Here is a 55,414-nt window from a genome sequence, read left to right as displayed (position 1 = left end):
CCAACGCCCTGGACGAGGCGCTCGCCCTGCCGACCGACTTCTCGGCGCGCATCGCCCGCAACACCCAGCTGCTCATCCAGCAGGAGTCGGGCACCACCCGGGTCATCGACCCGTGGGGCGGCAGCGCGTACGTGGAGAAGCTGACGTACGACCTCGCGCGCAAGGCCTGGGCGCACATCCAGGAGGTCGAGCAGGCGGGCGGCATGGCCCAGGCCATCGACGCCGGCATCCCGAAGCTGCGCGTGGAGGAGGCGGCCGCCCGTACGCAGGCCCGCATCGACTCCGGGCGCCAGCCGGTGATCGGCGTGAACAAGTACCGCGTCGAGAACGACGAGGCGATCGAGGTCCTGAAGGTCGACAACTCCTCCGTACGCGCCCAGCAGATCGAGAAGCTGCGGCGGCTGCGCGCGGAGCGGGACGAGCAGGCCTGCCAGGACGCCCTCGACGCCCTCACGCGGGCGGCCGACGGCAAGGAGAACCTGCTGGAGCTGGCCGTGCGGGCGGCCCGCGCCAAGGCGACCGTCGGTGAGATCTCCGACGCCCTGGAGAAGGTGTACGGACGGCACGCGAGCCAGATCCGTACGATCTCCGGCGTGTACCGCAACGAAACAGGCCAGTCGCCGTCCGTGGACCGCACCCGCGCCCTGGTGGACGCCTTCGAGGAGGCCGAGGGGCGCCGGCCGCGCATCCTGGTCGCCAAGATGGGCCAGGACGGCCACGACCGCGGCCAGAAGGTGATCGCCACCGGCTTCGCCGACCTCGGTTTCGACGTCGACGTCGGCCCGCTGTTCCAGACGCCGGAGGAGGTCGCCCGGCAGGCGGTCGAGGCGGACGTGCACGTGGTCGGGGTGTCCTCGCTGGCCGCCGGTCACCTCACGCTCGTACCGGCGCTGCGCGAGAAGCTCGCCGAGGAGGGCCGCGAGGACATCATGATCGTGGTCGGCGGAGTCATCCCGCCGCAGGACGTGCCGACGCTGCGGGAGATGGGCGCGGCGGAGGTGTTCCTGCCGGGCACGGTCATCCCGGACGCGGCCTACGACCTGGTGAAGCGGCTGTCGGCCGACCTCGGCCACGAGCTGTAGAGCCGCGATGGCTGCGATCGGTCTCGACACCTATGTGAAGGGTGTGCTCGACGGGAAGCGGGCCCTGGTGGCCCGCGCCATCACGCTCGTCGAGTCCACCCGGCCGCAGCACCGGGCGCTGGCGCAGGAGTTGCTCACCGAGCTGCTCCCGCACAGCGGCCGGGCGCGGCGGATCGGCATCAGCGGCGTGCCGGGGGTCGGCAAGTCGACCTTCATCGACGCGTTCGGCACCCTGCTGACCTCGCTGGGCCATCGGGTCGCGGTCCTCGCCGTGGACCCGTCCTCGACCCGCACCGGCGGCTCGATCCTCGGCGACAAGACGCGCATGGAACGCCTGGCGGTCGATCCGGCGGCCTTCGTCCGTCCCTCGCCGAGCGCGGGCACGCTGGGCGGGGTCGCGAAGGCCACGCGGGAGTCGATGGTGGTGATGGAGGCGGCGGGCTACGACGTGATCCTCGTCGAGACCGTCGGCGTGGGCCAGTCGGAGACCGCGGTCGCCGACATGGTCGACTCCTTCCTGCTGCTCACCCTGGCCCGCACCGGCGACCAGCTGCAGGGCATCAAGAAGGGCGTCCTGGAGCTGGCCGACGTGATCGCCGTCAACAAGGCGGACGGTCCGCACGAGCGCGACGCGCGGGCGGCGGCACGGGAGTTGGCGGGCGCGCTGCGGCTCATGCACGGCAAGGACGCGTTCTGGACTCCGCCGGTGCTGCACTGCAGCGCCCGTGAGTCGACGGGCCTCGAGACCGTGTGGGAACGGCTGGAGCAGCACCGCACGCTGCTCGACTCCACCGGGCGGCTGGCCGCCAAGCGGCGCGACCAGCAGGTCGGCTGGACATGGGCGATGGTCCGCGACGAACTGCTCGGCCGGCTGCACGCCGCCCCGGCGGTGCGCGAGGCCGCACCCGACCTCGAACGGCAGGTCAGGGAGGGCCGGTTGACGGCGACGCGGGCCGCGGAACGCATCCTGGAGGCGTTCGAGGAGCGCGCGACTCCCCCGGCCGGAGCCTGAGCGACGGGTCTCCACACCGGTCTGAGCCCGGCTCGGTCGCGGCTCGCTCGGGGCTTGCTCGGGGCTTGACCGCCGGGTTTGAGCCAAAGGCCGGGCACAAGGCGGGCCGGGCTTGGTCAGAGCGGCGGACGGTTGGTTAGCCTGGTTCGCCGAGGAGATCCGCGCGAGTACGGGCCGTAAGCGCGACGTGAGGTGCCACGGGCTGTCTTCATCGGGAGGGGGCAGGACAGCAAGTGAGGACAACCGGTGAGTACGTCGCGTTGCAGCGCAGGTGCCTGGCCATCCTGCGCGACCTCGGCGTGCAGCGCTCCCTCCCCTTCGACGCGCTGCGCGAGCGGGTCGAGGAGCTGAGAGGCCGTCCGCTCGTCCTCCAGGAACTGCCCGAGCACGTCGCGGCGATCGGGGTGTGCGGGCTGTGGATGGGCACCGACAAGGCCGACTACGTCTTCTACGAGGCCCGGACCGCGCCCCTGCACCGGGAGCACATCATCCTCCACGAGATCGGCCATGTGCTCTGCGATCACCACCGGGGCGCCACCGACAGAGGCGACGACCTGGCCGGTCTGCTGGTCGGCGATCTCCAGCCGCATGCCCTCAAGCGGCTCATGGCCCGCACCAGTTACACGACCAGCGAGGAACAGGAAGCCGAGATGATCGCCAGTCTGATACAGAGCGCCGGCAAGTCCGGTCGCCCGGCCGGCCCCCTGGGGCGGCTCGGTGCCTTCCTGGGAGTGACGGCCGTTGACCGCGACTGAGCTGGCGGACCAGGTCGGAGTCTGCAGCGTCATCACCCTGTGGATCGCCCTCGCCTGGCGGGCGGGTCCCGCGCTGCGCCTGCCCAACCAGCGGGGACTGTGGCTCACGGTTTTCGCCGCGACCATCGCCATCACGCTCTTCCAGCCAAAGGTCGTGGAGCGGTTCACGGCGCTCGGCGCCGGCGCCCACACGGTCTCGCTGACCCGCAACCTGATCGGCGTGCTGAGCGCGGGACTGGTCCTCGTCTTCATCGTCGACTCCACCCGGGCCCGGCACCAACGCGTCACCGTGATCCTGGGCCTGGTGACGGCGCTGGGTTCGCTGCTCGCCCTGGACCTGCTCGGCGTCGACCAGACGGCCGCACCGGCGTCGGCCCAGGGACCGGCCACTCCCTCGTCCCTGTACTGGCTGATCCTCGTCGTCGCCCATCTGGTCGGTGACGCCGCCGCCGTCCTCGTCTGCTGGCCGTACAGTCTGCGGACGGACGACCGGGACCTCGTGTGGTCGCTCCGGCTGTTCGCGATGGGGAGCGTCCTGGCCCTGGTCTTCTGGTCCGGCTACCTCTACCACCTCTACGTGCCCGACCAGGACCTGTTGCCCTACCTGTCCGTGATCATCAGTGTGCACGGCCTCTTCCGCGCGGCCTCGCTGCTGGTGCCGACCGCGACCGCCGTCGCCCGGTCCATGGCGGCGCTGCGGACCGTCTGGCAGCTGTGGCCGCTGTGGCGCGATCTCGTGGTCGCGGTCCCCCAGGTGTCCCTCGCCGGCCCGCAACGAACCCGGCTGGAGGCGGTGCTGCGGCCGCGCTCCTCGTGGGCGCTGCAGGCACACCGGCAGATCATCGAGACGTACGACGCGCTCCTGGAACTGCAGCAGTACGTCCGGCCCGGGGCGTACGACACGGCACACCGGGAGGCGAGCCGTGCGGGGATGCGCGGCGATCGTCTTACGGCAGCGGCACTCGCCGGCGCGCTGGGCGAGGCCCGGCAGGCCAAACTCGCCGGCGCGGCACCCTCCGACCCGTGCCCGCTGCCCGGCGTCGACCGCGGCAGCCCCGCGACACTGCTGGCGATCGCCCGGACATGGCCCGCGCCTCCCCCCACCGACGCGGTCCTCGCCACACCCGGCCCGCACCGCCCCTGACCAGCGGGGGCGGTGGAACGGGACCTGTCGGTCGCGCGGCGGGGTGTCAGAGCGTGGTGCCGCCGCGCGGGGCGATGTCGAAGTCGAAGGCGACGGTGCCGGGGTCGATCGCGGTGGCCCCGCCGTCCACGGTGAGCACCGCGCCGCTGACGAAGGACGCCGCCGGAGAGAGCAGCCAGCTGATCGCCTCGGCGACCTCACGCGGCTCGCCCGGCCGGCCCAGCGGCAGGAGACTGGTCGCCTGCTGGTAGGCGGCCTCCGTGCCACCGTCCCCCAGGCCGGCCTCCTGGGCGAACCGCGCCATGCGCCGGTCGGCCATCTCCGTCCTGATCCAGCTGGGGCACACGACGTTGGCGCGCACTCCCTGCCGCCCGTAGTCGACGGCGACGGAACGGCACAGCTGCAGCAGGGCGGCCTTCGAGGTGGCGTACGGGGCGTTGCTCGTGCCGTTGCGCAGCGCGGAGACCGATGCGACGCCGACCACCGCGCCACGCGTCTTCACCAGGTGCGGCATCGCCGCCCGCAGGAGGAACATGGGGCCGTTGACGTTCGTACGCATGACGTCGTCCCACTCCTGCAGCGACAGGTCCCCGGCGGTGCCGCCGCGTCCGATGCCCGCGTTGAGCACCAGCCCGTCGAGTCGTCCGTAGGCGTCGAGGGTGGCGCGGACGAGAGCGTCGACGGCGGCGGGGTCACCCGCGTCGGACGGGTGCGCCAGCACCCCGGCCTCCTTCTCCAGCCGCCGCAGCGGTTCTTCGCGCCGCCCGGAGGCGACCACGTGGTGGCCGCCCTCGCACAGCAGCCGTGCGGTGGCTTCGCCGATGCCCGAGCCCGCGCCGGTCACGATGACAACTCGTTTGTCCGTCACTGTTGTTCGACCCTCTGTCCGAAATCACAAAACGGCTTCGATCGTAGACGGGGTGATCGTCCGCGGGCATGGCCACCGGCGATGTTCGGACACCGCTCGGGTGCCGTCGTACTCGGCGCAGGCTGGTGCGCAGGCCGCAGCCTGACGCCTACGACCCGCACCTGGACGCCAGGCTGATCGCGGGAACCGGGTCGAGGTCACAGCAATCGGTCGACCAGCCCGTCGATGTAGTCCGGGGTGAGCGGGCCCATGCCGAACAGGACGCGGATGTACATCGGCGCCAGGATGTGGTCCAGCACGTCGAACGCGTCGGGTGCCTGTTCGCCACGGTCGCGGGCGCGATCGAGCATGGACTGCAGTTGGCGGGTACGTTCGGCGCGGAGGTCGGCACCAGCCTGCAGGCCCTGCTGACCGCTGCTCGACAGGGCGACGGCCAGGTGGAGCACCGCCGGACCGTCGGGTCCGGTGATCTCGCGGGCCACTTGGGCCGCGTACGTGCGCAGGTCGCCGGCGAGGCTCCCGGTGTCGGGCATCGGCGACTGCGTGTTGAGGCGGGTGAGCGCCACGTCGGTGAGCAGGGTTTCCAGGTTGCCCCACCGGCGGTAGATGCTGCTGTCGGCCACGCCTGCGCGGGCTGCGACGTCGCCGACGGTGAAGTTGCCGTAGCCGCGCTCGCTGATCAGGTCGGTGACGGCCTGGTGCACCTGCGCGCCGACGCGGGCGCTGCGCCCGCCGGGCCGACGGGCTCGCTGTCGCTCGTTCATGCCCCCACCTTAACGCAGTCACGACTTGCGTTTATGAGGCGACCCTCCTTATAGTCAGCTAACGCAGTCGCAGACTGCTTTAGAGAGCTCAGGTGTATCGACATCCGCGTCGAGCGCGACCGGGCGCAACTACCGATTGAGGGGGATCCCCATGGCCGCATCGCATGCGACCGTAGGCAATCGATCGAACCGGGCTGTGCTGCTCGGGGTGACCTGCCTGGGCCAGTTCATGGTCCTGCTCGACAACACGATCGTGGGAGCGGCGCTGCCCGATATGCAGCACCGGCTGCACACTCAACTGACCGGTCTGCAATGGATCGTCGACGCATACGTACTGCTGGTCGCCATGCTGCTGCTGTCCGGCGGTGTCTTCGCCGACCGGTTCGGCCGCAAGCGGGTGTACCTGACCGGCGCGGCGGTGTTCACCGCCGCGTCGCTGCTGTGCAGTCTCGCGCCTTCGCTCGGCTGGCTCATCGCCGGCCGGGTGCTGCAGGGCATCGGGGCCGCGGCGCTCAGCCCCGCCTCGCTCGCCCTGCTCGCCGCCGCCCATCCCGTGCCGCAAGAACGAATCAAGGCGATCGGGATGTGGGCCGGATTCAGCGGAATCGGTCTGGCCGCAGGCCCCGTGGCCGGCGGCGTGCTGACAGAAGCCTTCGGCTGGCCCGCCATCTTCCTGGTCAATCTGCCCATCGGCGTCGTCCTGCTGCTGGTCGGCCTGCGCCACCTCGGCGAGTCCCGCAATCCGAGCGCCCCCGCGATCGACATCCCGGGCACGGTGCTGTCCGTTCTGGCGGTGGGGGTACTGACCTACGGGCTGATCGAGGGCGGTGCCCGCGGCTGGACCTCACCGGTCATCCTGGGAAGCTTCGCCGCCGCAGCGATCCTCGTCGCCGCCTTCGTCGCCGTCGAAGCGCGCCGCTCCGCACCGATGCTGCCGCTGCGGCTGTTCCGGCAGCGCCTGTTCACCGTGTCCAACACCGCCATGATCGTGGTGGGGTTCGCGCTCATGGGCTCGTCGTTCTTCTTCTCCCAGTTCTTCGTGTACGTCCAGGGCAGCTCGGTCCTGCGCGCCGGCCTGCAGACCCTGCCGGTATCCCTCGCCATGGTGATCGTCAGCCCGTACGCGGGCCGGCTCGCCGCCCGCTACGGCTTCCGAATCGTGGTCACCACCGGCCTGGCCCTGGCCGGCCTGGGACTGCTGGCGCTCGGTATGGTGCACGCCGACACCGGCTACGGGAACGTGTGGTGGCGGCTCGGACTCGCCGGCAGCGGCTTCGCCCTGGCCATGTCCCCGCTGACAGGCGCCGCCATCCAAGCAGTCAGCCCGCAGGAGGGCGGCCTCGCATCAGGCATCAGCAGCACCACTCGGCAGATCGGCGCGGTGCTCGGCGTGGCGGTGCTCGGAGCCATCGTCCGCACCCGGCAATCCGGCGGCGCCTCCTTCGAGGCCGGCCTCAACAGCGCCTTCCTCGCTGCGGGCGCCGTCACTTTGGCCACCGCCGTGTTCACCGGCCTGTGGCTGGCGAGGTCCAAGCCCGCGGAAGGCTCCGCGGCGCCGCAGCGATCCATCGATCCAGGTGCGGTCACCACCTCGAACGAGGCACCCGTGAACAGCCGTTGACTCCGGGCCCGAGAGCGCCTGACAGTCCAGCGCATGACGTCGAATCGGGGTCCTGCCCCAGCAAAGGTGACGCCGGGTGGTTATGACGGAAGGCGACGGCCGGCCCGATCTGGGTGGGGCCGGCCGTCGGCGGGTGCACAGGCCGGGTCAGCGCTGCAGGGTGAGGAGGCCCGGACGCCAGGGCAGTTGGTCGTAGGGGCCGCTCGCGGAGGGGGACTTGCCCTGGTAGAGGAACTGCAGGTGGCAGGGGTCGATGGTCATGGTCTGGTCGGGGTTGTCGCGGACCAGGTCACCGTGGCTGATGTCGTTGGTCCAGGTGGCACCGCTGTTGGCCTTGCCCGCGAAGGGGTTGCTCTCGGTGGCGGCCTGCGGGGTCCACGAGCCGTTCAGGCTGGGGGCCGTGAACGAGCGGAAGTAGCGCTGCTCGTTCGCACCCCGCGCCTCGACGATCATGAGGTACTGGTTCTGGCCCCGCACCTTGTAGACCTGCGGCGCCTCGAACAGGTTCTTCACCGTGTCGCTCATGACCGTCGTGTACGACGAGCCGAAGTTGCCCGGGAAGTTCCCGATCGGCATGCTCGCCCGGTAGATCTTGCCGTTGTCACCGGCGAAGAACAGGTACATGTTCTGGTCGTCGGCGATCAGGGTCTGGTCGATCGGGGCGGCGCCCGGGATGCTGCCGGTGAACAGCGGCTGCGGCGCGGACCAGCCGTCGGGGTTGGTGGGGTCGCTCGACGTGCGGTAGACGAACGGCCACCCACCCCACTGGTACGCCAGCACCCAGATCTTCTTGGGCGCGAAGTAGAACAGCGTGGGCGCCACCGCGGCCCGGCTCATCCCGGTCTGACCGGCCGACGCCATGTCCGACCAGTTCGCGAAGGGTCGGAACATCATCGAGCCGTACGACGACCCCGACACGTTCGACGCGTAGACCAGGTGCTTGCCGTTGTACGTCACGGTGGTGAAGTCCTTCAGCGCGGCCCACCCGTTCGCCGGCTGCGCCAGCGCACCCGTCGACGTCCACCGGTACGTCGACGGCAGAGCACACGCGCCGTCCCCCGGCGGGGTCGTCCCGGACAGGCCGGTCCACTTCTGGTTGCTGCCCCCGTTGCACCTCCAGATCTGCACCGCTGTGCCGTTGGCCGTACCGGAGCCCGTAACCTCCAGGCACAGCCCGGACTCCACGCCGACGACCGTGCCGTCGGAGTTCACCCGCCACTGCTGGTTCGCACCGCCGGAGCAGGTCCAGATCTGCACCCGGGTACCGGCCGTGGTGGCGTGGCCCGGAACATCCAGGCACTTGTTGCCGTACACGGTGAGCTGGTTGCTGTCCGTCAACGTCCACTGCTGGTTGGTCCCGCCCCAGCAGTCATAGATCTGCAGATACGTGCCGTCGGTCTGGCTGGCGCCCGGCACATCGAGACACCGGCCGGAACCAACACCGCGTAAGGCGCCGCTGGAAGCCGCCTGAGCCGGGGCGGCGACGAGCATCGCCGCCAACGCGGCCAGGGCCGCAACCACGGCGGCGAGCACCACTGACGGATGCCTGCGGCTGAAACTTCCTCGGTGCATGGATACTTCCTCAACCTTGAGTAAGCGGTTCCGGTCGGCCTCGTCAGAGGCTGGCCGGACTGTCGGTGTGGTGCGGTGCAGCTCCGCGGGCAGCACGGCGGACGGCGACGGTTGGCAGGGTCATGACATGCCCAGGATGTTCGTCATGCCGAACAAGGGTCGAAGTCGAGCAACCCGGATGATAGAGAACCGGCGAACGGCGTCAATACCTCTCGCATGTATCGCCGCCAATTCCGAAACATTCGGAGCACCGCACGCCGACCAGTGCACGTCACACCGTCAAGAGGCTGGCTCGTAAGCGACTTGACCCTGGAAGAGAGCGATGTGCGGACGGTGCGGACACTCGGTCGACGCTGCCTCAAACGCCCGTGGCACAGCGAAATTTACGCATGCCGCCGACGGCAGCACCGGGGGTCGCCTTCTGCTTTTTACCGTGACCGAAAGTTTCGTACGCCAATCGGAAATTTCTTCGGCAGTGAGTATTGACGATCCACACTCACGCCTCAATCATTCCTGTCTGAGAAACCGGCCCTGTGACGGTCCCCCGGCTGAGCCGCGATGGAGTACCCCATGACTGCGGTGTCCGGTGATTCCGTGCTGCCTGGGCTCCGACCCGCCCCGTCCGTCTGCCGGACGGGGCCGGACGACGCAGTCTTCTGCGCTTCAGTCGATCAGCGATTTCTACCTCGGAGGCACAGTCATGGGCTCGTATGCCCTTCCCAGATCCGCTATCCGCCGGAAGATCCGCGGCCTGCTGCTGGCGCTGGTCGCCGGCGTCCTCGGTGCGGTCACCGCACTGGCCGCACCGCCGACCGCACACGCCGCCGAGAACACGCTCGGCGCCGCGGCGGCACAGAGCGGCCGCTACTTCGGCACCGCCATCGCCTCGGGCAGGCTGGGCGACTCGGCGTACACGACGATCGCGAGCCGTGAGTTCAACATGGTGACGGCCGAGAACGAGATGAAGATCGACGCCACCGAACCACAGCGGGGCCAGTTCGACTTCACCGCCGGCGACCGCGTCTACAACTGGGCGGTGCAGAACGGCAAGCGGGTGCGCGGTCACACCCTGGCATGGCACTCCCAGCAGCCCGGCTGGATGCAGAGCCTCAGCGGCAGCTCACTGCGCCAGGCGATGATCGACCACATCAACGGCGTCATGGGCCACTACAAGGGCAAGATCGCCCAGTGGGACGTCGTGAACGAAGCCTTCGCCGACGGCAGTTCGGGAGCCCGGAGGGACTCCAACCTGCAACGCACGGGCAACGACTGGATCGAGGTCGCCTTCCGCACCGCGCGCGCCGCCGACCCGGCGGCCAAGCTCTGCTACAACGACTACAACATCGAGAACTGGACCTGGGCCAAGACCCAGGCCGTGTACGCCATGGTCCGGGACTTCAAGCAGCGCGGCGTGCCGATCGACTGCGTCGGGTTCCAGTCGCACTTCAACAGCGGCAGCCCCTACAACAGCAACTTCCGCACCACCCTGCAGAATTTCGCCGCCCTCGGCGTCGACGTGGCCATCACCGAACTCGACATCCAGGGCGCCTCGGCCTCGACCTACGCCAACGTGACCAACGACTGCCTGGCCGTCGCGCGCTGCCTCGGCATCACCGTCTGGGGTGTGCGCGACACCGACTCCTGGCGATCGGGGGACACGCCGCTGCTGTTCAACGGCGACGGCAGCAAGAAGCCTGCCTACACCGCCGTCCTCAACGCACTCAACGGCGGCGGCTCCACGACGCCCCCTGCGGATGGCGGACAGATCAAGGGCGTCGGTTCGGGCCGTTGCCTGGACGTGCCCGGAGCCGGCACCACCGACGGCACCCAGCTCCAGCTGTGGGACTGCCACAACGGCACCAACCAGCAGTGGACGTACAACGACGCCGGCGAGCTCAAGGTCTACGGCAACAAGTGCCTGGACGCCGCCGGCACAGGCAACGGTTCCAAGGTCCAGATCTACAGCTGCTGGGGCGGCGACAACCAGAAATGGCGCCTCAACTCCGACGGATCCATCGTCGGCGTCCAGTCCGGCCTCTGCCTCGACGCCGTCTCAGGCGGCACCGCCAACGGCACCCTGATCCAGCTCTACTCCTGCTCGAACGGCAGCAACCAACGCTGGACCCGTACCTGAGGGGGCCTGCCACAAACGAAGGGGGGAAGCCGTGACAGCCCACGGTGCGGCTTCTCCCGCCCCTCCGCAAGGACATCGCTGACGGTCCCGGGTCGCCGCCGTGGTGGCGGCGAGGGCGAACACCGTGGCCGGGAGCTCGCCTTCCGTCCGGGGCACGGTTTCCGAGCCGACACCCTGCGTAGATGTCGGCACGTCCGTTGTCAGGTTCCCGGGACGTACGCGGCACCGAAGCTGAACTGCCGGCACCGACCGGGTTCCAGGGCGAGGGCGGTGGTGTGTTCGGCGCGGTTGAAGGCATTGGTCATGGTCTCGACGGGTTCGAGTGCGATGGAGGCGCGCCGGTCGCGGGCCAGGGTGTCTCCGGTGAAGACGTGCATGAAGCCGCCGTACTGCCAGACGCGCAGTTCCTCGCCGGTGGCCGGTTCAGTAAGTACTGTCTCGATCCGCCCGCCAGGGCCGGGGGCCAGGTCCGCGTAGCAGGCGTCGATGACCGCGTCACCGAGTCGTTTCGGTGCCCGGAAGTCCATGTCCGGGCAGTCGTCCAGAGGAAGCAGGGCGGCATCGCCGGAGAGTGGGATGAGGGATGCGTCGGTGCGGATGACGGTGTGCGCTGGGATCTGCAGGACCAGGTCATCGATGGACTGCGACAGAGTGAAGTACGGGTGCCAGCCCGCCGCGTAGAGGGCGGTGGTGTCGCCCACGTTCGTCGCACGGATGTCGATGCCCAGCTCCCGGGCGGTGACGGTGTATTCGGCTTCGAGATCAAGGGCGAACGGGTAGCCGGGGTGCCGGCCCGGTCTGATGCTCGTGGTGCGCAGGAGCAGGCGGGCGGAGTCGGCGGTCGTGGTGGCGTGGGCGAGTTCGAACGGTGCCTCGCGTGCGAAGCCGTGGTAGATCGTGCGGTCGCCATGGTGGCCGGGCAGCAGGTCGTGGTCCTGGCCGTCGTAGCTGTAGCGGCCATCGGCGACGCGGTTGGGAAAGGGGGCCAGCAGGCCGGCTCGTACGCCGTCCTGGGAGAGGAGTTCCATTTCGTCGCGGTAGCCGTCCGTCAGCTCCTTCAGCGATCCGGTCTCTTCGCGCCTGACCTGCCAGCTCAGCAGGGTTGCTCCGCGCAGGGCGACGACGACGTGGACGGTGTCGTCCGGTGCGGAGACGACAAGGGTGGGTTCGCCGCCGAGGCGGTTCTCGTCGATCCGGTACTCGGCGGTCATGTCCCCTGGTGTTCCCTTCAGCTCGCTTCGGGGGCGAGCTTCTTCGCGCCCGTCATGATGGCCACCGCGTCCTCCATGGAGTGCGACTGCGGGGTGATGACGCCCGCGCAGCCGCCGAGTCGCTGGATGTGGATGCGGTCGGCGACCTCGAAGACGTTGGGCATGTTGTGGCTGATCAGGATGATGCCGAGGCCCTGGTCACGCAGGTCGCGCACCAGTTTGAGGACCTGCCCGGTCTCGCGGACGCCGAGGGCGGCGGTGGGCTCGTCGAGGATGACGACGCGGCCGCCGAAGGCTGCCGTGCGGGCGACGGCCACGCACTGCCGCTGGCCACCCGACAGGGTCTCCACGGCCTGGTTGATGTTCTGCAGCGTGCCGATGCCGAGCCGCTTGATGTGGTCGGCGGCCTGACGCTTCATCTCGCTGGTGTCGAGCATGCGGAACACCGAGCCGAGCACGCCCTTGCGGCGGACTTCCCGGGCGAGGAACAGGTTGCTGGCGATGTCCAGCGCCGGGGCGACGGCGAGGGTCTGGTAGACCGTCTCGATGCCGGCTTCGCGGGCGTCCTGGGGCCGCTTGAAGTGGACCTCCCTGCCGTCGACGAAGAGGCTGCCCTGGTCGGGAACGAGGGCTCCGGACAGGCACTTGATCAGCGTGGACTTGCCGGCGCCGTTGTCGCCGATGACGGCCAGGACCTCGCCGGGGTGGAGGGTGAGGTCGACGTCGTTCAGGCCGACGACCTTGCCGAAGAGCTTGACCAGGCCCTTGGCTTCGAGGACGGGGGCGGTGGCGGTGGTCACGACTTCACACTCCGGATCCACTGGTCGACGGAGACAGCCGCGATCACCAGGATGCCGACTGCGAGGACTTGGTAGTTGGGGTCGATGCCGGCCAGCGCGAGACCGTTGACGAAGACCTGGACGATGAGCGCACCGATCAGCGAGCCGAGCACCACGCCGCGTCCGCCGAACAGGCTGGTGCCGCCGATGACGACCGCGGTGATGGACTGCAGGTTGGCGTTGAGGCCACTGTTGGGGTCGCCGCCGCCGACCCGGCCGACCAGGATCCAGGCGCCCACGGCGATGGCGAAGCCGCCGACCATGTAGGCGCTGAGCAGCACCCGGTTGACGGAGATGCCGGCCAGGCGGGCGGCCTCGATGTCGTCGCCCACGGCGTACAGGTGCCGGCCCCAGGCGGTGTAGCGCAGGGCGTAGCCGATCACCGCGTACAGGGCGATCATGATCAGGACGCCGTTGGTCAGGTTCAGCTGCCCCAGAGAGACCGTGTTGGCGGTCCACATGAGGATGTTGCCCGGCTGCAGGGCGATGGTCTGGCCCTTGGCGTAGATGAGGGTGATCGCGGTGAAGATGCTCAGGGTGCCGAGGGTGACGATGAACGGCGGCAGCTTGATCTTGGTGACCAGCAGCCCGTTGACGGCCTGCGCGGCGATGGCGACGGCCGCCCCGGCGAGCAGGGCCACGACGCCCGGCCAGTGGTTGTCCGCGACGAGCTTCGACATCAGCAGCGAGGCGAGCACCATCACCGCGCCGATGGACAGGTCGATGCCGGCGGTGAGGATGATGACCGTCTGCCCGACGGCCAGCGAGCCGATGACGGCCACCTGCTGGATGACGAGCGAGAGGTTCTGCAGAGCGTAGAAGCGGTCGTTGACCAGGGAGAACACCACAGCGGCGAGTACCAGGACGATCGCCGGGCTGAGTGCGGGCTGGCGGTGCAGCACCGAGTGGATGCGCTGGGTGAGGGTGGCGGGCCGGTTGAGGATCTCCTCCGCCGGTGCCGGTGTGGCTTGAGGATCCGCGTGGGTGGTCACAGGGGGTCCTTCCGGTTCTTTCCCTCGTGCGGGCCTTCATGGGGGCCCGTGGGCCCCTGGGCTCGTGGGCGTGTGTGGTGCGTGTGTGGTGCGGGTGTGCCGCCGGTGGTCACCCGCCGGCGGCACACCCCGGATCGGACCGGGTCAGCTGCCCCAGCAGGCGGAGGCGGCCTGCGAGGGGGACTGGACGGTCAGGCCGCCGACGGGCTTTGCGGCGGCGAGGGCGGTGCCGGTGTCGTAGAAGGACTTGCCGTCGGTCACGCTGGGCTTGCTGCCGCCACGGGCCAGCTTGGCGATGGAACTGACGCCGAGGGCCGCCATCTTGCCCGGGTACTGCACCGCGTCGGCGGCGAACTCGCCGCTGGTGAGGTTCTTCAGGCCGGCGCAGCTGCCGTCGATGGCGTAGATCGCGACGTTCTTCTCCTTGCCGGCCGCCTTCAGCGCGTTGTACGCGCCCTCGCCCGCCGGTTCGTTGATGGCGTAGACGACGTTGATGTCCGGGTTGGCGGAGAGGCAGTTCTCCATCGCGGTGCGGCCGCCGTCGATGGCGCCCTGGGTCGGCTGGTGGCAGGCGATGGTGTAGCTGCCGCCCTTGCCGCCGGTGTACTTGCCGGACTTGGCTTCCTTGCCGTTCTCGGTCTTGCTGCCGGGGTCGATGCCCATGCCCTCCAGGAAGCCGTGGTCGCGGTTGATGTCGACGGAGACGACCTGGTTGTTGAACAGGTCGAGCATGGCGATGACCGCCGGCTTGCCGTTCAGCGCGGCCGCCGCGTACTGGCCGTCGAGCTTGCCCGCCTGCTCGTTGTCGGTGGCGTAGGTGATGTCCGCGGTGCTGGGCGGGTTGGGCGCGGTGTCCAGGGCGATCACGAACAGGCCGGCCTGCTTGGCCCGGTTCAGGGCGGCGTTCACGGCGTCGCCGTTGGTGGTGATGAGGATGCCCTTGTCGCCGCGCGATATGGCGTTGTCGATGGCGGTGATCTGGGTCTGGGTGTCGCCGTCGCTGTTGCCCGCCGCCACCGTGAGACTCACGTTGTCCTTGGCCGCCCGGGTCTTGGCGTCCTTCTCCATGCTCACGAAGTAGGGGTTGGTGAGCGTCTTCAGGATCAGCGAGACACCCACCTTGCCGCCGCCGCCCGACGCGGACGACGAGGAGCTTCCGTTCGAGGAACCGCAGGCCGCGAGCGTGGCGCCGAGGCAGATGCTGATGCCGATCGCAGCCACTCCGGTACGCCGACTGCGGCGGCTCGACACCTGGCTGGACGAGATGTTCATGGCTTGATCCCTTTCGGAGCCGTCCCTTGGCCGACGCTGAGACAACGTTGACTTGGCGAGATACTGGGCCTGTATGGACGAGCCCGTCAAGACGCTGATAGACATGCGCGGGCAACGAGTAGGTAACGCACAACCGGTTGGAGACAACGATGACTCAGGGCGAGGCCGCGCCCCGGTCTACCCGCAGCCGCCCCACCATGCGTGAGGTCGCGGCGCTGGCCGGAGTGGCCATCAAGACCGTCTCGCGCGTGTTCAACGGCGTCCCCACCGTCGATCCGGCGATCGTCACCAGGGTCCGCGAGGCCGCCGACAAGCTGGGTTACCGTCCCAACCTCACGGCCAGCAGCCTGCGCCGCGGGGACGGCCGCACCGCCACCATCGGCATGCTCGTCGAGGACGCGGCCAACCCGTTCTCCGCCGTCCTGACCCGCACCGTGGAGAACGTGGCCCGGGAACGCGGAGTGCTGGTGCTGGTCGGCAGCCTCGACGAGGACCCGGCCCGCGAACGAGAGTTGGCCCAGGCGCTCATCGACCGCCGGGTCGACGGCCTGGTGATCGTCCCCGCGGGACGCGACCAGAGCTACCTCATCAACGAGCAGCACACCGGCACGCGCATGGTCTTCGTCGACCGCGAGGCCGGCCTGCTCGACGCGGACGCCGTCGTCTCCGAGAACCGGCAGGGCGCCATGACCGCCGTCAACCACCTGCTGAAGGCCGGCCACCGCCGCATCGCCTACCTCGGCGACCGCGCCTCCATCCCCACCGCCGCCCAGCGCTTCGACGGCTACCGGCACGCCCTGGAAGTCGCGCACATCGAGTACGACGACGAGATCGTGCGGCATGTCGGGTCCAGCGAGGAGGCCGCCATCGCCGCGACCGAACAGGTCCTGTCGCTGCCCGATCCGCCGACGGCGCTGTTCACCAGCCAGAACTTCGTGACCATAGGCGCCGTCCGCGCGCTGCGCGCCATGGGCCTGCAGGACACCGTCGCCCAGGTGGGCTTCGACGACTTCCCCCTGGCCGACATCCTCAACCCGGGCATCTCCGTCATCGCCCAGGACGTCGAGCAGGTGGGCAGGACAGCCGCCGAGATGCTCTTCCGCAGGCTGGACGGCGACGAGTCGCCCACCCGTACCGTCACCGTGCCGACCCGGCTGATCGAGCGGGGCTCCGGCGAGATCCCAGCCGAAGGGCCGTGCCATGACTGACCCGGCACATGTGACAAGGCTGTCCCCGAGCGTGACCGTGATCGGCGAAGCCCTCATCGATCTGGTCCAACTCGACGCGCCCGGGGACTACCGCGCCCGACCCGGCGGCAGCCCGTTCAACGTCGCCATCGGCCTGGCCCGGCTCGGACACCACAGCGCACTCATGGCCCGCATGGCCGGCAACACCTTCGGCCAAATGCTCCGCACCCAGGCCGAGGCCGAGGGCATCGACCTGACGTACGCCCCGGTCGCCACCGAGCCCACCACGCTCGCCGTGGTCTCCATGGACTCCGAGGGCCGGGCGAGTTACGACTTCTACCTGGAGGGCACCGCGGACTGGCAGTGGACCGACGCGGAGACCGCCCGCACCCCGCAGGACACCGCCGTAGTGCACTTCGGATCGGTCGCCTCCTGGACGCCGCCGTCCGCCGAGCACATCCACTCGGCCGTCCAGCGCCTGCGCACCGGCGGTACGACGCTGATCAGCTACGACCCCAACGTCCGTCCCGCTCTCCTGGGCGATCCGAAACACGGGAGGCAGGCCGTGGAACGCAGCGTCGGCATCGCCCACCTGGTCAAGGCCAGCCGCGAGGACGCCGAGTGGCTCTACCCCGAGACCTCCATCGATCAGATCGCCGGCCACTGGCTGGAACTCGGCGCACTCCTCGTCGTCATCACCGACGGCCCCGACGGTGCCCACGTATTCCGGGCCGGAGCGGGAAGCATGAGGCGACCCGGCCGGAAGGTGGCGGTGGTGGACACCGTCGGCGCGGGCGACGCGTTCACCGCGGGACTGCTCGGCGCGCTGCTCCGCCACGGCCTGCACACCCCGCAGACGCTGGCCACGGCCGCCCCGGACGTACTGACGATCGCCGTGGACGACGCGATCCTCGTCTCCGCGCTGACCTGCGAGCGCCTGGGCGCCGATCCGCCCACCGCCCTGCCCCGCCCCCACCTGCCTGCCCAGGCGCCCCTGGGGATGACGGATCTGACGTTCCCCGACATCACCGGCCTGGTGGGCACGGGCAGCCCAACTCCGCAACAGGTGCGGTCCGTGAAAGGCTGACGGTCACGCGGCGCAGGGTTCCCGGCGGATCCAGGCCGCGTTCTGGGGCCGCCGCCACGGATTCCGCATCGCCCGCAGCGGACCACGGTTGGACTGGCTCACCGAATTCGCCGGCCCCCTGGCGGAGTGCCGACACGCCACACACGCCACCCGAAACCGCAGGTCAGGTGGCTCGCGCCTTCCGCAGGACACGCCGCACGTGGCGCACCCACGGAAATATCGACGCGACCGGCACGGACCCTGGGAAATCAGGAAACAGCAGGTCAGAGCCCCTTTGTAGCGGGCTCCAGAATTGCCACGCACTCCACGTGATGCGTCATCGGAAACAGATCGAACGCCCGCAGCGTCCGCACCCGGTACCCGCCCTCCCGGAAGTACCCCAGGTCGCGGGCCAGCGCAGCGGGATCGCAGGCGACGTAGGCGATCCGGCGGGCGCCCAGGGAGGCGAGGTGGGCGACCGTCGTGCGGCCGGCGCCGGCGCGGGGCGGGTCGAGGACGATCAGGTCGACCTCCGTGATGCCCGTGCGCGGCAGGACCGACTCGACCTTGCCCTGCTCGATGCGGACCCGCGGGAAGTCGGCGAGGTTGTGCCGCGCGTCCTCCACCGCCCGCTTGCCGGACTCGATGCCGAGGACCGCGCCCTTCTCACCGAGGCGGTCGGCCAGGGCGCCGGCGAACAGGCCGACGCCGCAGTAGAGGTCCAGGGCCGTCTCGCCCTTGCGGGGCAGCAGGCCCTGCATCACCGCCGTCACGAGGGTGTCCGCCGCCTTCGGGTGGACCTGCCAGAATCCGCCGCTCGCGACGCGGTGGGTACGGCCGTCCGCGCGTTCGCGGACGAAGGGGCGGCCGTGGACGCGGTGGACCCCGCCGGACTTCTCGTCGACGCGGAGGACGGAGACCGGCTTGTCCAGTTCGACCAGCGGGAGGCGGGCGCCGGGACGCGGGGTCAGGATCACCTGGCGGTCCTGGGAGCCCGTCGCGGCGATCGCCTCGACCGACTCCATGCCGGTCCAGTCGCGCCGTTCGATGCCCAGCTCGCTGACACCCTCCGCCGCGATCATGCAGTGGTCGATGCGCTCGACCTCGTGCGAGCGGTGCCGGCGCAGACCCGCGTGCCCCTCGGTGTCCACGGCGTACTGGACGCGGGTGCGCCACTGCGGGACCTGGCCGGCGGGCAGCTTGTCGCCCTCGGCCGGCATCACCGTGCCGTCCCAGCCGGCCTCCTCGGGCGTGAGGCCCGCGAGCCGCTTGAGCTGTTCGGCAATCACCTCGCCCTTGAGGCGGCGCTGGGCGCCGGGCTTGGCGTGCTGCCAGTCGCAGCCGCCGCAGCGGCCGGGGCCGGCGAAGGGGCAGGGAGCCTCGATGCGGTCCTTGGAGGGCTCCAGGATCCGTACGGCGTCCGCGCGGAGGAAGCGGGCCCCCTCCTCGCCCTCGGTCACCCTCGCCACCACCCGCTCGCCGGGCAGCGCGTGCCGAACGAACAGCACCTGGCCCTCGGCCGTGCGGGCGATGCAGTGGCCGCCATGGGCGACGGGGCCGATCTCGACCTCGTACTCCTCCCCGACCAGCGAATTCTTCGGTTCTGCCTGCATGGCGGGGTGACTCCAGATCGGGAACGGGGAACGGCCGGACAACAGCCCACCAGTCTACGTGGCTGTCGTCCGGCCGTTCACCACAGGCCGAACCCCCGGCTCAGTCCTTGGCCGCCGACGGCTCCTTGGGCCGCTCCCCCGCCGGACCCCGGCGTACGGCACCCGGTGCGCTCCACTCCTGCCGCCTGCGGGCCCGCACCTTGGCCGCCTCGGAGGACGCCAGCTGGTAGGGCACGGAGGTGACCATCACGCCGGGCGTGAAGAGCAGACGGCCCTTCAGGCGCAGGGCGCTCTGGTTGTGCAGCAGGTGCTCGTACCAGTGGCCGACCACGTACTCGGGGATGATCACGGAGACCGCGTCGCGCGGGGACTCCTTGCGCAGGCTCTTGACGTACTCGATGACCGGCCGGGTGACCTCGCGGTACGGCGAGTCCAGGACCTTCAGCGGTACGTCGATGCCGCGCCGCTCCCACTCCTCGCGCAGCGCCTTGGTCTCGGCCGGGTCGACGTTGACGGTCAGCGCCTCCAGGGTGTCCGAGCGCATCAGCTTGGCGTAGGCCAGGGCGCGCAGGGTGGGGCGGTGGATCTTCGAGATCAGCACGACCGAGTGGACGCGGGAGGGGCGGACCATGTCGTCGTCCGGCTCCTCGGGGGCGGAGATCTCCTCGGCGACGCGGTCGTAGTGCTTCCGGATCGCGGTCATCGTCGCGTAGAAGATGCACATGCCCAGCAGGGCGACCCAGGCGCCGTGCGTGAACTTGGTGACCAGGACGACGACGAGCACCAGGCCGGTGAAGAAGGCGCCGAACGCGTTGATCGCGCGGGAGCGCATCATGTGGCGGCGCTTGGCCTGGTCCTTCTCGACCGCGAGGTGGCGGTTCCAGTGCCGGACCATGCCGGTCTGGCTGAGCGTGAAGGACACGAACACGCCGACGATGTACAGCTGGATCAGCCGGGTGGAGTCGGCGCCGTAGATCACGGTCAGCAGGGTCGCGGCGCCCGCGAGCAGCACGATGCCGTTGGAGAACGCGAGGCGGTCGCCGCGGGTGTGCAGCTGGCGCGGCAGGTAGCGGTCCTGGGCGAGGATCGAGCCGAGCAGCGGGAAGCCGTTGTACGCCGTGTTCGCCGCCAGGAAGAGGACCAGCGCGGTGGCGGCCGCCAGGACGACGAACAGGAAGCTGCCCTTGCCGAAGACCGCCTCGGCGACCTGGGAGATCACCGGGTTCTGGACATAGCCGGAGCCGAGCGGGTGGCTGCCCCGGAGCAGGTCGGTGGCCGGGTTCTCGGCCATGCGGACCTTGGTCGACATGGCGAGGGCGATGATGCCGCAGAACATGGTGACGGCCAGCAGGCCCATCATCGCGAGCGTGGTCGCGGCGTTCTTCGACTTGGGCTTGCGGAAGGCCGGGACGCCGTTGGAGATGGCCTCCACGCCGGTGAGCGCGGCGCAGCCGGAGGAGAAGGCGCGCAGCAGCAGGAAGACCAGGGCGAAGCCCGCGAGGCCCTGGTGTTCGGCCTTGATGTGGAAGTCGGCGGTGGGCGCGCGCATGGTGTCGCCGAGGACCAGGCCCCGGACGGCACCCCACACGATCATGATGAAGACGCCGCCGACGAACACGTAGGTCGGGATCGCGAAGAGCTTGCCGGACTCCTTCACGCCCCGCAGGTTCATCAGCGTCAGCAGGACGATCACCGCGACCGCGCACAGCACCTTGTGCTGGACCACGAAGGGGACGGCGGAGCCGAGGTTCTCGATGCCGGAGGCGATGGAGACGGCGACGGTGAGGACGTAGTCCACGAGCAGGGCGCTGGCCACGGTCAGGCCCGCCCTGGGGCCGAGGTTGGTGGTGGCGACCTCGTAGTCGCCGCCGCCGCTCGGGTAGGCGTGCACGTTCTGCCGGTAGGAGGCGACGACCGTGAACATCAGCACGACGACCGCGACGGCGATCCAGGGGCTGAAGTGGTACGCCGACACGCCCGCGATGGACAGGACCAGCAGGACCTCCCCCGGCGCGTAGGCGACGGAGGACAGCGGGTCGGAGGCGAAGACGGGGAGTGCGATGCGCTTCGGCAGGAGCGTTTCGCCCAACCGGTCACTGCGCAGTGCGCGCCCGATCAGAATCCGTTTGGGCACGTCGGTCAGTTTGGACACGACAGAGGATGGTAGGCCTTCGAACAGCCAGCCGCCCACCCGGTGCCCCCGTTCTGCCTCACGAGTGAAATCAGAGGCGCACTGAACTGCGGATTCCGCGGTCCGCGCGCTCCCCGTGCCTAGATGGCAAACCGCGCCTGTCGTCGCACTTCGGAGGCACCATGCCCACCACCGCGGAGCTGATCGGGGCGGTTCTCGCCCTGCTCGGCCTCGGAATCCTGACCCTGTGCAGCGTGCGCAGCATCACTCGCCGGCGCCCGCCCCCGGTGATCGCCGAAGCGGACCGCCGGCACTGCCCACGCGTGTTCGCGGAGGCGGACCGCTGACGCCGCCGGCGTGGCCGCTCACGCCTGATCGCGGAGCGTGCTCACGGGTGATCGCGAACCGTGATCATGGGGAACCGGCGCACGGGGGTGCCCGCCCCTGGCGCCCGTGTGTAGCTTTGGGCGTCGGTCTGAGACCCTGATGCTGAGCAGTAACTTTTGGACACCGGAAGGACGGTCGTGCACATCGTCATCATGGGCTGCGGAAGAGTGGGTTCCGCTCTTGCCCAGACCCTGGAGCAACAGGGCCACACGGTCGCCGTGATCGACCAGGACCCCACCGCCTTCCGCCGCCTGGGCCCGGGCTTCGGGGGCCGCAGGGTCACCGGCGTCGGCTTCGACCAGGACACGCTGCGCGAGGCGGGCATCGAGGAGGCCGGCGCCTTCGCCGCCGTCTCCAGCGGTGACAACTCCAACATCATCTCCGCGCGCGTGGCCCGCGAGATGTTCGGCGTGGAGAACGTGGCCGCCCGTATCTACGACCCCCGCCGCGCCGAGGTCTACCAGCGCCTGGGCATCCCCACCGTGGCCACGGTGCGCTGGACCGCCGACCAGATGCTGCGCAGGCTGCTGCCCTCCGGCGCCGAGCCGCTGTGGCGCGACCCCACCGGCGGGGTGCAGCTCGCCGAGGTGCACGCATCCGCGCAGTGGGTCGGCCACAAGATCAGCAAGCTGCAGGAGGAGACGGGCGTCCGCGTGGCGTTCCTGACCCGCCTGGGCGAGGCGATCCTGCCGTCCTCGCAGACGGTGCTGCAGGAGGGCGACCTCGTGCACGTGATGATGCGGACGGACGACGTCGAGAAGGTCGAGGCGGCGTTCGCCCAGGGCCCGGAAGAGGAGAGCGGTCACTGATGAGGGTCGCCATTGCCGGAGCCGGTGCCGTAGGCCGCTCGATCGCGGGCGAGCTGCTGGAGAACGGCCATGAGGTCCTGCTGATCGACAAGGCCCCGACCGCCATCTCGGTGGAGCGGGTGCCCCAGGCGGAGTGGCTGCTGGCCGACGCCTGCGAGATCACGTCCCTGGACGAGGCGGCGCTGCAGCGCTGCAACGTCGTCATCGCCGCGACCGGCGACGACAAGGTCAACCTGGTCGTCTCGCTGCTCGCCAAGACGGAGTACGGCGTCCCGCGCGTCGTCGCCCGCGTCAACAACCCGAAGAACGAGTGGCTGTTCAACGAGGCCTGGGGCGTGGACGTGGCCGTCTCCACCCCGCGTCTGATGTCCGCCCTGGTCGAGGAGGCGGTCTCGGTCGGCGACCTGGTCCGGCTGCTCCGCTTCAGCCACGGCGACGCCAACCTCGTCGAGCTGACCCTGCCCGAGGAGTCGGCCCTGGCCGGCACCCAGGTCGGCGACGTCGAGTGGCCCGAGGACACCTCCCTGGTGACGATCATTCGCGGCACCCGGGTCCTGACCCCCTCCAAGGAGGACTCCCTGGAACCGGGCGACGAGCTGCTGTTCGTGGCCGCACAGGCCCGGGAGGAGCAGCTGGAGGAGCTGTTGTCGGTGCGCCGGGAAAGCTGACGCACACGACGAAGGGCGCCCTTGCCGTCAAGGGCGCCCTTCGCGTCGTACGACGGCTGTCTACGCTTCCCTGCGGTGCCGTCCAGCGGCCGGCTCGCCGCTCTCCGCGGCCGCCGCGGCCTTGCGCTCCTGCTCCGCCTTCTCCTCGGCCTCCATCTCCGCGAACACGTCGATCGGCGCGGGCGCCTTCGCCAGGAAGACCCAGGTGAGCCAGACCGCCAGCAGGAACGGCGGGATCTTCAGGGCGACCAGGACCCAGCCGAGCTTGGCGGTGTCGGACCACCAGTAGAGCGGGAAGAGGATCGCGCACTTGGCGAGCAGGATCAGACCCCAGGCCCAACTGGCCTTCGCGTAGGCCTTCTTGCGGCCGGGGTTGCGGGTGCGCCAGGAGAGGTTCTCCTTGAAGACCGGGCCGAGGATCAGGCCGATCAGGGGCACCCCGGCGAGGGTCGTGACGATGTACGCCAGCGCCAGGCCCAGGGTGTAGAGCATGCCGGGCAGGTAGAAGTCCTTGGCGTTGCCGGTGAACATCGCGAAGACCACGCCGAAGGCCACGCCGAACACGCCGCTGAAGGCGTGCTTGACGGTGTCCTTCCTGACCAGCCGGACCACGACCAGGACCAGCGACACGGCGAGCGCGGCGATCGCCGACACGTGCAGGTTCTTGTTCACCGTGAAGATCGCGACGAACAGCAGGCCCGGCACGACCGTCTCGACCATGCCGCGGACGCCGCCGAACGCCTCGAACAACGCGGCCTCGGTCACCGCCCGGGCGTCGTGGTGCTGCGCCTGACCGGCGTCTTCGGTCGGCTTGTCGAGGGACGTCACCGGCTACTCCCGTCCGAGGGGTCGCAGTTCGTACTTCGGGTTGAACAGCACCCGGCGGCCCCGGCTCATCGAGATCCGGCCCGATGCGATCAGCTTGCGCCCCGGTTCTATGCCCACGATGGAACGCCTGCCGAGCCACACCACGTCCAGCGCGGCGGAGCCGTCGAACAGCTCGGCCTCCAGGGCCGGGACCCCCGCACGTGGACGCAAGGTGACCGTGCGCAAGGTACCAGTTACGGTGACGATCTGCCGGTCGTGGCAGTCACCGATCTTCGTACAGCCCGCGGTCTCGGCGTCCTCGCGCAGCTCCTCGGACTCCAGGTCCTCCTGTGACGAGGAGAGCCGGTCGAGCATGCGCCGGAACCGGCCGGCCGGCTTTTCGGAACGAGGAACAGCACTCATACGTGAAGCGTACCGGGGCCCACCGACGTCGCCGTAGCCGAGCTCACTGCGCAGCCCGGCTCACTTCTCGAACCGGTACCCCATCCCCGGCTCCGTGATGAAGTGCTTCGGGTGCGAGGGGTCCGTCTCCAGCTTCCTGCGCAGCTGGGCCATGTAGACGCGCAGGTAGTTCGTCTCGGTGCCGTACGACGGCCCCCACACCTCCTGCAGCAGCTGCTTCTGGCTGACCAGGCGGCCGGTGTTGCGGACCAGCACCTCCAGCAGGTGCCACTCGGTCGGGGTGAGCCGGACGTCCCGGCCGGCGCGGTTGACCTTCTTGGCGGCCAGGTCGACGGTGAAGCCCTCGGTCTCCACGGTCGTCAGGTCGTCCTCGCCGGGCCCGACCGGCTCGGCCCGGCGTACGGCGGCCCGCAGCCGGGCCAGCAGCTCGTCCATGCCGAACGGCTTGGTGACGTAGTCGTCGGCGCCCGCGTCCAGTGCCTCGACCTTCTCGTCGGAGGAGTGGCGGGCGGACAGGACCAGGATCGGCACGCGGGTCCAGCCGCGCAGCCCCCTGATCACCTCGACGCCGTCCATGTCGGGCAGACCCAGGTCGAGCACGACCACGTCGGGGTGGCGGGAGGCGGCGAGTTCGAGCGCGGTCCTGCCGTCGGCGGCCGCGTCCACCTCGTACTTGCGCGCCTTGAGGTTGATCACGAGGGCGCGCACGATCTGCGGCTCGTCATCGACCACGAGCACCCTCGTGGGGGTTTGGGGGGTCCCCCCATTCGGGCTCAGCATAGGGTCTGCCTTTCTGGTTCTGCGAGGTCCTGTCCCGTGGGAGGTTCTGCGAGGTCCACGGCCGCCTCCGGGGGCTCCGGACCCGGTCCTGCCGCCCGCAGGCTCAGGACCATGGTGAGTCCCCCGCCGGGCGTGTCCTCGGCGTTGAGGGTGCCGCCCATGGCCTCCGCGAAGCCCCGGGCGACCGCGAGACCGAGCCCGACACCGGCGCCGCGCGGGGCGTCACCGTACCGCTGGAAGGGCTCGAAGATCCGGTCCTTGGCCTCGTCCGGCACGCCAGGACCGCGGTCCACGACCCGCACCTCGACCCGGTCGGCGATGGCGCTCGCGGCGACCAGCACGGCCCGTCCGCGCGGGCTGTACTTGACGGCGTTCTCCACCAGGTTGGCCACCGACCGCTCCAGCAGGCCCGGATCGACCTCGACCATCGGCAGGGTCTCGGGCACGTCCAGCTCCACGCTGTCCTCGGGCACGCCGCCCAGAGCCATCGGGACCACTTCGTCGACGTCGATCTCGCGGATCAGCGGGGTGACCGTACCGGTCTGCAGGCGGGACATGTCGAGGAGGTTGCCGACGAGGTGGTCGAGCCGGTCGGCGCCCTCCTCGATGGCCTCCAGCAGCTCCGCCCGGTCCTCCGCCGACCATTCGACGTCGTCCGACCGGAGCGAGGTCACGGCGGCCTTGATACCGGCCAGCGGGGTGCGCAGGTCGTGGCTGACGGCGGCCAGCAGGGCGGTGCGGATGCGGTTGCCCTCGGCGAGCGTACGGGCCTGGTCGGCCTCCTCCTGCAGACGCCGGCGGTCCAGCGCGACGGCGGCCTGCGCGGCGAACGCGGCGAGCACCCGCCGGTCCTCGGCGGGCAGCACCCGGCCGGTGAGCGCGAGCGCCATGTGGTCGCCGACGGGCATGTCGACGTCGGCGTCCTCCGGCCGCTCCAGGGGGCGCCCGAACCCGGCGCGCCCGGCGCAGGTCCACGGCTCGACGTCGCCCGCCCGTTCCAGCAGCGCGGCCGACTCCATCGCGAAGGTCTCCCGGACCCGCTCCAGCAGCTCCTCCAGGCTGGTCTCGCCGCGCAGCACGTTCCCGGCGAGGAAGGAGAGTATCTCCGACTCGGCGCGCAGCCGGGCGGCCTGGTGGGTGCGCCGGGCCGCGAGGTCCACCACGGAGGCGACCGACATGCCGACGCCGAAGAAGATCGCGATGGCGACGATGTTCTTGGGGTCGGCGATCGTGAGGCGGTGCAGGGGCGGGGTGTAGAAGTAGTTCAGCAGCAGCGAGCCGAAGGCGGCCGAGGCCAGCGCGGGCAGCAGGCCGCCGAGCAGCGCCGCCGCGACGGTGACGGCCAGGAACAGCAGCATGTCGTTGGCGAGACCGAGGTCGACGGTGTTCAGCAGCACCGCGAGGACCGCGGGCCCGGCCAGGCCGACCGCCCAGCCCCAGATGATCCGGGCCCGCCCGAGCCGTCCGCCCCGGGCCACCGGCAGTCCGCGGCCCTTGGCGACCTCCTCGTGGGTGACGATGTGGACGTCGAGATCGGGTCCGGAGTCCCGGGCGACCGTGGTGCCGACGCCGGGCCCGAAGACGTACTGCCAGGCCTTGCGGCGCGAGGAGCCCAGCACGATCTGGGTGGCGTTGACGCCGCGCGCGAAGGCCAGCAGCGCGGCCGGTATGTCGTCGCCCACGACATGGTGGAAGGTGCCGCCCAGGTCCTCCACGAGGGTGCGCTGGACGGCCAGTTCCTTCGGGGAGGCCGAGGTCAGGCCGTCGCTGCGGGCTATGTAGACGGCGAGCACCTCGCCGCCGGCGCCCTTCTCGGCGAGCCGCGCGGCCCGGCGGATCAGGGTGCGCCCCTCGGGACCGCCGGTCAGCCCGACCACGATCCGCTCGCGGGAGCCCCAGATCTTGGAGACCTGGTGTTCGCTGCGGTAGGCGTTCAGGTACTCGTCGACCCGGTCCGCCACCCACAGCAGCGCCAGCTCGCGCAGGGCGGTGAGGTTTCCGGGCCGGAAGTAGTTGGACAGGGCCGCGTCGACCTTGTCCGGCTGGTAGATGTTCCCGTGCGCCATACGGCGGCGCAGCGCCTCGGGGGACATGTCGACCAGCTCGATCTGGTCGGCCCGCCGTACGACCTCGTCCGGGACGGTCTCCCGCTGCCGCACCCCGGTGATCGACTCGACCACGTCGCCGAGTGACTCCAGGTGCTGGATGTTGACGGTCGAGACCACGTCGATGCCGGCGGCGAGCAGTTCCTCCACGTCCTGCCAGCGCTTGGCGTTGCGCGAGCCGGGAATGTTCGTGTGGGCGAGTTCGTCCACCAGGGCGACGGCGGGCGCCCGGCGCAGCACGGCGTCGACGTCCATCTCACCGAAGGCGGTGTCCCGGTACTCCAGCTGCTTGCGCGGCACCTGTTCCAGGCCGTGCAGCATCACCTCGGTGCGGGGCCGGTCGTGGTGCTCGACGAACGCCACGACACAGTCGGTGCCCCGCTCCACACGGCGGTGCGCCTCGGAGAGCATGGCGTAGGTCTTGCCCACGCCCGGTGCCGCACCGAGGTAGATCCGAAGCTTGCCGCGTGCCATGGCTCCATTGTCTTCTCGTGACTGCTGCCTACGCAGCGTCGACCTTACGGCCAACAATCACGGCAAACGGGACGGGAGGGCGGGCGGGGGGCAACTTTGACGTAACCCTGATGACGGGGACGGCGTCCCGAAGCGGGGAGGCTGCGGGAACCCGCGAAAACGGGCCGCACCTCCCAGAGGCACGGCCCGTGAACAGAAACGGCTAGCGGACTTCCGTGATCTCCGGCCCCCGCTGCAGCTGCCCCATCCCCCCGGAGAACCGCGAGGACTCCTCCTGCTGAACGCCCTCGGGGACCATCTGCGCGTCGTTCGGCAGCTTGAGGACGATCGGGTCGCGGGGCGCCATCGGCCCCTCACCGCGCACCACGACCGTGTCGCGGAAGATCTGCTCCAGCAGACCGGCGGCCTGCGGCTGCACCGCGCCCTGCCCGGAGATCACACCGCGCAGGAACCAGCGCGGGCCGTCCACACCGACGAACCGTACGACCTGGAACCCGCCCGTGCCGTCCGGCAGCTGCACCGGCACCTGGGCCCGCAGCTCCCACCCCAGCGGCCCCTCGACCTCGTCGACGATGCCACCCTGCTGGGTGATGCCGGAGGCGATCTCCTCGCGGACCTCGCCCCAGATGCCCTCGCGCTTGGGCGCGGCGAAGGCCTGGAGCTGGATGGCGCTGTCGCGCAGCACGACGGTCGCGGCGACGATCGCGTCACCGGCGACCTCGACCCGCAGCTCCATGCCGTCGACGCCCGGGATGAACAGCCCGCCGAGGTCCACGCGGCCCTCGCCCGGGTCGCGCACCTCCTCGCTGTCCCACGGCCCGTCGGGCCGCGGCCCGGGCTCCAGCCGGACGCGCTCGCGCGCGGCCTCTGCTTCCTCGTCCGCCTCGGTGTCGACGCTGTCGACGACCTGCTCGGCCTCGCCGGCCGCGTCCTCGGCGGCACCCTTCTTCTTGCGACGTCCGAACACGTCACTGTCCTTCCCGGTCGGATACGACCGAAGCGTATCGATTCCCACCCGTCGGACCGCCCTCGGCGGCCTGACCGCTTGTGCCGCTCTCGCCGCCCACCGCGGCATGGCCACCGGTGGACCCGAAGCCCCCTTCGGCCCGCGCCGAGCCGGGAAGTTCCGCGACCTCCTGGAAGCGGACCCTCTCGACCTGCTGGACGACCAGTTGGGCAATCCGGTCGAAGCGCTCGAACCGCACGGACTCGCGCGGATCGAGATTCACCACGATCACCTTGATCTCCCCACGGTACCCGGCATCCACCGTCCCCGGGGCATTCACGAGGGCGACACCGCAGCGGGCGGCGAGGCCGGAGCGCGGATGCACGAAGGCCGCGTACCCCTCGGGCAGCGCGATCGACACCCCCGTGGGCAGTACGGCCCTCTCCCCCGGCCCGAGCCGGCACGGCTCGGTGGTGCGCAGATCGGCTCCGGCGTCCCCGGGGTGCTCGTACGCCGGAAGCGGTACGTCCGGATCGATGCGCCGGAGCAGCACGTTCAGGGGACGACGGCTCACGGGTTCACCTCGAAGGCGCGGGCGCGCCGGACCTGGTCCGGGTCGCTCATGGCGGCCTGGATCTCCGCGTCGCGGCCGTGGTCGATGAAGTGGTCGACCTTGACCTCGATGAAGAGCGCGTCGGCGCGGACGGCGACGGGCCCCTCGGGGCCGCCGAGGCGTCCGGTGGCGGTGGAGTAGATCTTCCGTCCCGCGACGGCGGTGACCTCGGCCTCCAGGTACAGCGTGGTGCCGACCGGCACGGGCCGCGCGAAGTCGGTCTCCAGCCGGCCGGTGACGGCGATGGTCCGCAGCAGCCAGTTCAGCGAGCCGAGGGTCTCGTCCAGGGCCGTGGCCAGCACTCCGCCGTGGGCGAGGCCGGGGGCGCCCTGGTGGGCCGCCTGGACGGTGAACTCGGCGGTCAGCGAGACACCCTCGCCGGCCCGGGCCTCCAGGTGCAGTCCGTGCGGCTGCCCCGGGCCACACCCGAAACAGTGTTCGTAGTGGGCGCCGAGGAGCTCCCCGGGCGCGGGCGCGTCGGGGTGCCGTACCGGTTTCACCGCGTCGGCAGGAGGCTTCAGGCTTGCGGAACTACCACTCACAGCCGCAGACCTTACCCGCGCGTCGGCACTGTCTCGATCCCGTGCCAAGCTTGGCTCCATGCAGCCCTCCGCCACCCCCTACGAAGAACGCCTCACCGCCCCCCGCTCGTGGTGGCTGATCAGCTTCCTCGTGGGTGTCTCGTTCGCCCTGGTCCTGCTCCCGTTCGGCACACTGCCGCTGCTCGGCGGCCTGGTCGGCGGTACGGCGGCCGCGGCGGTGGTCGCCAGCGCGTACGGCTCCCCGCGCATCCGTGTGGTGGGCGACTCGCTGATCGCGGGCGAGGCGAAGATCCCGGTGTCGGCGCTGGGCGGGTCCGAGGTGCTGGACGCGGAGGAGGCCCGCGCCTGGCGGACGTACAAGGCCGACACCCGCGCCTTCCTGCTGCTGCGCGCCTACATCCCGACGGCCCTGCGCGTGGAGGTCACGGACCCGGAGGACCCGACGCCGTACCTGTACCTGTCGACGCGGGAACCGGAGATGCTGGCGGCGGCGATCGAGGCGGCCCGCAAGGCGAACGCCTAGAGCTCGTCGGGCAGGTCGCCCAGGGTCAGGGGCTTTGCCGGCTTCTCCAGCGGCGGCAGCTCGGGCAGTTCGTCCCAGGGCACCTGGATCTTGCGCAGGTCGGCCCGGACGTGGGCGGCGAGCCTCCTGGTGTCCCGGCGGTTCAGGACGGCACCCACCGCCGCGCCGACCATGAACGGCATCAGGTTGGGCAGGTCCCTGACCATGCGTTTCATGATCTGCTGGCGCAGTTCACGCTTCATACGGCCGCCGAGGGCCGTGTCGTACGTCGACGGCTTCGTCACGTCGATCCCGCGCTCCCCCGACCAGGAGGACAGATACGCGGTGCTGCGGGTCCTGAGGTTCCCCGGCGGTCGTACGCCGTAGACCTCGTGCAGTTCGGCGATGAGCTTCAGCTCGATCGCGGCGACCCCGGTGATCTCCGCGGCCAGCTCGGTCGGCATGGCCGGCGGCACCGGCAGCATCGCCGCCGCCCCGATCCCGGCGCCGACCGTCGAGGTGCCGGCCGCCGCGCCCGCCACGAGCTTGTCGGCGAGCTCTTCGGGACCCAGCCCCGGGAACTGCCCGCGCAGGGTCGCGAGGTCGCGCACGGGGACACGCGGCGCGATCTCGATGATCCGGTCCGCGAGGTAGGCCAGGCCCGCGCGAGCCTGGCTGCCGCCCCTGCGGACCCCTTCCCGGGCCATGTCACGGGCCTTGGCACGCATCACCGCGGCCCGCCGCCTGGCGACGGGCGCGGGCTGCCGCACCGGCGCCGGGTGGTCTGCCCGGTCGGTCGCCGGTTCGAGCGGGGCCACCGCTCCAGGTGAGCCCCGCTCGTCGTCACGCGCGCCGTGCGGGCCGTCGGACGGCCCTTGGTCCGCTTTTCCCAGGGAGAAGCGGTGCTTCCGCGGAGGGGTCGAGCCAGCCACGGCCGACCCGACCTCAGTCGCAGTCGCGGCAGATCGGCTGACCGTTCTTCTCACGGGCCAGCTGGCTGCGGTGGTGCACCAGGAAGCAGCTCATGCACGTGAACTCGTCCTGCTGCTTCGGCAGTACCCGGACGGCCAGTTCCTCGTTCGAGAGGTCGGCGCCGGGCAGTTCGAGGCCTTCGGCGGCCTCGAACTCGTCGACGTCCACCGACGAGGTGGACTTGTCGTTCCGCCGGGCCTTCAGCTCTTCAAGGCTGTCCGAGTCGACGTCGTCGTCGGTCTTGCGTGGAGTGTCGTAATCGGTTGCCATATCGCTCTCCCCCTCTGGGTGTCTGCGGTGTCTCCAGCGCACGTAACGCGTGAGAGGCCGGACTTGTGCCCGACCTGAGGCGGAGATTTTGCCTCACATCAAGGTCTGTTACTCAATCGACACCCAACCCGACCCCTCAAGAGTGATCGGCTTGGATGGCGGTGAGGACCGTACACGGTTCGAATGCCGCACCTCAAAGGCGCCTCACCGTGTACTTCCCGTGATCAAGAGCCCTGAAAACCAGGACTTTCCCGGCTTTCTGTCATCTGCCATGATCACGGAACGTACATGACTGGAAATCCGCCCATGTGATTGATCACACAATCGGAACCCCGAACGGCGCCATGAAAATTCCGCGCAAAGCGAACACCGTCCGCGTGTGTCGGTTGCGGATCACAGCGGCAGCGTGACCCGCATCACCAGGCCGCCGCCGTCGCGAGGCCGGGCCACGATATGACCGCCGTGCGCGCGGGCCACGGACCGGACGATGGACAGGCCGAGGCCGACGCCCTTGTCGCTGCCCGTACGCTCCGTGCGGAGGCGCCGGAAGGGCTCGAAGAGGTTGTCGATCTCGTACGCCGGCACCACCGGCCCGGTGTTCGTGACGGTCAGCACCGCCTGTCCGTGCTGGATCTCGGTGTTCACCTCGACCCACCCGCCCTCGGCCACGTTGTACCGGACGGCGTTCTGCACGAGGTTCAGCGCGATCCGCTCCAGCAGCACGCCGTTGCCCTGCACCACGGCGGGCTTGCGCTCGCCGCGGATCTTCACGCCCTTGACATCGGCCTCGGCGTGCACCTGGTCCATGGCCTGGGTGGCGACCTCGGCCAGGTCGACGGGCTTGCGCTCGACGATCTGGTTGTCGCTGCGGGCGAGCAGCAGCAGGCCCTCGACGAGCTGTTCGCTGCGCTCGTTGGTCGCCAGCAGGGTCTTGCCGAGCTGCTGCAGCTCCATCGGCGCGTTCGGATCCGACAGGTGCACCTCGAGGAGCGTTCTGTTGATCGCGAGCGGGGTGCGCAGCTCGTGCGAGGCGTTGCCGACGAAGCGCTGCTGGGCGGTGAAGGCCCGCTGGAGCCGCTCCAGCATGTCGTCGAAGGTGTCCGCGAGCTCCTTCAGCTCGTCGTCCGGCCCGTCCAGCTCGATCCGGCGGGACAGGTCCGAACCGGCCACCGCGCGGGCGGTGCGGGTGATCCGGCCGAGCGGGGACAGCACCCGGCCGGCCATCGCGTAACCGAACGCGAAGGCGATCACGGCGAGGCCCAGCAGGGCCAGCAGCGAGCGGCTGAGCAGGTTGTCCAGGGCCGCCTGGCGCTGCTGGTCCACACAGTGGGCGATCGCGTCGTTGAAGTCCGACAGCGGCAGCGGGCTGGAGTTGATCGCGGTGATCGCGGGGCAGTTGTCGCTGGAGACCCGGATGTTCGTCCCGCTGACGATCTTGAACAGCGGCTGGTTGCCGGTGCTGATCGCCTGCGCGGCCAGCAGATAGATGATCGACAGCAGCAGGATGCCGGCGATCAGGAACATGCCGCCGTACAGCAGCGTGAGCCGTATGCGGATGGTCGGGCGCAGCCACGGGAAGGGGGGCTGTGGCCTCCTGGGGTCCCAGGTGGGCTTCGGCGGCGCCTGGGGCGGCGCGGGGGTGGCGGCCATGGCGGATCAGATCCGGTAGCCGGAGCCGGGAACGGTGACGATCACCGGGGGCTCGCCGAGCTTGCGGCGCAGGGTCATCACGGTGACCCGCACGACGTTGGTGAACGGGTCGGTGTTCTCGTCCCAGGCCTTCTCCAGCAGCTGCTCGGCCGAGACGACCGCGCCCTCGCTGCGCATGAGGACCTCCAGCACCGCGAACTCCTTGGGCGCGAGCTGGATCTCCTTGCCCTCGCGGAAGACCTCGCGGCGGTTGGGGTCGAGCTTGATGCCCGCGCGCTCCAGGACCGGCGGCAGGGGAACGCTCGTACGCCGTCCGAGTGCACGCACGCGTGCGATCAGCTCACTGAAGGCGAACGGCTTGGGCAGATAGTCGTCGGCGCCGATCTCCAGGCCCTCGACCCGGTCGCTGACGTCGCCGGAGGCGGTGAGCATGAGCACGCGTGTGGGCATGCCCAGCTCCACGATCTTGCGGCAGACGTCGTCGCCGTGCACGAGCGGGAGGTCGCGGTCGAGGACGACCACGTCGTAGTCGTTGACGCCGATGCGCTCCAGGGCGGCCGCACCGTCGTACACGACGTCGACGGCCATGGCCTCCCGGCGCAGTCCGGTGGCCACCGCATCGGCGAGCAGCTGCTCGTCCTCGACGACGAGTACGCGCACGTCGCTTGTCCTTCCTCATGTCCACCCGCGTAGCGCCCCGTGGGCGCGTGCGGGCAGGGGGGTTCGTGGGGTGTGACCTCCATCCTGCCCTTTTCGGCCGTAAGTCGGCTGTAAGGCGGGTTGCGGACCGCACGGACCGGCGTCCCGGGGCGGGAATACGAGATTTTCTCCTCCGGTTGAGGTTTCCGGGTGAGGGACGGGGGGGAGGACGGCTTTACACCCCGCGATCACGCTCTGCATGTGCCGCAGCACCATGCGGTACTCCGTGACCCGCTTGCAGAGCGGGCGTGGGTGTCCGGCACCGTCGCCGCCCGGCAGGGCAGCGCTGGGCACCCGCGAGAGACGTGATCGCCCCTTTCCCAACCGGCACACCCCCGTGCCACCGACCCACGACCCAGGACGAGGGGGCGCAGCATGGACGCTTTCACCGCAGGACTTCTGCAGCGCATAAGGGCGACCGAGTCCGACCTGTCGCGGGCTCGTGACGAGGGTGACGACTTCCTCGTCGAAGTGGAGCAGGCAGAGCTCGACGACCTGCGACGCCTCGCCGCCGAACACGGTGTGGAGGTCGGCGCGTCACGCGTCTGATCGGCCCGAAAGCGCAAGAGGGGACCTCGGCGAATCCAGCGCCGGGGTCCCTTTGCACGTCCGGTTCCCGCTCGGCGTTCCCCGGGGTCAGTCGTGCCAGGCGCCGAACTCCCCCAGGAGCCCCTGGAGGGGCTCGAAGACCCCCGGTGATCCTGCGACGGTCAGATCGCCCGACGGGCCTTCACCGGGCCGCCCACCGACCACCGCGCCCGCCTCCCGCGCGATGAGCGCACCCGCCGCGAAGTCCCAGGCGTTGAGCCCGCGCTCGTAGTAGCCGTCAAGCCGGCCGCAGGCCACGTCGCACAGGTCGACCGCCGCCGAGCCGCTGCGCCGGATGTCCCGCAGCAGCGGGATCAGCCGGGCGGCCACCTCGGCCTGGTGGGTGCGGACGTCGGTGACGTAGTTGAAGCCGGTGGAGACCAGCGCCTGGTCCAGCGGGGGCGCGGGACGGCAGGCGAGCGCCCGCTGGCCCTCCCACGCGCCGGTCGCCCATGCGCCGCCGCCGCGCACGGCGTGGTAGGTCTCGCCGCGCATCGGAGCCGCGACGACCGCGGCGACCGTCTCGCCGTCCTGCTCGGCCGCGATGGACACCGCCCAGGTCGGCAGCCCGTACAGGTAGTTCACGGTGCCGTCGAGCGGGTCGATCACCCAGCGGACGCCGCTGCTGCCCTCGCTGGAGGCGCCCTCCTCGCCGAGGAACCCGTCGTCGGGCCGCCGGCCGGAGATCAGATCGGTGATCAGCTTCTCCGCCGCGATGTCCATCTCGGTGACGACGTCGATCGGACTGGACTTGGTCCTCGCCACGGCCAGGTCGGCCGGGCGGCCGTCCCGCAGCAGCTCTCCGGCCCGGCGGGCGGCCTCCTGGGCCGACTCCAGCAGTTCCCGGTGCAGGGCGTCGGTCACGGGGCTCCTCACGCGTAGGGGCTGTCGGCGCCCGCGGCGGCCGGGTGCGGGGCGCGGGCGGGGCAGCAGCCGACGGGGCAGACGTTGTGGCTCGGGCCGAGGGCGCCCAGGGCGCAGGGTGTGACCTCCTGGCCGCGTTCCACGGCGGCGCGCTCGGTGATCAGCTCGCGGACGGCGGCGGCGAACCGCGGGTCGGCGCCGACGGTCGCCGAGCGGCGCACCGGCAGGCCCAGCTCCTCGGCCCTGGCCCGGGCCTCGGTGTCGAGGTCGTAGAGGACCTCCATGTGGTCGGAGACGAAGCCGATGGGCGCCATGACGACGGCCGGTACGCCCGCCGCGTGCCGCTCCTCCAGGTGGTCGCAGATGTCCGGCTCCAGCCACGGGATGTGCGGGGCGCCGGAGCGGGACTGGTAGACGAGCCGCCAGGGGTGGTCGACGCCGGTGCGCTCACGGACGGCGTCCGCGATCAGCTGGGCCACCTCCAGGTGCTGCTCGACGTACGCCCCGCCCTCGCCGTGGGCCTCGGCCGGGCCGGAGGTGTCGGCGGCGGAGGCCGGGATGGAGTGCGTGGTGAAGGCGATGTGGGCGCCCGCGCGGACGTCCTCGGGGAGGTCGGCGAGGGAGCGCAGCACGCCGTCGACCATGGGCTCGACGAAGCCGGGGTGGTTGAAGTAGTGCCGCAGCTTGTCGATCCCCGGCAGCGGAAGGCCCTCGGCCTCGAGGGTGGCCAGCGCGTCGGCGAGGTTCTCGCGGTACTGCCGGCAGCCCGAGTACGAGGCGTAGGCGCTGGTGGCGAGCACCAGGATGCGGTGCCGGCCGTCGGCCACCATCTCGCGCAGGGTGTCCGTGAGGTACGGCGCCCAGTTGCGGTTGCCCCAGTACACCGGCAGGTCCAGGCCGTGTTGGGCGAAGTCCTTGCGCAGGGCGTCCAGCAGGGCGCGGTTCTGGTCGTTGATGGGGCTGACCCCGCCGAACAGGAAGTAGTGCTGTCCGACTTCCTTCAGGCGTTCCCTGGGGATGCCGCGCCCGCGCGTGACGTTCTCGAGGAACGGGACCACGTCGTCCGGGCCTTCGGGGCCGCCGAAGGAGAGCAGGAGCAGGGCGTCGTACGGGGTGGCATCGAGCGCGTCTGGCATGTCTCGATCCTGCCACCCGGTACTGACAGCCGGGGAACAGCGGGGTGACGAGTCGGGTTCCAACGGGTTTATACCGGTTTTTCCCCTGATCAAACGAGGTGCAATTAGGGTCACCTAACTCGTAATCTGTATCCGCCGCATTCGCGCCTTACCGAGCCGCTTCGGAGACCACGTGCCCAGCCCCTACAGAGCCCTGTTCGCCGTGCCCGGCACCAAGGCGTTCTCCGCCGCTGGATTCCTCGGCCGGATGCCGCTGTCGATGATGGGCATCGGCGTGGTCACGATGATCTCCCAGCTGACCGGGCGGTACGGACTCGCCGGCGCGCTGTCGGCCACCATCGCGCTGTCCGCCGCGGCGATCGGGCCGCAGATCTCCCGGCTGGTGGACCGGCACGGGCAGCGCCGGGTACTGCGCCCCGCGACCCTGGTGACCCTCACGGCGGCGGCCGGGTTGCTGCTCGCCGCACACCTCGGATGGCCGGACTGGGTGCTGTTCGTGTGCGCGGCCGGGATCGGCTCGGTGCCGAGCCTGGGCGCGATGATCCGGGCCCGCTGGGCCGCCCTGTACCGGGGCACTCCGAAACTGCACACCGCCTACTCGTTCGAGTCGGTCGTCGACGAGGTCTGCTTCATCTTCGGGCCGATCATCTCCATCGGGCTGTCCACGGCCTGGTTCCCGGAGGCGGGCCCGCTGCTCGCCGCCTGCTTCCTGGCCGCCGGGGTCTTCTGGCTCACCTCCCAGCGCGCCACCGAACCGGAGCCGCACCCGCAGGAGAAGCACAGCGGCGGCAGCGCCCTGCGCTCGGCGGGGCTGCAGGTGCTGGTGGCGACCTTCGCGGCGACCGGCGCGATCTTCGGGTCGGTGGACGTGGTCACCGTCGCCTTCGCCGACGAGCGCGGCCACAAGGGCGCCGCGAGCGTGGTCCTGGCGCTGTACGCGGCCGGTTCCTGTGTGGCCGGGGTGGTCTTCGGACTGCTGCGGTTCACCGGGGTGCCGGAACGCCGCTGGCTGCTGGGCGTGGCGGCGATGGCCGTGAGTATGATCCCCCTCCTACTGGTCGGAAACCTGCCGCTTCTGGCCGTGGCGCTGTTCGTTGCGGGGCTGTCCATCGCGCCGACGATGATCACGACGATGTCCCTCATCGAAGAGCACGTACCTCGCGCGAAGCTCACCGAGGGCATGACCTGGGTGAGCACCGGCCTCGCGGTCGGTGTCGCGCTCGGCTCCTCCGTGGCCGGCTGGGTGATCGACGCCGCCGGGGCGCGGGCCGGGTACGGGGTTCCGGCCGTGTCCGGGGCCGTCGCGGTCGCGGTCGGTTTCCTCGGGTACCGCCGGCTGCGCAGGCCGGCCGCGGGTCGGGGAGGCACCGTTGAGCAGCACAGCGAGCGGGAAGAACGACACCTGGCGTAACTGGGGCGGCAACGTCTCCGCCCGCCCCGCCCGGCAGGTTGCGCCGGCGTCGGTGGAGGAGCTGGCCGCGGCGGTGCGCCGGGCGGCCGAGGACGGTCTGAAGGTGAAGGCGGTCGGGACCGGTCACTCCTTCACGTCGATCGCGGCCACCGACGGTGTGTTGATACGCCCTCAACTGTTGACCGGCATCCGCCATATCGACCGGTCGTCCATGACGGTCACGGTGGAGGCCGGCACCCCGCTCAAGAGACTCAACACGGCTCTGGCGCGCGAGGGTCTGTCGCTGGCCAACATGGGCGACATCATGGAGCAGACCGTCTCCGGGGCCACCAGCACCGGCACGCACGGCACGGGCCGTGAGTCCGGTTCCATCGCGGCCCAGATCAAAGGACTCGAACTCGTCACGGCGGACGGCTCGGTGCTCACCTGTTCCGAGAAGGAGAACCCCGAGGTCTTCGCGGCCGCCCGAACAGGCCTCGGTGCCCTCGGCGTCGTCACCGCGATCACCTTCGCCGTGGAGCCGCTGTTCCTGCTCACCGCGCGCGAGGAGCCGATGCCCCTGGAGCGGGTCCTCGCCGAGTTCGATCAGCTCTGGGCGGAGAACGAGCACTTCGAGTTCTACTGGTTCCCGCACACCGGCAGCACCAACACCAAGCGGAACAACCGCAGCGCCGGCCCCGAGCAGCCCGTGGGGCAGCTGGCCGGCTGGTTCGAGGACGAGTTCCTCTCCAACGGCGTCTTCCAGGTGGCCCAGTGGGTCGGCCGCGCCGCGCCCGCCACCGTCCCGGCCATCGCGCGGATCTCCAGCAAGGCCCTGTCCGCGCGGACGTACACGGACATCCCCTACAAGGTCTTCACCTCGCCGCGCCGGGTGCGCTTCGTGGAGATGGAGTACGCCGTTCCGCGCGCGGCCCTGGTGGAGACGCTGCGCGAACTGAAGGCCATGGTCGAGCGCTCGGGCCTGCGGGTCAGCTTCCCCGTCGAGGTGCGCACCGCCCCGGCCGACGACATCACCCTGTCCACCGCGTCCGGCCGGGACAGCGCCTACGTCGCCGTCCACATGTTCCGGGGCACGCCCTACCAGGCCTACTTCACCGCCGCCGAGCAGATCTTCACCGCGCACGAGGGCCGGCCGCACTGGGGCAAGGTGCACACGCGGGACGCCGAGTACTTCGCGCGCGTCTACCCGCGGTTCGGCGAGTTCACCGCGCTGAGGGACCGCCTTGACCCGGAACGGCTGTTCCAGAACGACTACTTGCGGAGGGTTCTGGGGTCGTAGGCGTCGCGGCGGACCCGCTGGGCGTGGGGGTCGGGGACGGGCTCGGGCCGCCGCTCGCCTCCCCGCCCGGCACGTCGCCGGGAGCCGGGGTCGCGCTGTGGGTCGTACCACCACCGGGCGCGTGTTCGCGGGGCGGCGCGCCCGAAGGGGGTGGCGACTCGTCGGATGCGGCCGGGGAACCGGACGTGGACGGGGACTCGGAGGTGGAGGAGGACGAGCCCCGTCCGGTGACGGCGTCGCTCACCGTCGTACCCGCACCGCCGCTGAAGCTGTTGCCGGACACCAGTTCGTACGCCGTGATGCCGGCCATGGTCACGCCGAACACGAGGGCGGCCGCGACCACGGGGCGCCGCCAGCTCTTCACCCGTGCGCGGTAGACGGTGCCCTCGGTGAACTCGCCCGGAGCCGGTGCCCCTTGTTCCCTGGGGCGGGACGCGACCGTCGCCTCGCGGAGCTGCTCGCCGGTCCGCTTGAAGAAGTGCTGGAACACGGTGCCCCCGCAGGTGGCGACGACACTCACGACCCCCGCGCCGACGATCGTGCCGTACACCCCGAAGTACGAGGCCAGTTTGGCCGCCACGACCGCCGCGAGGGCGCTGCCCGCGACCTGGGGGACGCTCAGGTCGATCCGTTTGCGACCCGCATCGGGCGTTTCACGCATACCCGGAACTTGCCTGCCTCTCACGCACGTGACGGTCTACTTGATGACATCGGTCGACCGGCTGCACGAGAAAGGGACGTACGGACGAAACCAATAGTTCCATTTCTGGGGATTGCGTGAAGTTCGCCACGTTCATGATCGATAAAACCGCTTGCCAAGGGCCAAGTCGCAGCCCTTGCCAGAAGTTGGGCGGCGCGCCCATCCACGCACATGGTCCAAATGGAGTACTGTTGCGAGCCCTGGGTCCGGTCTCCCACCAGGGTGTCCGCGGCCTTGCAGGACCGCCGGGAGGGGGAACTAGTTGCACAGGGTGACGGAGTTGGTCACTTAGCGTTGCGAACAGGTAACCGTGCCATAACGGCGGCCCAGGGCCCGTGCCCGACACGCCGGGCAACTCGGCAAGGTTGTGGCAGGCTGCACCCGGGCAGGCCACACTCGACTAGCGGAAGCAGCGACGCACGTGACGTCGGCAGGCACCACCCGGGAGGTCCCCATGCCCGAACTGCGTGTCGTGGCCGTCTCGAATGACGGCACACGGCTGGTGCTGAAGGCTGCCGACTCTACGGAGTACACGCTTCCGATCGACGAACGGCTCCGCGCCGCCGTGCGCGGCGACCGGCCACGTCTCGGCCAGATCGAGATCGAGGTCGAGAGCCATCTGCGGCCCCGTGACATCCAGGCGCGTATACGTGCCGGGGCCACCGCGGAAGAGGTCGCCCAGCTCGCGGGCATCTCCGTCGACCGGGTACGGCGCTTCGAGGGCCCCGTGCTGGCCGAACGTGCCTTCATGGCGGAGCGGGCCCGCAAGACCCCGGTCCGCCGCCCCGGCGAGAACTCCGGTCCGCCGCTGGGCGAGACCGTCCAGGAGCGGCTGCTGCTGCGCGGCGCAGAGAAGGACACCGTGCAGTGGGACTCCTGGCGCCGCGACGACGGCACCTGGGAGGTGCTCCTCGTCTACCGGGTGGCGGGCGAACCGCACTCGGCGAGCTGGACGTACGACCCGCCCCGGCGGCTCGTACAGGCCGTGGACGACGAGGCGCGCTCGCTGATCGGCGAGTCCGACGACCTCGCGGTGCCCGAGCCGAGCTTCCCGTTCGTCCCGCGCATCGCCCGGCTGCCGCGCGAGCGCTCGATGGACCGCGCGCTCGACCGGGGCGAGCGGGAGCGGCCCAGCCTGCCCGCGCAGCCCTCCGAGCCCGCCGAGGAGAGCACGGGCGAACGCGACTCGCTGACCAGCCTGCTGGAGGCCGTTCCCAGCTTCCGGGGCGACCTGGTGGTCCCGGAGCGCCCGGCGGAGGCGCCGGAGGAACCCGACGACGAACCGGCCGCGGAGGAGCCGCCGGCCCCCGCCGCCTCGGCCGGCTCCGCCTACGCGGACGTCCTCATGCCCCGCTCCGTCGGCAGCCACCGCGACCGGCTGATCGGCGCCACCGACCGGCAGGCCGAGGCCGACGGCGTCCGCCCCGGCCGCCGTGCCGCCGTGCCGAGCTGGGACGAGATCGTGTTCGGCACGCGCCGCAAGAAGCAGGAGTAGGCAGGCCGTGGGGGGGGGGGGGGGGGGGGGGGGGGGGGGCCCCCCCCCCCCCCCCCCCCCCCCCCGCTGCCGTTACTGGGGGTCCGCCCCCACGGCCACCGGACGGGACGGGTCCGAGGACCACTCGGACCACGAACCGACGTACAGGGCCGACGGAATGCCGGCCACGGCGAGGGCGAGGACCTCGTGGGCGCCGGACACGCCCGAGCCGCAGTACACGCCCACCTCGGTGTCCACGGAGACGCCCAGGGCCTTGAAGCGGTCGCGCAGCTCCGCCGCGGGCAGGAAGCGGCCGTCGGGGCCCACGTTCTCCGTCGTGGGTGCCGACACCGCTCCCGGGATGTGCCCGCCGACCCGGTCGATCGGCTCCACCTCCCCGCGGTACCGCTCTCCCGCGCGCGCGTCCAGCAGCACGCCCGCGCGCGCCAGGGCCGCGGCCCCGTCCGCGTCCAGCAGCCCTGCGGGGGCCGGAACCGGCTGGAAGTCACCCTCGGCCGGCTGCGGCACCTGGGTGGACAGTTCGCCCTCCCAGGCCGGCAAGCCGCCGTCGAGGACGCGCACGTCCGGGTGACCCGTCCAGTGCAGCAGCCACCAGGCGCGCGCCGCGGCCCAGCCCTGGCCGCCGTCGTACACCACGACCGGGCGGTCGGCCGACACGCCCGCACGGCGCATCGCGGCACCGAACTCCGCGAGGTCCGGCAGCGGATGCCGGCCGCGTTCCCCCGGCGCTCCGGCCAGTTCGCGGTCCAGGTCGACGAAGACGGCGCCGGGGAGGTGACCGGCCGCGTACTCGGCCCGCCCGTCGAAGGCCGGCGCGCCCGCCGCCTTGGCCAGGCTCAGCTGCCAGCGCACGTCCAGCAGCAGCGGCGGCCGGTCGCCGGCCAGCTCGGATGCGAGATCGGTTGCGGTGATGATGGCTGTCATGGCGTCCATCCTTACGCCAGGGGTGGCCGCGGCGTCCAGGTCCGGCTACTCTGCTCGGCCGGACAGGCTCGATCACGAGGCGTACGGGATCGAGCACGGGCTGTACAGCCGACGGACACCCGCCGGCCATCGTCACGAAGCGGCGAAAGACCGCAGATCGTGCATCCTCCGGGAGGTGTCGCCGGGCGGCTGCGCGGTCTCGCACACGGCGCCGTGGAGGATGCGGGCACCGGCACGGGCGTACCCGCCGCCGGCGTGGACACACCCCTTCCGGGGAGCGGAAGCGACACGGCCACCGCGAGGGGCCGGGGAGAGAGTGATCGATGACCGAGGCACGGGAGCCGGCCGGTCCGCACGCGCGGCGTGCGTCCGGCACGCCCTGCTGGGTGAGCCTGATGGCGCGCGGGCTGGGCGCCACCGAGGAGTTCTACGGTGAGCTGTTCGGCTGGGAGTTCCAGCCGGGCCCGCAGCAGCTCGGGCCGTATGTGCGGGCGCTGCTGGACGGGCACGAGGTGGCGGGCATGGGCCAGCTGCCCCCGGACCGCCGGCTGCCGATCGCCTGGACGCCGTACCTCGCCTCGGACGACGTGGACCAGACGGCCGACACGGTGCGGGAGTGCGGCGGCACGGTGGCGGTCGGCCCGCTGGACGCCGCCGAGGCCGGCCGGATGGCCATCGCGGCGGACCCCTCCGGGGCGGTGTTCGGCATCTGGCAGGGCTCAGCTCACCTCGGCACCACGATCACCGGTGTGCCGGGGACACCCGCGTGGAACGAGCTGGTGACCTTCGAGACCGAGAGCGTCGCCAAGTTCTACGCGACCGTGTTCGGGTACGAGCAGGAGCCGGTGGTGTCCGCCGACTTCGACTACGTGACCCTCCACCTCGCCGGCCGTCCGGTGGCCGGACTGCACGGCGTCGGCCACGCCCTGCCCCGCGACCGCGGACCGCACTGGCAGACGTACTTCGAGGTCGCCGACACGGATGCGACGGTACGTCAGGTCGCGGATCTCGGCGGCCGGGTCATCAGGCCGGCGCACGACAGCCCGCACGGCCGGGTGGCCACGGTGGCGGACCCGGAGGGCGCGGAGTTCTCGGTGGTCCAGAACCCCCACTGAGCCGGTCGGCGGCGCCCCACAGCGCTCTCTCCAGGATCGCGGGGAGGTCGGTCGTCGGTCCGCCCCGGACGCGGACGGGCGGAGCCGGACCAGGCTCAGCACGCGCCGGCAGCAGGCCCGGAGGGCTCAGGCCGTCCGGACGCACCTGGCCGGGACGCGCCGGCGCCGGGTCGGGCTCGGGCATGCCCGGGCCCGACCACCCCCAGGACGCGCCGGCACCGGGCCGGGTCAGGGGGAGGGGCTCAGGACGGGGACACCGGGAGGACGTCCGGGGAGAGGGCTGCCGCGCCGGACGTCGCGGCGGTCATCCGGCGGCGGTGGTGGCGGCGGCACAGCACCTCGTAGCCGATCTCGCCCGCCGCGTGGTTGACGTCCCCGACGACCACCTGGGCGCCCTCGACCACCATCTCGCCGCCTATCGTGCGGGCGTTGTGCGTGGCGCGGGCGCCGCACCAGCACAGCGCCTCCACCTGGAGCACCTCGATGCGGTCGGCCAGCTCCACCAGCCGCTGCGAGCCGGGGAAGAGCTTGGAGCGGAAGTCGGTGGTGATCCCGAAGGCGTACACGTCCAGGCCGAGATCGTCGACCACGCGTGCGAGCTGGTCGATCTGCCCCGGCGCGAGGAACTGCGCCTCGTCCGCGATCACGTAGTCGGCCCGGCGGCCCTGCGAGAGGTGCTCCACCAGGTAGGCGTACAGGTCCTGGTCGTCGGCGACCTCCACCGCGTCGGTGACCAGGCCCAGCCGCGAGGACAGCTTGCCCTCGCCCGCGCGGTCGTTCCGGGTGAAGATCATGCCGACGAGCCCGCGCGCGGAGCGGTTGTGCTCGATCTGCAGAGCCAGCGTGGACTTCCCGCAGTCCATCGTTCCGGAGAAGAACACCAGCTCGGGCATGAGGAGTTGAGCACCTTTCGGCGGAGAGAGGGATGAGGGCAGGGCTTCAGGAGCGTACTTCGAGCAGCGGGACCAGCTGCTCGGCGGGCGTCATCGAGCCGTGGTTGCCGACCAGGCCGGACTCCTTGGGCTCCCGCTCGGACGCGATGATCAGGACGTCGTCGTGCGCGGCGGCGACCACGTCCCCGAGCCGTGGGTACACCCGCTCGTCGATGTGCGGTCCGAACCAGCCTGCCGCGATCGCCTCGTCCCGCGAGGCCACCCAGAACTGCTCGCCGAGCACCTCGCGCCAGACCGTCAGTACGTCGTTCTCGGCGCCCGGCACCGCGTACACGTGCCGCGCCCGGCCCTCGCCGCCCAGCAGGGCGACCCCGGCGCGCAGCTCCCAGTCCGTGTCGAAGTCGAGGCGGTGCTCCTCGTCGAACGGGACGTCGACCATGCCGTGGTCGGCGGTGACGTAGAGCGCGCTGCGCGGCGGCAGTTGCTCGGCGAGGCGCTGGGCGAGCCGGTCGACGTACATCAGCTGGCCGCGCCAGGTGTCGGAGGCGACGCCGTAGCGGTGACCTGCGCCGTCCAGCTCGGAGTAGTACGTGTAGACCAACGAGCGGTCCCCGGCGGCCAGTTGCTCGGCCGCGAGGTCCATGCGCTCCTCGCCGCTCAGCCGGCCGTGGAAGCTGCCCCCGCTGAGCGCGATCTTGGTGAGCGGGGTGTGCTCGAAGGCGGGCGAGGTCACCTGCGCGGCGTGCACGCCGGCCGCGTGGGCCAGCTGGAAGACGGTGGGGTACGGCTGCCAGGGGCGCGGGTCGGTGTACGGCTGCCAGCGCAGCTGGTTCATCAGTGCGCCGGTGGCCGGGTTGCGGACCGTGTAGCCGGGCAGGCCGTGGGCGCCGGGCGGCAGGCCCGTGCCGACGGAGGCGAGGGAGGTGGCGGTGGTCGCCGGGTATCCGGCGGTGAGCGGGCGGCCGGTGCCGCCGCGCGAGGTGCCGAGCAGCGAGGTGAGAAAGGGCGCCTCGTCCGGGTGGGCGAGCAGCTGCTCCCAGCCGAGGCCGTCGATCAGGAGCACGCAGACGCGGTCGGCCGCGGTCAGTTCCTCGATCGTCGCGGTCAGGCCGGGGACGCCCATCCCGGCGGCGAGCGTGGGCAGCAGGTCGGCGAGCGATCCGGTGCCGTACTCGGGCAGCGGTGCGGTGTGCAGGGCGAGGGGTTCCGGGTGGTCCCAGGCGGAGAGCTGGGACATCAGCGGGCGACGTCCGCGGTCGCCTCAGAGATGGCCTGTGCGAAGGCGAGCGTCTGGCGCACCGTCTCCGGGCCGTCCCCGGCCTCGCTGACGCGCAGGCTGAGGTCGTCCGCCGTGGAGTTGCCCGTGTAGCCGTGGTCGGCGTCGCAGTTGGGGTCGCCGCAGGCGGCGGGCTCCAGGTCGATGCGGGCGACCGCGCCCCAGCCGATGGTCAGCACGACCTCCCGGGGCAGGGTGCCCGGCGCGTACTGCTCGGGATTGGCGACCACGCGGCTGACCACGACCGAGGAGATCCGGCCGAGCTTCACGGACTCGGTGGAGGTGGTGGCGTACGGCGTCGGGGAGGTGCTGTCGGCGGCCTGCTCGTCGGTGTGGCTGACGATGAAGCGGTTGCCGGTGAGGACCAGCACCGTGACATGACGACGGACCTCGTTCTGGTCGAACGTCGTCTCCTGGTGGACCAGGTACGACCGGATGGGCTCGCCGCCCACGGCGGCCTCCACCGCCTCGGCCACGAGGGCCGGGTAGTAGCCGCTGCGCTCGATCGCCGCGCGCAGCCCCTGGGTCGTCGTACTGGTCTTGGCCATGGCGTCCATCCTAATCCGTGGGCAAGGGGGGTCCGGGCCAGTCGCGGAGACCGGGGCCGGCCCGCGGTCACCGGGAGCCGGCGCGGGGGCGGCCGGCCTCAGGGCGGGGCTGAGCCCGGTGTGGGGCCTCGCCCCGGGGCGCGAGAACACGGGCGGCCGGCGATCTGCATGTGGTCCCCCTCCCCGGTCAGTGGGCCCGGTCAGTAGGCCGTCATCGTGCGCGGGCCGAGGTCGTCGCGGGCGGGCGGGGGCGCGAGCCGTACCGTGGCGCCGAGGACGCTCACGCCGTGCGGGGCGACGACGACCGGCTCCAGGGTGACGGCCACCACCTCCGGGTGGTCGTCGACCAGCCGGGACACCCGCAGCAGCAGCTCCTCCAGCGCCGGGGTGTCCACGGGCGTGGAGCCGCGCCAGCCGAAGAGCAGCGGGGCGGTACGGATCGACCGCACCAGCGAGGTCGCCTCCCGGTCGGTGACCGGTACCAACCGGTGCGCCATGTCCCCGAGCAGCTGCGAGGCGGCCCCGGCGAGCCCGAACGACAGCACGGCCCCGGCCGCCGGGTCGATCACGGCCCGTACGACGGTGTCGACGCCGCGCGGTGCCATGCCCTGCACCACCGGCCGCAGCTCCTCCGGGTTGCCGAACAGCTCGGTCAACTCGGCGTACGCCCGGCGCAGTTGCTCCTCGTCCGCGAGGTCGAGGCGTACGCCGCCCAGGTCGGCGCGGTGCCTGAGGTGCGGGGCGGTGGCCTTGAGCGCCACCGGGTAGCCGAGGGTGCGGGCGGCGTCGGCGGCGGCGTCGGGGCTGGGGGCGGGCAGCGCGCGTCGCACCCGGATGCCGTACTTCCCGAGCAGCTCGCAGGTCTGCGCGTCGGAGGTGGTGAGGCCTTCCCCGCGCGCGAGCAGCTGACCGATCAGCCGCGCGGCGCCCTTCTCGTCGATGTCGTCGTATTCGGGCACCTTCCCTGGATCAGCCGCCTCCCGCCGCCACTGCCCGTACTTGACTGCTTCGGCCAACGCCCGCACGGCGCGTTCGGCGGCGGGGTAGGCGGGGATGAGACGGGAGCCCTCGGAGGGGGCCACCATGGCGGTGGGCCCACCGACGCCCGCGCCCGCGGCGGGCGGGCGTTCCGCGGGCCGAGGGGGGCGTGCCCTGTCGTCGGTACCGGGTGCCTTGTCCGTGGCCGCGGGTGCGGTACTCGCCGCGGCCGACAGTGCTTCCGCCAGCCCCCCGAGCTCCACGTGCACCACCAGCACGGGCTTGCCCGGCACGGCGGCCGCCGCCGACCTGAGCGCCTCGGCCAGCTCCGCGTCCCCCGGCGAGGCCTCCCCGATGGCCGGGATCGCCGTCACCACGACGGAGTCGCAGGTGTCGTCGGCCAGCGCGGCACCGAGCGCCCGATGGAAGTCCTCCGCCGTCGCCCCGGTCGTCAGGTCCAGGGGGCGCGCCGGCCGCAGCCCCTCCGCCAGACAGCGGTCGTACGTCAGCGCGCCCAGCGACTCGGAGTTCCCGAGGATCGCCACCCTCGGCCCCGCGGGCAGCGGCTGGCGCGCGAGCAGCAGCCCCGCGTCGACGAGCTCGGTGATCGTGTCGACCCGGAGCACGCCGGCCTGCCGCAGCAGCGCGGACACGGTGGCGGGGGGCAGCCGGGTGGCCCGGACCGCGTGCCCCTGGGGCGCGGAGCCGACCCCCTGCACCACGACCAGCGGCTTCGCCGCCGCCGTCCGCCGTGCCAGGCGCGTGAACTTGCGGGGGTTGCCGAGGGACTCCAGGTACATGAGGGCGACGTCGGTGTCGGGGTCGTCGTACCAGTACTGGAGGACGTCGTTGCCGGAGACGTCCGCGCGGTTGCCGGCGGACACGAAGGTGGACACGCCGGTGACCCCGGTGACGCCTCCCCCGCGCCGGTGCAGCCGGGACAGCAGGGCGATACCGATGGCGCCGGACTGGGCGAACATGCCGATGCGGCCGGGGCGGGGCATCTCGGGGGCGAGGGAGGCGTTCAGACGCACGCCGGGCGCGGTGTTGATGACCCCGAAGGCGTTCGGGCCGATGATCCGCATGCCGTACGCGCGTGCCTGCTTCACGAGCGCCCGCTGCCGCTCGCGCCCCTCGGGGCCGCTCTCGGCGTACCCGGCGGAGAGCACCACGAGCCCCTGCACGCCGTGTTCTCCGCATTCGGCGACCACTGCAGGCACCTGCTCGGCCGGTACGGCGACGACGGCGAGGTCCAGCGGGCCGTCGACGTCCCGCACGGACCGGCGCGCCGGCACTCCGTCGACCTCCTTGAGGTCCTCCGGGAAGGCCTTGTTCACGGCGTGCAGCCGACCGCCGTAGCCGGCGTCCTGGATGTTGCCGAGGACGCTGCGGCCGACTCCGCCGGGGGCGCGGCCCACGCCGACGACCGCCACGGAGCCGGGCGCGAGCAGCCGCCGTACCGAGCGGGCCTCGGCGCGCTGCTCCCGTGCGTGCTGCACGGCGAGGGAGCGGTCGGTGGGTTCGAGGTCGAACTCCAGGCGGACGACGCCGTCCTCGAAGCTGCGCTTCTGGGTGTAACCGGCGTCCGTGAACACCTTGATCATCTTGGTGTTGGCGGGCAGCACCTCGGCGGCGAAGCGGCGGATGCCGCGCTCGCGGGCGACGGCCGCGATGTGCTCCAGCAGGGCGGAGGCGACGCCACGGCCCTGGTGGGCGTCCTGCACCAGGAAGGCGACCTCGGCCTCGTCGGCGGGCGCGGAGGCGGGCATGCCGTCGGCGCCGATGCGGTCGTAGCGTACGGTGGCGATGAACTCGCCGCCGATGGTGGCCGCGAGTCCCACCCGGTCCACAAAGTCGTGGTGCGTGAAGCGGTGGACGTCCTTGGCGGAGAGCCTGGGGTACGGCGCGAAGAAGCGGTAGTACTTCGACTCGTCCGAAACCTGCTCGTAGAAGCTGACCAGGCGGTCGGCGTCATCAACGGTGATGGGCCTGACGCGTGCGGTACCCCCGTCGCGCAGCACCACGTCCGCCTCCCAGTGGGCGGGGTACTGGTGCCGGTCCTGCCGGTCCGCCGAGGTCTGCATGGGCCCCAGAGTACGGCTCGCGTACGACAACGGCGCGGGGCAGTCTGTGGAGGACGGAAGCTGGAACCGAGGCCGCGGTTCCGGCGCCGCACCGGAGCGGAGGAAGATCCGATCCGGGCATGCTTCGCGGTATGGGAAACTGGTCTAGACAACCCTGAAGACTGAAGGGCAGCAACACATGGCTGAGCGCCGCGTCAACGTCGGCTGGGCCGAGGGCCTCCATGCCCGCCCCGCCTCCATCTTCGTCCGAGCCGCCACGGCCGCAGGCGTCCCGGTGACGATCGCCAAGGCTGACGGAAACCCCGTCAACGCGGCCTCCATGCTGGCGGTCCTGGGCCTGGGTGCCCAGGGCGGCGAGGAGATCGTCCTCGCCTCCGACGCCGAGGGCGCGGACGTCGCCCTCGACCGTCTGGCCAAGCTGGTCTCCGAGGGCCTGGAAGAGCTGCCCGAGACCGTCTGAGTGAGACGAGGGAGCCGCGTCACCCATTTCCGGGTGGCGCGGCTTCCGCGTTTTCGGGTGCCGGAAATCAGGACGCGTGAAGGCGAGTGAGAAAGGCATACGAAGGTGCGCGGGAAAAGGGCAGCGGAAATCCGCGTCCACCGAATGCGTCTTCTTTGTATACGACGCTTGTGTTAATGCCGCAGGCTCGGCATGTTTACGCGATGTTGCGAGTTCCTCACACGCTCCCCGCGGTCCGCGCCGGAGGCGAATCGCAGCCGGTGCGCGGCCGTCGCACGCTCGGTGTGCAGCGCCGTGAGCGCCCGCGCCCGCTCGCCGTCGCCGCGCGTCACCGCGTCCACGATGGCGCCGTGCTCCGCCCAGGACTCCACCGGGCTCGGCGGCGCCTCCACCGCGTACATCCAGGCGATCTTGTGCCGCAGCTGGGTGAGCATCGCGGTCAGCGAGGGGCTGCCGCAGGCCTGGGCGAGCGTCTCGTGGAACCAGCCGCCCAGTGAGCGCAGATCGTCGCTGTGGCCCCGCCTGGCCCGCTCCTGGCCGATCCTGACCAGTCCGCGCAGCACCTTCAGGTGGGCCTCCGTGCGCCGCTGGGCGGCCCGCGCGGCCCCGAGCGGCTCCAGGAGCATGCGCATCTCCAGCAGGTCGGCCGCCTCCTGCTCGGTCGGCTCGGCCACGCACGCGCCCGCGTGCCGGCGGGTCAGCACGAAGCCCTCCGCCTCCAGGGTGCGCAGGGCCTCACGGACCGGGACGCGCGAGACGCCGTAGCGGCGGGCCAGGACTTCCTCGGTGAGGCGGCCGCCGCGTTCGTAGACACCGGCGACGATGTCGTCCCGGATCGCCGTACACACCGAGTGCGCCGGAATACGCATGACCGACCTCCGCCTTAATCCCCGTGAAACGTCGACGATGGACGCGTGTTCCGGTGACTCTATTCCAATACGGCGGAAATTCCGACGGCAGGCCGGAATCCATGGATATTTTTTGGTCAGCGACTCCGGCGGACGCCCCAGAAAACGGCGAAAGCCCCGGCCGGTGCGGGCCGGGGCTTGTCAGGAAGAGGGACAGGGTGTCAGACGTCCACGCCGTGCTTGCGCAGATACGCGACGGGGTCCACGTCCGATCCGTAGTCGGGGGTCGTACGGGCCTCGAAGTGGAGGTGCGGGCCGGTGACGTTGCCGGTCGCGCCGGACAGGCCGATCTGCTGGCCCGGGGTGACCCGCTGGCCGGCCGTCACCCCGATCGACGACAGGTGGCCGTACTGGGTGTACATGCCGTCGGCCATCCGGATCACGATCTGGTTGCCGTACGCGCCGCCCCAGCCGGTGGAGACGACGGTGCCGGAGCCGGCCGCGTGGACGGGCGTGCCGCTGGCCGCGTGGAAGTCGATGCCGGTGTGCGAGCCGGAGGACCACAGGGAGCTGCTGGCCTTGTAGGCCGTGGAGACGTAGGAGTCCGCGATCGGGGCGACGAAGGCGTTCAGACGCCTGCGCTCGGCCTCGCGGGCGGCGCGCACCTTGGCCTCGTGGAGCTCCTGGGCCCTCTTGGCCGCGGCCTGCTCGGCCGCCTTCTGCTCGGCGACCTGCCGCTGCGCGGCGGCCTGCGCGTCGATCTGCTCGGCGATGTCGTCGCCTACGGTGACCACCGGGGTGAGGCCGGTCTGCTCGGCGGTGCGCTCGGCGGCGAGCGCCGGGGACGCGGCGAGGGTGCCGATGACGCCGGTGGTGGTGAGGGCCGCGATACCGGCCGCCTGAGCGGTGGTGCGCTTGACCCGGCCGGGCTTGCGGTGCTTCCCGGTGGCGCACATGAACGCCATGGAGTGGCTGGTCCTTTCCTTCCCTCTCGCCTACCGGGTTAGCTGACGGGTTCGGAGCAGGAAGGTCTCCTACGGACCCCCTCGCTGACGCGCGGGCGCCCGATTCACCCCAGGGACTGCATGGGTCCCCGGCTCCCCTGGCTCGCGCCGTACGGGGACTCGGCGATGGCTGTCCGGTGCCGCGGGTGCGGCGCACTGCCTGACGAACAGCCCGGACGACGCTACGAAAGCCCGCTTTCGAATCCCAAACGGATCCCGGCTTTTGTAGCGCATCCCACAGGGCAGACAGGCAACCTCCGCCCCAAATCGGGCATCTGGGGAAGGGAGTGGAACAACAGGGGCCCTGACGGCCTGTCGGTCGTCAGGGCCCCACGCACGCGTGCGGCCGCTCGGTCGGCGCCGGCCGCTGCGACGGTGCCGTCTACTCGGCCGCCACCACGGTCACTTCACCGATGCCGAGCGCCTCGACGGGCGCCTTGATCTGGGAGGCGTCACCTACGAGGACGGTCACCAGGCGGTCCCCCGGGAAGGCGTTCACGACGGCCGCCGTGGCCTCCACCGTGCCCGTCGCCGCCAGCTGCTGGTACAGCGTCGCCTGGAAGTCGTCGGGCAGGTGCTGTTCGACCTGGTCGGCCAGGGTGCTCGCGACGGCCGCCGCGGTCTCGTACTTCAGCGGCGCCACCCCGACGAGGTTCTGCACGGCCACGTCCCGCTCGGCGTCGGTCAGGCCCTCCGCGGCGAGGGTGCGCAGCACCTTCCACAGGTCCTCCAGGGCGGGACCGGTGTTGGGGGTGTCCACGGAGCCGCTGATGGCGAGCATCGAGACGCCCGAGCCGTCCGGCGCGGACCTGAGCACCTGCCCGAACGCCCGCACGCCGTAGGTGTAGCCCTTCTCCTCGCGCAGGACGCGGTCCAGGCGGGAGGTGAGGGTGCCGCCGAGGCAGTAGGTGCCGAGCACCTGGGCGGGCCACACGCGGTCGTGCCGGTCGCGGCCCACGCGGCCGATGAGCAGCTGCGTCTGGACGGCGCCGGGCCGGTCCACGATGACCACGCGGCCGGTGTCGTCCGCGGTCACCGGCGGCACGGGCCGCGGCTCGCCCGGGGTGCCCGTCCAGGCGCCCAGGGTGTCGCCGAGCAGCGCGTCCAGGTCGATCCCGGTGAGGTCGCCGACCACGACCGCCGTGGCCGTGGCGGGGCGGACGTGACGGTCGTAGAAGGCGCGTACGGCGGCGGCGTCGATCTTCTCGACGGTCTCCTCGGTGCCCTGCCGCGGACGCGACATGCGCGAGGTCGCCGGGAACAGCTCCTTGGACAGTTCCTTGGCGGCCCGGCGGGAGGGGTTGGCCAGCTCGTGCGGGATCTCGTCCAGGCGGTTGCGGACCAGGCGTTCGACCTCGCTCTCGGCGAAGGCGGGCGCGCGCAGGGCGTCGGCGAGCAGGCCGAGGCCCTTGCCCAGGCGGGAGGCCGGGACCTCCAGGCTGAGCCGGACGCCGGGGTGGTCGGCGTGCGCGTCCAGGGTGGCGCCCGCGCGCTCCAGCTCGGCGGCGAACTCCTCGGCGGAGTGCTTGTCGGTGCCCTCGGAGAACGCCCGCGCCATGATCGTGGCGACGCCGTCCAGGCCGGCCGGCTCGGCGTCCAGGGGGGCGTCGAGCAGGACCTCGACGGCGACGACCTGCTGGCCGGGGCGGTGGCAGCGCAGCACGGTCAGGCCGTTGTCGAGCGCGGCGCGCTCGGGGGCCGGGAAGGCCCAGGGCCTGGCCTCGCCGGGCTGCGGCTGGGGGTGGAAGTCCATGGTGGCGAGCTCGGTCACTTGGCCGTCTCCTCGTTCTCGTTACCGGCCTCTACGGTCGCTTCCTGCTCGGGGTCCTCGGGGACGTCGGCGTCCGGGGCCTGCTCCGGGGACTTCGGCTCGTAGACCAGGACCGCGCGGTTGTCGGGGCGCAGACGGGCCTTGGCGACCTCCTGGACCTCCTCGGGGGTCACCGCCAGCACGCGCTTCACGGCGGTCAGGGCGAGCTGCGGGTCGCCGAACAGGACGGCGAACCGGCACAGTTCGTCCGCGCGGCCGGCGACCGTGCCGAGCCGGTCCAGCCACTCGCGCTCCAACTGGGCCTGGGCCCGCTCCATTTCCTCGGGCGTGGGGCCCTCCTCGGCGAACCGGGCCAGCTCCTCGTCGATGGCGGCCTCGATGACCGGCACCTCGACGTCACCGGAGGCCTTCACGTCCAGCCAGCCCATCGAGGGCGCGCCGGCGAGGCGCAGCAGGCCGAAGCCGGCCGCGACGGCCGTACGGTCGCGGCGCACCAGCCGGTTGTACAGGCGGGACGACTCGCCGCCGCCGAGGACGGTCAGGGCGAGGTCGGCCGCGTCGCACGCGCGTGTGCCGTCGTGCGGCAGCCGGTAGGCGGCCATCAGGGCACGCGCCGGGACCTCCTCCACGACGATCTCGCGCTTCTGCTCGCCGATGACCTCCGGCAGGGCGCCGTCACGGGGGGCGGGCTTGCCGTCGTGGGACGGGATGGACCCGAAGTACTTCTCGATCCAGGCGAGGGTCTGCCGGGGGTCGATGTCGCCGACCACGGAGAGCACCGCGTTGTTCGGCGCGTAGTAGGTGCGGAAGAACCGGCGGGCGTCCTCGAGAGTGGCCGCGTCCAGGTCCGCCATCGAGCCGATCGGCGTGTGGTGGTAGGGGTGGCCCTCCGGGTACGACAGGCCGGTCAGCTTCTCGAAGGCGGTGCCGTAGGGCACGTTGTCGTAGCGCTGGCGGCGCTCGTTCTTGACGACGTCCCGCTGGTTCTCCATGGACTCGTCGTCCAGGGCGGCCAGCAGCGAGCCCATGCGGTCGGCCTCCAGCCAGAGGGCGAGCTCCAGCTGGTGCGCGGGCATGGTCTCGAAGTAGTTGGTGCGCTCGAAGCTGGTGGTGCCGTTGAGCGAGCCGCCCGCGCCCTGCACCAGCTCGAAGTGACCGTTGCCCTTGACCTGTGCCGAACCCTGGAACATCAAGTGCTCGAAAAGGTGAGCCAGGCCGGTACGTCCCTTGACTTCGTGGCGGGAGCCGACGTCGTACCAGAGGCAGACCGCCGCCACCGGGGTCAGGTGGTCCTCGGAAAGCACCACCCGCAGACCGTTGGCCAGACGGTGCTCGGTCGCTGTCAGGCCCCCGGAGCCTGCCTCGGCTGTGGTCGTGTGACCCATGGGCATGTACGTCCCTTCGCGAGCGGAGGCGGTTGTGCAAACCGCGGTTTTCCTGCCGTTCCTGCCACTGTATGCAAAGCGTGCGGGGCCTCGGCGAAGTTCCCGCGGGGCGTACGCCCACAGCGGATCCCGCAGCCCGCCCCGGACCCGGTCCCGGGGGCCGGGAAGTCCTCCGGAACCGGGTCGTGGCACGGGTTGTCAGTGCCTCGGTCCACAATGGTCGGCGTCAGATCCGTCAATCGCTTCAGCAAGGAGCCAGGCAGCGATGGCCCGCCGCAGCACGAAGACCCCGCCGCCCGACGATTCGTACGAGGAGAAGATCCTCGACATCGACGTCGTGGACGAGATGCGTGGCTCCTACCTCGAGTACGCGTACTCGGTCATCTACTCGCGCGCCCTGCCGGACGCCCGTGACGGCCTCAAGCCGGTGCACCGCCGGATCGTGTACCAGATGAACGAGATGGGCCTGCGCCCCGACCGCGGCTATGTGAAGTGCGCGCGCGTCGTCGGCGAGGTCATGGGCAAACTGCACCCGCACGGCGACGCGTCGATCTACGACGCCCTGGTGCGCATGGCGCAGCCCTTCTCCATGCGTGTGCCGCTGGTCGACGGCCACGGCAACTTCGGCTCGCTGGGCAACGACGACCCGCCGGCCGCCATGCGGTACACCGAGTGCCGCCAGGCCGAGGCGACCAGCCTGATGACCGAGTCGATCGACGAGGACACGGTCGACTTCGCACCGAAC

General features: G+C 71.2%; 51 protein-coding genes, 1 pseudogene and 1 riboswitch (2 of these 53 running past the window's edge). Of the genes and pseudogenes, 20 read left to right on the top strand and 32 right to left on the bottom strand.

Features of this window, described 5'->3' with window-relative positions; translation table 11 throughout:
- From scpA to ACZ7HQ_RS06705, 4 genes are all read left to right on the top strand, one after another.
- Positions 1–1,082, top strand: the end of a protein-coding gene (gene scpA / locus ACZ7HQ_RS06720) for a methylmalonyl-CoA mutase (RefSeq protein ID WP_470985635.1). It extends 1,093 nt beyond the left edge of the window; only the last 1,082 of its 2,175 coding nucleotides appear in the window; its start codon lies off the left edge, out of view; it ends in the stop codon at positions 1,080–1,082.
- A 7-nt stretch (positions 1,083–1,089) separates the two neighbouring features.
- Positions 1,090–2,094 (top strand): methylmalonyl Co-A mutase-associated GTPase MeaB, encoded by a 1,005-nt coding sequence (gene meaB, locus ACZ7HQ_RS06715; RefSeq protein WP_470985633.1) that lies wholly within the window; start codon positions 1,090–1,092, stop codon positions 2,092–2,094.
- A gap of 233 nt (positions 2,095–2,327) precedes the next feature.
- Entirely contained in the window at positions 2,328–2,849 is a 522-nt protein-coding gene (locus ACZ7HQ_RS06710; protein WP_470985630.1) for a regulator component, read from the top strand.
- Positions 2,836–3,993, top strand: coding sequence for an MAB_1171c family putative transporter (locus ACZ7HQ_RS06705; RefSeq protein WP_470985628.1), 1,158 nt, complete (start codon positions 2,836–2,838; stop codon positions 3,991–3,993). The genes ACZ7HQ_RS06710 and ACZ7HQ_RS06705 overlap by 14 nt, the downstream gene beginning before the upstream one ends.
- Positions 3,994–4,039: 46 nt before the next feature.
- Here ACZ7HQ_RS06705 and ACZ7HQ_RS06700 read toward each other — a convergent pair whose 3' ends face one another.
- A complete protein-coding gene (locus ACZ7HQ_RS06700; RefSeq protein ID WP_470985626.1) occupies positions 4,040–4,861 on the bottom strand; it encodes an SDR family NAD(P)-dependent oxidoreductase in 822 nt (273 codons plus the stop codon).
- Between the two features lie 197 nt (positions 4,862–5,058).
- Positions 5,059–5,625 carry a TetR/AcrR family transcriptional regulator gene (locus ACZ7HQ_RS06695; RefSeq protein WP_470985623.1) on the bottom strand — a complete coding sequence of 189 codons (567 nt, stop codon included), beginning with the start codon at positions 5,623–5,625 and terminating at the stop codon, positions 5,059–5,061.
- A 151-nt stretch (positions 5,626–5,776) separates the two neighbouring features.
- Between ACZ7HQ_RS06695 and ACZ7HQ_RS06690 the strand changes: the two genes are divergently transcribed.
- Entirely contained in the window at positions 5,777–7,246 is a 1,470-nt protein-coding gene (locus ACZ7HQ_RS06690; protein WP_470985621.1) for an MFS transporter, read from the top strand.
- Between the two features lie 147 nt (positions 7,247–7,393).
- Here ACZ7HQ_RS06690 and ACZ7HQ_RS06685 read toward each other — a convergent pair whose 3' ends face one another.
- On the bottom strand, positions 7,394–8,818 hold the full coding sequence (locus tag ACZ7HQ_RS06685) for a non-reducing end alpha-L-arabinofuranosidase family hydrolase (protein WP_470985619.1): 1,425 nt from the start codon (positions 8,816–8,818) through the stop codon (positions 7,394–7,396).
- 700 nt (positions 8,819–9,518) lie between these two features.
- On the opposite strand from ACZ7HQ_RS06685, the gene ACZ7HQ_RS06680 reads away from it, so the two are divergent.
- Positions 9,519–10,952 (top strand): endo-1,4-beta-xylanase, encoded by a 1,434-nt coding sequence (locus ACZ7HQ_RS06680; RefSeq protein ID WP_470985616.1) that lies wholly within the window; start codon positions 9,519–9,521, stop codon positions 10,950–10,952.
- A 200-nt stretch (positions 10,953–11,152) separates the two neighbouring features.
- Here ACZ7HQ_RS06680 and ACZ7HQ_RS06675 read toward each other — a convergent pair whose 3' ends face one another.
- The 4 genes from ACZ7HQ_RS06675 to ACZ7HQ_RS06660 all read right to left on the bottom strand — a co-directional run bounded on the left by ACZ7HQ_RS06675 (position 11,153) and on the right by ACZ7HQ_RS06660 (position 15,266).
- Positions 11,153–12,163: an aldose epimerase family protein gene (locus tag ACZ7HQ_RS06675; RefSeq protein WP_470985614.1), complete on the bottom strand. Its 1,011-nt coding sequence runs from the start codon at positions 12,161–12,163 to the stop codon at positions 11,153–11,155.
- 17 nt (positions 12,164–12,180) lie between these two features.
- Positions 12,181–12,963, bottom strand: coding sequence for an ATP-binding cassette domain-containing protein (locus ACZ7HQ_RS06670; RefSeq protein WP_470985611.1), 783 nt, complete (start codon positions 12,961–12,963; stop codon positions 12,181–12,183).
- Positions 12,960–13,994 carry an ABC transporter permease gene (locus ACZ7HQ_RS06665; protein WP_470985608.1) on the bottom strand — a complete coding sequence of 345 codons (1,035 nt, stop codon included), beginning with the start codon at positions 13,992–13,994 and terminating at the stop codon, positions 12,960–12,962. Before ACZ7HQ_RS06665 ends, ACZ7HQ_RS06670 begins: the two co-directional genes overlap by 4 nt.
- 144 nt (positions 13,995–14,138) lie before the next feature.
- Complete coding sequence (locus ACZ7HQ_RS06660; RefSeq protein ID WP_470985606.1) at positions 14,139–15,266, bottom strand: substrate-binding domain-containing protein; 1,128 nt, start codon at positions 15,264–15,266, stop codon at positions 14,139–14,141.
- A gap of 149 nt (positions 15,267–15,415) precedes the next feature.
- Between ACZ7HQ_RS06660 and ACZ7HQ_RS06655 the strand changes: the two genes are divergently transcribed.
- The 3 genes and pseudogenes from ACZ7HQ_RS06655 to ACZ7HQ_RS06645 form a co-directional block, all read left to right on the top strand.
- Entirely contained in the window at positions 15,416–16,474 is a 1,059-nt protein-coding gene (locus ACZ7HQ_RS06655; RefSeq protein ID WP_470985603.1) for a LacI family DNA-binding transcriptional regulator, read from the top strand.
- Positions 16,467–17,540, top strand: coding sequence for a carbohydrate kinase family protein (locus ACZ7HQ_RS06650; protein ID WP_470985600.1), 1,074 nt, complete (start codon positions 16,467–16,469; stop codon positions 17,538–17,540). Before ACZ7HQ_RS06655 ends, ACZ7HQ_RS06650 begins: the two co-directional genes overlap by 8 nt.
- Positions 17,541–17,568: 28 nt before the next feature.
- A pseudogene (locus ACZ7HQ_RS06645) lies at positions 17,569–17,667 on the top strand (aminoglycoside phosphotransferase family protein); the annotation flags it as partial.
- Between the two features lie 136 nt (positions 17,668–17,803).
- Here the strand turns inward: ACZ7HQ_RS06645 and ACZ7HQ_RS06640 are convergent.
- Together ACZ7HQ_RS06640 and ACZ7HQ_RS06635 are read right to left on the bottom strand one after the other, a co-directional pair.
- Positions 17,804–19,132 carry a class I SAM-dependent RNA methyltransferase gene (locus tag ACZ7HQ_RS06640; RefSeq protein ID WP_470985597.1) on the bottom strand — a complete coding sequence of 443 codons (1,329 nt, stop codon included), beginning with the start codon at positions 19,130–19,132 and terminating at the stop codon, positions 17,804–17,806.
- Between the two features lie 100 nt (positions 19,133–19,232).
- Positions 19,233–21,284, bottom strand: a complete 2,052-nt coding sequence (locus tag ACZ7HQ_RS06635) for an APC family permease (protein WP_470985594.1) — start codon at positions 21,282–21,284, stop codon at positions 19,233–19,235.
- 161 nt (positions 21,285–21,445) lie between these two features.
- On the opposite strand from ACZ7HQ_RS06635, the gene ACZ7HQ_RS06630 reads away from it, so the two are divergent.
- The 3 genes from ACZ7HQ_RS06630 (at position 21,446) to ACZ7HQ_RS06620 (ending at position 23,127) form a co-directional block, all read left to right on the top strand.
- The gene (locus ACZ7HQ_RS06630; RefSeq protein ID WP_470985590.1) at positions 21,446–21,610 is read left to right on the top strand and encodes a hypothetical protein; all 165 of its coding nucleotides are present in this window, start codon (positions 21,446–21,448) and stop codon (positions 21,608–21,610) included.
- A 177-nt stretch (positions 21,611–21,787) separates the two neighbouring features.
- Positions 21,788–22,459, top strand: coding sequence for a potassium channel family protein (locus ACZ7HQ_RS06625; protein WP_470985587.1), 672 nt, complete (start codon positions 21,788–21,790; stop codon positions 22,457–22,459).
- On the top strand, positions 22,459–23,127 hold the full coding sequence (locus ACZ7HQ_RS06620; protein ID WP_470985584.1) for a potassium channel family protein: 669 nt from the start codon (positions 22,459–22,461) through the stop codon (positions 23,125–23,127). Before ACZ7HQ_RS06625 ends, ACZ7HQ_RS06620 begins: the two co-directional genes overlap by 1 nt.
- A gap of 60 nt (positions 23,128–23,187) precedes the next feature.
- Here ACZ7HQ_RS06620 and ACZ7HQ_RS06615 read toward each other — a convergent pair whose 3' ends face one another.
- From ACZ7HQ_RS06615 to ACZ7HQ_RS06585, 7 genes are all read right to left on the bottom strand, one after another.
- Complete coding sequence (locus tag ACZ7HQ_RS06615; protein ID WP_470985581.1) at positions 23,188–23,955, bottom strand: DUF3159 domain-containing protein; 768 nt, start codon at positions 23,953–23,955, stop codon at positions 23,188–23,190.
- A gap of 3 nt (positions 23,956–23,958) precedes the next feature.
- Entirely contained in the window at positions 23,959–24,357 is a 399-nt protein-coding gene (locus ACZ7HQ_RS06610) for an OB-fold nucleic acid binding domain-containing protein (RefSeq protein ID WP_076095565.1), read from the bottom strand.
- A gap of 60 nt (positions 24,358–24,417) precedes the next feature.
- The gene (locus ACZ7HQ_RS06605) at positions 24,418–25,137 is read right to left on the bottom strand and encodes a response regulator (protein WP_470985579.1); all 720 of its coding nucleotides are present in this window, start codon (positions 25,135–25,137) and stop codon (positions 24,418–24,420) included.
- Complete coding sequence (locus ACZ7HQ_RS06600) at positions 25,131–27,716, bottom strand: DUF4118 domain-containing protein (RefSeq protein ID WP_470985576.1); 2,586 nt, start codon at positions 27,714–27,716, stop codon at positions 25,131–25,133. Before ACZ7HQ_RS06600 ends, ACZ7HQ_RS06605 begins: the two co-directional genes overlap by 7 nt.
- A gap of 202 nt (positions 27,717–27,918) precedes the next feature.
- Positions 27,919–28,683: a DUF3710 domain-containing protein gene (locus ACZ7HQ_RS06595; protein WP_470985574.1), complete on the bottom strand. Its 765-nt coding sequence runs from the start codon at positions 28,681–28,683 to the stop codon at positions 27,919–27,921.
- A gap of 1 nt (position 28,684) precedes the next feature.
- Positions 28,685–29,236 (bottom strand): dUTP diphosphatase, encoded by a 552-nt coding sequence (gene dut, locus ACZ7HQ_RS06590; RefSeq protein ID WP_470985572.1) that lies wholly within the window; start codon positions 29,234–29,236, stop codon positions 28,685–28,687.
- A complete protein-coding gene (locus ACZ7HQ_RS06585; RefSeq protein ID WP_470985570.1) occupies positions 29,233–29,817 on the bottom strand; it encodes a PaaI family thioesterase in 585 nt (194 codons plus the stop codon). Before ACZ7HQ_RS06585 ends, dut begins: the two co-directional genes overlap by 4 nt.
- Before the next feature lie 58 nt (positions 29,818–29,875).
- Here ACZ7HQ_RS06585 and ACZ7HQ_RS06580 point away from each other — a divergent pair, with 58 nt between their 5' ends.
- Positions 29,876–30,340 (top strand): DUF3093 domain-containing protein, encoded by a 465-nt coding sequence (locus ACZ7HQ_RS06580; protein ID WP_470985567.1) that lies wholly within the window; start codon positions 29,876–29,878, stop codon positions 30,338–30,340.
- Here ACZ7HQ_RS06580 and ACZ7HQ_RS06575 read toward each other — a convergent pair.
- From ACZ7HQ_RS06575 to ACZ7HQ_RS06560, 4 genes are all read right to left on the bottom strand, one after another.
- Complete coding sequence (locus ACZ7HQ_RS06575) at positions 30,337–31,251, bottom strand: hypothetical protein (RefSeq protein WP_470985564.1); 915 nt, start codon at positions 31,249–31,251, stop codon at positions 30,337–30,339. The two genes, ACZ7HQ_RS06580 and ACZ7HQ_RS06575, sit on opposite strands and share 4 nt — an antisense overlap.
- 13 nt (positions 31,252–31,264) lie before the next feature.
- The gene (locus ACZ7HQ_RS06570; protein ID WP_003997302.1) at positions 31,265–31,561 is read right to left on the bottom strand and encodes a DUF4193 domain-containing protein; all 297 of its coding nucleotides are present in this window, start codon (positions 31,559–31,561) and stop codon (positions 31,265–31,267) included.
- A 393-nt stretch (positions 31,562–31,954) separates the two neighbouring features.
- Positions 31,955–33,211 carry a sensor histidine kinase gene (locus ACZ7HQ_RS06565; RefSeq protein ID WP_470985561.1) on the bottom strand — a complete coding sequence of 419 codons (1,257 nt, stop codon included), beginning with the start codon at positions 33,209–33,211 and terminating at the stop codon, positions 31,955–31,957.
- A gap of 6 nt (positions 33,212–33,217) precedes the next feature.
- On the bottom strand, positions 33,218–33,871 hold the full coding sequence (locus ACZ7HQ_RS06560; RefSeq protein WP_023546086.1) for a response regulator transcription factor: 654 nt from the start codon (positions 33,869–33,871) through the stop codon (positions 33,218–33,220).
- Between the two features lie 414 nt (positions 33,872–34,285).
- On the opposite strand from ACZ7HQ_RS06560, the gene ACZ7HQ_RS06555 reads away from it, so the two are divergent.
- Positions 34,286–34,459 carry a hypothetical protein gene (locus ACZ7HQ_RS06555; protein ID WP_023546087.1) on the top strand — a complete coding sequence of 58 codons (174 nt, stop codon included), beginning with the start codon at positions 34,286–34,288 and terminating at the stop codon, positions 34,457–34,459.
- Positions 34,460–34,546: 87 nt separating this feature from the next.
- Here the strand turns inward: ACZ7HQ_RS06555 and ACZ7HQ_RS06550 are convergent, their stop codons facing one another.
- Both ACZ7HQ_RS06550 and ACZ7HQ_RS06545 read right to left on the bottom strand, forming a co-directional pair.
- Complete coding sequence (locus tag ACZ7HQ_RS06550; RefSeq protein WP_470985558.1) at positions 34,547–35,362, bottom strand: inositol monophosphatase family protein; 816 nt, start codon at positions 35,360–35,362, stop codon at positions 34,547–34,549.
- 8 nt (positions 35,363–35,370) lie between these two features.
- Positions 35,371–36,498, bottom strand: coding sequence for a ferrochelatase (locus tag ACZ7HQ_RS06545; RefSeq protein WP_470985556.1), 1,128 nt, complete (start codon positions 36,496–36,498; stop codon positions 35,371–35,373).
- Between the two features lie 172 nt (positions 36,499–36,670).
- Here ACZ7HQ_RS06545 and ACZ7HQ_RS06540 point away from each other — a divergent pair, with 172 nt between their 5' ends.
- The gene (locus tag ACZ7HQ_RS06540; protein WP_470985553.1) at positions 36,671–37,909 is read left to right on the top strand and encodes an MFS transporter; all 1,239 of its coding nucleotides are present in this window, start codon (positions 36,671–36,673) and stop codon (positions 37,907–37,909) included.
- Positions 37,869–39,188 carry a D-arabinono-1,4-lactone oxidase gene (locus tag ACZ7HQ_RS06535; protein ID WP_470985551.1) on the top strand — a complete coding sequence of 440 codons (1,320 nt, stop codon included), beginning with the start codon at positions 37,869–37,871 and terminating at the stop codon, positions 39,186–39,188. Before ACZ7HQ_RS06540 ends, ACZ7HQ_RS06535 begins: the two co-directional genes overlap by 41 nt.
- Here ACZ7HQ_RS06535 and ACZ7HQ_RS06530 read toward each other — a convergent pair.
- Positions 39,112–39,849 carry a hypothetical protein gene (locus ACZ7HQ_RS06530; RefSeq protein WP_470985549.1) on the bottom strand — a complete coding sequence of 246 codons (738 nt, stop codon included), beginning with the start codon at positions 39,847–39,849 and terminating at the stop codon, positions 39,112–39,114. The two genes, ACZ7HQ_RS06535 and ACZ7HQ_RS06530, sit on opposite strands and share 77 nt — an antisense overlap.
- A gap of 493 nt (positions 39,850–40,342) precedes the next feature.
- Here ACZ7HQ_RS06530 and sepH point away from each other — a divergent pair, with 493 nt between their 5' ends.
- Positions 40,343–41,383, top strand: coding sequence for a septation protein SepH (sepH, locus tag ACZ7HQ_RS06525; RefSeq protein ID WP_470985547.1), 1,041 nt, complete (start codon positions 40,343–40,345; stop codon positions 41,381–41,383).
- Positions 41,384–41,455: 72 nt separating this feature from the next.
- Here sepH and ACZ7HQ_RS06520 read toward each other — a convergent pair whose 3' ends face one another.
- On the bottom strand, positions 41,456–42,307 hold the full coding sequence (locus tag ACZ7HQ_RS06520) for a sulfurtransferase (protein ID WP_470985545.1): 852 nt from the start codon (positions 42,305–42,307) through the stop codon (positions 41,456–41,458).
- 323 nt (positions 42,308–42,630) lie between these two features.
- On the opposite strand from ACZ7HQ_RS06520, the gene ACZ7HQ_RS06515 reads away from it, so the two are divergent.
- The gene (locus tag ACZ7HQ_RS06515; protein WP_470985543.1) at positions 42,631–43,422 is read left to right on the top strand and encodes a VOC family protein; all 792 of its coding nucleotides are present in this window, start codon (positions 42,631–42,633) and stop codon (positions 43,420–43,422) included.
- A gap of 242 nt (positions 43,423–43,664) precedes the next feature.
- Here the strand turns inward: ACZ7HQ_RS06515 and ACZ7HQ_RS06510 are convergent, their stop codons facing one another.
- The 4 genes from ACZ7HQ_RS06510 to ACZ7HQ_RS06495 all read right to left on the bottom strand — a co-directional run bounded on the left by ACZ7HQ_RS06510 (position 43,665) and on the right by ACZ7HQ_RS06495 (position 49,201).
- On the bottom strand, positions 43,665–44,315 hold the full coding sequence (locus tag ACZ7HQ_RS06510; protein ID WP_470985540.1) for a thymidine kinase: 651 nt from the start codon (positions 44,313–44,315) through the stop codon (positions 43,665–43,667).
- Between the two features lie 46 nt (positions 44,316–44,361).
- A complete protein-coding gene (locus ACZ7HQ_RS06505) occupies positions 44,362–45,552 on the bottom strand; it encodes an alkaline phosphatase family protein (protein ID WP_470985537.1) in 1,191 nt (396 codons plus the stop codon).
- Positions 45,552–46,139, bottom strand: a complete 588-nt coding sequence (locus ACZ7HQ_RS06500) for a DUF5998 family protein (RefSeq protein WP_470985535.1) — start codon at positions 46,137–46,139, stop codon at positions 45,552–45,554. Before ACZ7HQ_RS06500 ends, ACZ7HQ_RS06505 begins: the two co-directional genes overlap by 1 nt.
- Positions 46,140–46,339: 200 nt before the next feature.
- Positions 46,340–49,201, bottom strand: a complete 2,862-nt coding sequence (locus ACZ7HQ_RS06495) for a bifunctional acetate--CoA ligase family protein/GNAT family N-acetyltransferase (RefSeq protein WP_470985532.1) — start codon at positions 49,199–49,201, stop codon at positions 46,340–46,342.
- A 178-nt stretch (positions 49,202–49,379) separates the two neighbouring features.
- On the opposite strand from ACZ7HQ_RS06495, the gene ACZ7HQ_RS06490 reads away from it, so the two are divergent.
- On the top strand, positions 49,380–49,661 hold the full coding sequence (locus ACZ7HQ_RS06490; RefSeq protein WP_184565564.1) for an HPr family phosphocarrier protein: 282 nt from the start codon (positions 49,380–49,382) through the stop codon (positions 49,659–49,661).
- Positions 49,662–49,834: 173 nt separating this feature from the next.
- On the opposite strand, the gene ACZ7HQ_RS06485 is transcribed toward ACZ7HQ_RS06490, so the two are convergent.
- The 4 genes from ACZ7HQ_RS06485 to ACZ7HQ_RS06470 all read right to left on the bottom strand — a co-directional run bounded on the left by ACZ7HQ_RS06485 (position 49,835) and on the right by ACZ7HQ_RS06470 (position 54,675).
- Positions 49,835–50,530 carry a GntR family transcriptional regulator gene (locus ACZ7HQ_RS06485; RefSeq protein ID WP_470985529.1) on the bottom strand — a complete coding sequence of 232 codons (696 nt, stop codon included), beginning with the start codon at positions 50,528–50,530 and terminating at the stop codon, positions 49,835–49,837.
- 200 nt (positions 50,531–50,730) lie between these two features.
- Positions 50,731–51,474 carry a M23 family metallopeptidase gene (locus tag ACZ7HQ_RS06480; protein ID WP_470985528.1) on the bottom strand — a complete coding sequence of 248 codons (744 nt, stop codon included), beginning with the start codon at positions 51,472–51,474 and terminating at the stop codon, positions 50,731–50,733.
- 12 nt (positions 51,475–51,486) lie between these two features.
- Positions 51,487–51,649: riboswitch (cyclic di-AMP (ydaO/yuaA leader) on the bottom strand.
- Positions 51,650–51,895: 246 nt separating this feature from the next.
- Positions 51,896–53,284, bottom strand: coding sequence for a M16 family metallopeptidase (locus ACZ7HQ_RS06475; protein ID WP_470985525.1), 1,389 nt, complete (start codon positions 53,282–53,284; stop codon positions 51,896–51,898).
- Positions 53,281–54,675, bottom strand: a complete 1,395-nt coding sequence (locus ACZ7HQ_RS06470; protein ID WP_470985522.1) for a M16 family metallopeptidase — start codon at positions 54,673–54,675, stop codon at positions 53,281–53,283. Before ACZ7HQ_RS06470 ends, ACZ7HQ_RS06475 begins: the two co-directional genes overlap by 4 nt.
- 259 nt (positions 54,676–54,934) lie before the next feature.
- Here ACZ7HQ_RS06470 and ACZ7HQ_RS06465 point away from each other — a divergent pair, with 259 nt between their 5' ends.
- Positions 54,935–55,414, top strand: partial view of a DNA gyrase/topoisomerase IV subunit A gene (locus tag ACZ7HQ_RS06465; RefSeq protein WP_470985519.1) — the 5' portion only. The gene runs 1,980 nt beyond the window's last position; the window shows 480 of its 2,460 coding nt (coding positions 1–480); the start codon lies at positions 54,935–54,937; its stop codon lies off the right edge, out of view.

This window comes from Streptomyces sp. NPDC037290 (assembly GCF_055603245.1).
Note: the sequence above shows the minus strand (reverse complement) of the source record. Positions and strands in the feature narration are given on the sequence as shown.

Excerpts from the sequence above, each read along its gene's own strand:
- meaB (WP_470985633.1), top strand. The coding sequence starts at position 1,090 with ATGGCTGCGATCGGTCTCGACACCTATGTGAAGGGTGTGCTCGACGGG.
- ACZ7HQ_RS06695 (WP_470985623.1), bottom strand. The coding sequence starts at position 5,625 with ATGAACGAGCGACAGCGAGCCCGTCGGCCCGGCGGGCGCAGCGCCCGC.
- ACZ7HQ_RS06690 (WP_470985621.1), top strand. The coding sequence starts at position 5,777 with ATGGCCGCATCGCATGCGACCGTAGGCAATCGATCGAACCGGGCTGTG.
- ACZ7HQ_RS06685 (WP_470985619.1), bottom strand. The coding sequence starts at position 8,818 with ATGCACCGAGGAAGTTTCAGCCGCAGGCATCCGTCAGTGGTGCTCGCC.
- ACZ7HQ_RS06680 (WP_470985616.1), top strand. The coding sequence starts at position 9,519 with ATGGGCTCGTATGCCCTTCCCAGATCCGCTATCCGCCGGAAGATCCGC.
- ACZ7HQ_RS06675 (WP_470985614.1), bottom strand. The coding sequence starts at position 12,163 with ATGACCGCCGAGTACCGGATCGACGAGAACCGCCTCGGCGGCGAACCC.
- ACZ7HQ_RS06660 (WP_470985606.1), bottom strand. The coding sequence starts at position 15,266 with ATGAACATCTCGTCCAGCCAGGTGTCGAGCCGCCGCAGTCGGCGTACC.
- ACZ7HQ_RS06655 (WP_470985603.1), top strand. The coding sequence starts at position 15,416 with ATGACTCAGGGCGAGGCCGCGCCCCGGTCTACCCGCAGCCGCCCCACC.
- ACZ7HQ_RS06650 (WP_470985600.1), top strand. The coding sequence starts at position 16,467 with ATGACTGACCCGGCACATGTGACAAGGCTGTCCCCGAGCGTGACCGTG.
- ACZ7HQ_RS06640 (WP_470985597.1), bottom strand. The coding sequence starts at position 19,132 with ATGCAGGCAGAACCGAAGAATTCGCTGGTCGGGGAGGAGTACGAGGTC.
- ACZ7HQ_RS06630 (WP_470985590.1), top strand. The coding sequence starts at position 21,446 with ATGCCCACCACCGCGGAGCTGATCGGGGCGGTTCTCGCCCTGCTCGGC.
- ACZ7HQ_RS06620 (WP_470985584.1), top strand. The coding sequence starts at position 22,459 with ATGAGGGTCGCCATTGCCGGAGCCGGTGCCGTAGGCCGCTCGATCGCG.
- ACZ7HQ_RS06610 (WP_076095565.1), bottom strand. The coding sequence starts at position 24,357 with ATGAGTGCTGTTCCTCGTTCCGAAAAGCCGGCCGGCCGGTTCCGGCGC.
- ACZ7HQ_RS06605 (WP_470985579.1), bottom strand. The coding sequence starts at position 25,137 with ATGCTGAGCCCGAATGGGGGGACCCCCCAAACCCCCACGAGGGTGCTC.
- ACZ7HQ_RS06600 (WP_470985576.1), bottom strand. The coding sequence starts at position 27,716 with ATGGCACGCGGCAAGCTTCGGATCTACCTCGGTGCGGCACCGGGCGTG.
- ACZ7HQ_RS06580 (WP_470985567.1), top strand. The coding sequence starts at position 29,876 with ATGCAGCCCTCCGCCACCCCCTACGAAGAACGCCTCACCGCCCCCCGC.
- ACZ7HQ_RS06570 (WP_003997302.1), bottom strand. The coding sequence starts at position 31,561 with ATGGCAACCGATTACGACACTCCACGCAAGACCGACGACGACGTCGAC.
- ACZ7HQ_RS06565 (WP_470985561.1), bottom strand. The coding sequence starts at position 33,211 with ATGGCCGCCACCCCCGCGCCGCCCCAGGCGCCGCCGAAGCCCACCTGG.
- ACZ7HQ_RS06555 (WP_023546087.1), top strand. The coding sequence starts at position 34,286 with ATGGACGCTTTCACCGCAGGACTTCTGCAGCGCATAAGGGCGACCGAG.
- ACZ7HQ_RS06545 (WP_470985556.1), bottom strand. The coding sequence starts at position 36,498 with ATGCCAGACGCGCTCGATGCCACCCCGTACGACGCCCTGCTCCTGCTC.
- ACZ7HQ_RS06530 (WP_470985549.1), bottom strand. The coding sequence starts at position 39,849 with ATGCGTGAAACGCCCGATGCGGGTCGCAAACGGATCGACCTGAGCGTC.
- sepH (WP_470985547.1), top strand. The coding sequence starts at position 40,343 with ATGCCCGAACTGCGTGTCGTGGCCGTCTCGAATGACGGCACACGGCTG.
- ACZ7HQ_RS06520 (WP_470985545.1), bottom strand. The coding sequence starts at position 42,307 with ATGACAGCCATCATCACCGCAACCGATCTCGCATCCGAGCTGGCCGGC.
- ACZ7HQ_RS06515 (WP_470985543.1), top strand. The coding sequence starts at position 42,631 with ATGACCGAGGCACGGGAGCCGGCCGGTCCGCACGCGCGGCGTGCGTCC.
- ACZ7HQ_RS06510 (WP_470985540.1), bottom strand. The coding sequence starts at position 44,315 with ATGCCCGAGCTGGTGTTCTTCTCCGGAACGATGGACTGCGGGAAGTCC.
- ACZ7HQ_RS06505 (WP_470985537.1), bottom strand. The coding sequence starts at position 45,552 with ATGTCCCAGCTCTCCGCCTGGGACCACCCGGAACCCCTCGCCCTGCAC.
- ACZ7HQ_RS06500 (WP_470985535.1), bottom strand. The coding sequence starts at position 46,139 with ATGGCCAAGACCAGTACGACGACCCAGGGGCTGCGCGCGGCGATCGAG.
- ACZ7HQ_RS06495 (WP_470985532.1), bottom strand. The coding sequence starts at position 49,201 with ATGCAGACCTCGGCGGACCGGCAGGACCGGCACCAGTACCCCGCCCAC.
- ACZ7HQ_RS06490 (WP_184565564.1), top strand. The coding sequence starts at position 49,380 with ATGGCTGAGCGCCGCGTCAACGTCGGCTGGGCCGAGGGCCTCCATGCC.
- ACZ7HQ_RS06485 (WP_470985529.1), bottom strand. The coding sequence starts at position 50,530 with ATGCGTATTCCGGCGCACTCGGTGTGTACGGCGATCCGGGACGACATC.
- ACZ7HQ_RS06480 (WP_470985528.1), bottom strand. The coding sequence starts at position 51,474 with ATGGCGTTCATGTGCGCCACCGGGAAGCACCGCAAGCCCGGCCGGGTC.
- ACZ7HQ_RS06470 (WP_470985522.1), bottom strand. The coding sequence starts at position 54,675 with ATGCCCATGGGTCACACGACCACAGCCGAGGCAGGCTCCGGGGGCCTG.